Source organism: Clostridium polyendosporum (assembly GCF_018332455.1).
GTDB lineage: Bacteria > Bacillota > Clostridia > Clostridiales > Clostridiaceae > Clostridium_AY > Clostridium_AY polyendosporum.
In genome coordinates, this window is sequence record NZ_BOPZ01000023.1 from 1 (window position 1) to 56,991 (window position 56,991).

Genomic DNA, 56,991 nt, shown 5'->3' on the forward strand with positions numbered 1-56,991 from the left:
GTTATATTATAAACATTATTCTTTAACATAGCCAATAGTTAAAGTTGAGGGTGATGTTGAACGAATGTATTTCAAGTGTCCACATTGCTCCACTAAATATACTATTGTTTATTCAAATCATGAGTTTAGGACTAACATAGCTAGAATACAGGTTATTGTAGCTGAGTTAGAAAAGAATGTAGTCAGCAAGGAAAACAAACTAACAGATGAAGAGATTGAAATTTTAATAAACGATTTTGAAAAACTGAAGAAAAGGAATGAAGAAATATCTCAAAAGTATAAAAAGATATACGATAAATGTGATTAAGTCTTAGAAATAAGGCTTTTTATTTTGCTTTTAATCCGTCTTTTTAAGCTTTGAGGTAGACGTAAAAGAAAATAAGCACTCATTAATGTCGTGGACGAACCACGTAAAAAAGCGTATTAAGGAGGAATTATCAATGCCAAATTTAAAAGAAATCATAGGTGAAGAAGCATTTAAAGCTCTTCCAGAGGATGTTAGAAATAAGTATAAGGGAATTGACTTTGTAAATAGTGCTGACTATGTTCCAAAAGAAAGGTTCTCACAGGTAACTACTGAAAAGAATGACTATAAGCAACAACTAGCAGATAGAGATAAGCAGCTTACAACTTTGCAAGAAAAGGTTAAGGATAATGAAGCTTTAACACAGGAATTTGAAAAGCTTAAAACTGCTAATGCTGCCACTGCCGCCGAATATGAAAAAAAACTTGAAGCTATTAAGTTTAATGTAGCTATCAATAATGCGTTAAAAGATAGCAAGGCTAAAGATATCAACTTGATTAAAGCTCTTTTAGATAACAACAAACTTAAAGTAGATGGTGATAATGTCATAGGTCTTAAGGAACAATTAGAGGCTATTAAAAGGGATAGAGATTACTTATTTGAAAAAGAAGTGCCAGGAACAGGCTCATTCCAGACAGGGAAAACAACTACTGGTGGAGATGGAAAAGAGTTAAGTCTAGGAGAGAAACTTGCAAAGAGTAAAACAGATCAAATTAAATCAAGTGAAAATATTAATCAATTTTTTAAATAGGGGGAGTAAATTATGAGACAGAGTTCAAGAACCATAATGGGTGAACAAAAGAATATACTGGCATTAGCAGGTCAGTTATTCCAAAACACTAATATAAAAGTTGTTAAGACAGATGCAACATTAACTAATGGTATATTACCAGTAGGAACTATCGTAGACAAGGATGGAAAGAGTGTTAATACTGCAGAGTTAGGAGCTACAGCTTTTGGAGTTGTGTATGAGGATGTAGATTTTAATAATTCAAAAGGAACCGAGGTTGTACCAGTTACTATATTTGGTTTCATAAAAGAAAGTGCTTTACCAGTTGCACCCGTAGCAGCAGTAAGAACAGCTTTAAAAATGATTCAATTTCTTTAATTTAGAGGAGGAATAAACTATGAATTTGCAAGATTTTATAAGTGCTAAAGAAATAGCATTATATATTCAAAACTTACCACCAAGAACTACAATTGATCAAGCTTTATTTCCTAACACAAAACAATGGGGAACTGAAATAGAACTTGCTAAAGGCTCAAAACAAAAGCCTGTAGCTTTAAGAATGTCTACTTTTGATGTAGCTGTAAAACCAAGAGCTTTAAAGGCTGACTTAAAAATTGATAAGAAAGAATTACCTTTCTTCAAAGAATCAGTTTTAATTAAGGAAAAAGATAGACAGCTTTTAATGATGGCTTTACAAGCTAATAATCAAAACTTAGTAGAACAAATAGTTTCCCAAGTTTATGATAACTATCAATCTCTAGTGGATGGAGCTGGTGTTCAAGCAACGAGAATGAGGGCACAGTTAATTCAAAAGGGTGTAATTAATATTGTTACTGATGATGGAGATATAGTAGTTGATTATGAGGTTCCTGCAGCACACAAAGAAACTCTTACTGGTGAAGCTACTTGGAATAATGGAGGTGCTGATATAGTTGGAGATATTCAAAGATGGCAAACAGCATTAACCGATGAAGGTTATGCAGCTCCAAGCAGAATGCTGCTTACTAAAACTACTTTTGGTTATATATCTCAAAATACAGCTATATTAAATGAATTAAAGGCTCGTAATATGGGAGAGGTTATAGTAACTACTCAAGATATTATAGCTTACCTAAACAGAAAATTAGGAATATCTGTAGGTATCTTAAATGGTACTTTCATAGCTGAAGATGGTACAACTACTATGAATTACTATGAAGATGACTATATAACTTTAATTCCTGATGGTACTGTAGGAAAAACTGTTTATGGAACTACTCCAGAAGAGGCAGATAAAGTTTATGGTACTGGCAAGTTAGATACTCAAATAGTAAACACTGGTGTTGCTATTACTACTATGCTTAAAGAAGATCCTGTTACAGTAGAAACCAAAGTATCACAATTAGTTCTTCCTTCATTCGATAGAGCTGATGAGTGCTTCTTTGCAAAAGTAAAATAGATGAGGGGGCGTATCCCCTGTTCTTTTAGAAGGGAATGAGTTAAGTGGCTGAGGAAAAAAGAGCAGTCAAAGTAAAAGCTAAAATTAACTTAAAATATGATAGGGATATCATAAAGATTGGAGAAGAGTTTGCTGTAAGAAAATCAGATGTAACAGGTATGTCAGAAAAGGGCTACATTGAAACAGTAAGTGAAAAGTAGGTGAAATTTTGGATGATTTAACTTTGTTGAAATTATTAATTCAAGAAAAAAAATATCCTTATTTTACGGATGATGAATTAACAGGATTCCTAGTAATTAACGGTAATAATATTAGGCTAACTGCTGGAAAATTAGTTTTAATGAAAGCTGATGGAGAGAAGAGTATTAAGGTAGGACCTATAACAATAGAGAATCCAGGTCCTGAATATTGGAATAACTTATCTAGGCAATACATTTCTGAGTATCAGCAAGAGAGCGCTTCTAGTGGTTATTACAATACCTCAATGAAAAGAGTTGATGAATAATGTTGGATAAGGAAAGGTTAAGACAGGCAGTTATAAAAGGTGTTTCTCAGATGCCTAGTGAAGCTGTGGTTTATAGAGATGTTTTAAATCAGTATAATGAGCCAGAAGATGAGCCTATTTTAATAACCACGATTACAGGCTTGTTATACGAAAAAGAAAGAGTTATAAATCTTAATTTACAAGATAAAGGAGAAACCTTAGGTAAGTCTTCTACACGCTTCCTAGTTGATTATAACGAAGAATCTTTAAAAGTAAAAACTAGCGATATTTTAAGCATTGGTGATAAAAAATACAGAGTAGTTTACCTCGGTGAAAACTTCGAGGTTTACTTTGACATGGTGGTGCAACTAGATGGGTAGTTTAAGCTTCGATATTGGTGATGTTCTAAAGAATATGGCTGTTATAAATGATAAAGTTGAAAAAGCTACTTATCTTTATGCCGAAACAGCTGGGAAGAAGATAGAGGGAGATGCCAAGAAAAATGCCCATTGGATAGATAGAACAGGATTAACAAGGCAAGGTTTGAATACTAAAGTAGTAAAAACTACAAGTGGTATAGATATAAGGCTATCAAGTCCCACATATCAATTCAAGTATTTAGAATTAGCACATGAAAAGAAATATGCTATTGCATGGCCAACCATTAAAAAATTCAAAGGTGAGGTATTAACTGGTTGGGCAAATGTAATATCAAAAATAAGGTGATAAAATGCTTAGGATATATGACTATTTAAAATCAAAAGAGATAGATGTTTATTTCGTAGGTCAACATAAAGGGGAATGCAAATCACCATATGTAGTTTTAAAAGATGATGGTACAGGAGGGCAAAACGGATCTAATAAGATTGGTGCTCAAACTGTAGATATCATCTTTTTTGTTCCGCAAAATCAATTTACTAAAATTATAAGTTTTAAAAGTACAGTTAAAGTTTACTTAAAAGAATTGAATTTTCTTAGATATACTGGTGTTGAAATGGGTACAATCACAGATGATGAAAAGAAAGCTTTAACATGTAGTATTTTATATCAAATACAAAAAGAATTGGAGGTTTAAACTATGGCAAATGCTGAAACACATGCTTTGGTTAATATAAAAAGAGTAGAGATAATTACAGATGAAGCCACACCTCAAACGTTAACTTGGGATACTGCTAGCGAAGCGGGATATGAACCTATTGTATCTGAAGGTGAAGAAAAAGTGTTAAGAACAAAGAATACAATTCATGCTATTGATAAAACAGAGGATATTCAGTATGGATCAGATATAACACTTACAGACAATAAATTTGCTCCTGAGGTACTTGCAATAATAGATGGTGGAACTTTAAAGAAAGATGCAGAACAAAATATTATTGGATATACACCTCCTGTATCAGGACAGGCAGTTAATAGAAAAACATTCACACTTAATATATATACAGAGGAAAAAGAAGGGGATGAAATTGTAGGATACTTTAAATTCTCTTATCCCAATTGCAAGGGAAAACCTGCAAATTTTACGTTTAAAGATGGAGAATTTACAACACCCGAATTTACTATATCTTCAAGGCCTAAAAACGGTGAAGCTCCATATGATTTAGACATACTAGCGCAATTACCATAGAGAGGGTGTAAATTATGAATGAATTACAAGTAACAAGCTTAGATGAATTAAAAGAAGTAGCCAAAGGGACCATAGTGACTTTACCAGGATGGAATGAGAAACCTTTTGTATGTAGAGTGAAAAGAGTTTCTCTATTAGGTTTAGTTAGTAAGGGAGCAATTCCTAATGCACTTTTAGGAGCAGCTGATAAAGTGTTTAATAAACCAAATGCAGATGTGGATATAAAAGAGCTAGGGAAGCTATTTGATATATTTGCAGAGGAAACACTTATTGAACCAAAATTAAAAGATATAAAGGAATTGAGTTTGGAACTAACTGATGAACAAAAGTTAGTTCTTTTTAATTTCACTCAACAAGGTCTAAAGGCATTAGAGCAGTTTCGTACAGAGCAAACAGGTGTTAAGGATAATAAGATTAGTTGAACAATATAAAAGAGTACCAAGCGAGATTATGGGGATAGATGATCCATATCTCGCTTTTTGTTTTGATGAAGCTATAGCACATATTCAATCGTTTATGTATTACAACGACAAGGGCGTTCTTAAGTGGCGCAAAACTCCACATTGGATTAATGAGAAGAAACAGCAAAATAATTCACAACTCTTTAATTCAATGAAAGAAAATCTTAAGAGGTTTAAAAATACAAAGAGGTGAAATTAAATGGCAAGTATAGCTGGAATAAGTGCAGGGACTGCGGTAGCTGTTCTAACACTTGATTCATCTCCTTTTACAGCTGGTTTAAAATCAGCTAAAGAACATTTGCAAACTTTTTGTGATAGCAATGATACAGCTAAAAGTAGAATTAATGCCTTAGGTAGTGCAGTAAATGCAGTTGGTATTACAATGACTAAAGGTCTTACGGTACCAATATTAGGGGCAGGCGCAGCTGCTATAAAAACAACAGCTGACTTTGATAGTTCTATGAGTAGGGTTAGGGCTATTTCTGGAGCAGTTGGAGAGGACTTTAATAAATTAAGAAACCAAGCTATAGATTTAGGGGCTACTACTTCGTTTAGTGCTAAAGATAATTGGCACACTACAAGGAAACTTGTAGCATAAATAAGTGAGTAAAATCGGTAGAAGCTAAGTTTATGGTAATTTATTATGTCATAAATATGCCAATACCGAGGTAAATATTCAGATTTCGGAAGGCTGAGTATCACCGTAGAGCGTACCTAGTGAATAAATATAATCTAGGCAAGAGTGCTCACCACCTGACCGAGTAAAGTTGAAGGTGAAAATGTACGCCGACACTCCTTTGAAAAGAGGAGAGTATAGGATAAAAAGCCTATATGTAACAGATGAAAGAGGCAGCAGCCGGAATGGAGGCATTAGCTTCAGCTGGTTTCAATGTTAATGAAATAATGGCAGCTATGCCTGGTATGTTAGATTTAGCTGCTAGTGGTGGAATCGATTTAGCAACTGCAGCAGATATAGCATCATCTACACTTAGAGGGTTTGGGCTTGAAGCAAACCAGGCAGCTTATGTAGCGGATGTATTGGCAAGGGCAGCAGCAGATACAAATGCAGGAATAGAAGATACTGGAGAAGCGATGAAGTATGTTGCACCAGTAGCTAGATCAATGGGATTAAGTTTAGAAGAGGTTACTGCGGCTATCGGTGAAATGGCTAATAGTGGTATTCGTGGAAGTCAAGCAGGTACAACATTAAGATCTGCTTTAACAAGGTTAGCAAATCCATCTGGTGAAGCAGGAGAGTTAATGAAAAAATTAGGATTTAGTGCTTATGATTCTACTGGAAAGATGTTGCCTTTAAAAGATATTATAGGGAAACTTCAGGGATCTATGGAAGGATTAAGTGAACAACAACAACAGCAAGCTATAGCTACAATTTTTGGACAAGAAGCAATGAGTGGAATGTTAACCCTGATACAAGCGGGACCCAATGAATTAGATAAACTAACTAATAGCTTTAAAAACTCAGATGGTTCAGCTAAAGAAATGGCTACCACAATGAAAGACAATCTTAAAGGTGCGTGGGATGAATTAACATCAGCAGTTGAAGGTGCAATGATAGCTATAGGAGACAGATTAACTCCAATGCTAAGGACACTTACTGGAACTATAAATAATTTAGTTAACTGGTTCAATGGTCTTTCGGATGCTCAAAAGGATATGGTTATTAAAATAGCATTAATAGTTGCGGCGATAGGACCTGTACTTTTAATTGTAAGTAAAGTGATAGCTGTAGTTGGAGGATTAATAACAGTATTTTCTACGATTAGTGGTGCAATTGCAGTTGTTACGACTGGTGTAGCAGCAGCAACTCCAGCGATAGCAGCATTAGCAAGTGTATTTACAGTACTTACGGGACCAGTAGGAATAGCAATTGCAATTATATCTGCATTTGCAGTAGCTGCTTATTTGGTATATAAAAACTGGGAACCTATAAAGAATTTCTTTATAGATTTATGGACTGGAATTAAAAATACTTTTAGTAGTACATGGGAAAGTATAAAAGCTTATTTAAGCGAAGCTTGGGATAATATCAAAACATATTTAAATGAAGCATGGCAAGGGATAAAGGATAGTTTGAATAGTTTTTGGAAATGGATTAAAGGGTTCTTTGCAAAATGGGGAGTTGAAATATTGGCTATAATAGCTCTTTTTATAGGTATACCTTTACTTATAATAAAACATTGGGACGAAATTCAATCTAAACTATCAGAAGTATGGAATAACATAAAATCAACTGCATCAAATATATGGATAGGAATTAAAGATTTCTTTATAAATCTATTTACTACTATAAAAAATGCTGTTTTAGGTAAGGTTGAAGAAATTAAACAATCACTTATAGATAGATTTGGGACTACATTTAATATATTAGGTATGGCACTCGAAAATCTTAGAAGTGCTTTTTTAGATATATGGGAAGGTATTAAAAACATAGTATTAGGAGCAGTATTAGTTATAATAGATGCTATTAGAGGTGATTGGGATAAGTTAAGAAGTGATTTAGCACAAATATTAGACAATATCAAGGCCACTTTTACAAGTGCATGGATAAGTATTCAAACTGCTATATATCAAATAATGATAGCTATAAAATTAGAACTAACGTTAATATGGATTAACATAAAGTCTTTCTTTATAAATCTATGGAATGAGATTAAAGCTAACTTTGTTGAAATTAGTACATCAATAAAAAATATAGCTATTGAAATATGGACCAATATAATTAACTTTTTAATAAATGTGTGGAATAAAATAAAAAATAATGCGATTGCAGCATGGAATTCTCTTAAGGATAGTGTAACAAATATTATAACTAGTACATCAAACTGGATAAAGAATACTTGGAGTTATATAGTAGAATGGTTTTCTACATTGCCTTCGAGGTTGTATAAAAAGGCTACGGATATGTTTGAAAGTTTTAAAAGTGCTACTAAAATCAAAATTAATGAAACAAAAAATGCTGTAGTGTCAGGAATAGAGACATCTATATCTTATATAGCTAGTTTGCCAGGCAGAATGTATCAGAAAGGTGCTGATATATTTAATTCTTTAAAGAATGGTATATCTAGCACATATTCTAGTATAAAAAGCTCTATAAACAGTGGGATTGATAATGCGATTAACTATATTAAAAATTTACCATTACAGATGTATCAATTTGGAGTGAACATCATGCAAGGTCTTTTAAATGGAATAAAAAATATGATAGGTAAAGTAAAACAAATTGTTGAAAATCTCGCAGAAATGATAACAAAAAAGATAAGGAGTGCATTGGGAATACAGTCACCTTCTGTGGTTATGGAAAAGCTAGGAGGGTATACAGGAGAAGGCTTTGCAGTAGGCTTGCAGGACTCTCTAGGGCTGATAAAAAATGTAGTTAAGAGTATGAGCAGCGAAGTTACTGGAATGGATACAAATGTACCAAGTTCTAAATTGGCTTTAGCAGGAAGTGAATATGGAACAAAGAGAATATCCGAGACATCAACAAGCACTAATAATAATAAGACTACACAACCACTTTTTATAATTGAAAAATTCTATAATAACACTGATAAAGATATTGAAAACTTAGCTTATGAATTAGAATTTTATAGGCAAAGAGTATCAATGGGGAAAGGAGGATCTTAGAGTGATAAGCTTTCAATTTGGAGGCAAAGATAGCTATAACGATTTTGGAATTATAATAACTCAAAGACCCTCTATTCCTTCTCCCAAAAGAAGAATAACTTCAATTGATGTTCCAGGACGTAATAGTTCATTGAATTTTGATGAAAATACATATGAAGATATAACAATAGCAGTAGAATGTACAATCTTAGATGACATTGTAGATAAAGTTGATGATATAAAAGGATGGCTTATAGGTACTGGTGAAAGTAATCTAATATTCACTTATCAACCAAACAAAAAATATATAGGTCAAGTAGTAAATTCTTTTGATATTAAGCAAGCATATAGTTCTTTAAATGAATTCGTAATAATATTCAATTGTAGGCCTTTCAAATATGCAGTAAGCAATTCAGTGATAACAATCAGCACAATTCCAGGAACTATCACGAACCCAGGGACGATCTACTCAGAGCCAATAATAAAAGTTTATGGCAGCGGAGAGGGATCTCTTACAATCAATGGCGTACAGATCCAGTTTACAGGGTTGCTTAATCATATTATTTTAGATAGCACAATTATGGATGCATACAACGACAGCGGCGCAAACCTAAACAGCAAAATGTCTGGAAAGTTTCCAACATTGATCCCAGGAGTGAATAGTATTTCATACACTGGCTGCGTTACTAAAATTGACGTTACACCTTTTTGGAGGTGGTTATAGTTGATATGCGTCTATGATAAAAAGACCACAAAAGGCAATTTTGATAATAATGGCCTGGCGGTCCTTAATGAGTGTATTAAATGCGAGATCACTCATGAGCTCAACGGAGATTATTCTCTCGACCTGGAATATCCCTCAAACTCGAAAAAGGCCCAGTATCTTATAAAATACAATATAATTAAGGCAGCGGGGCAACTCTTTAGAATAATAAAAATCACAAAAGAGAATAAGGACCAAAAAATAATATCTGTTTGGGCCAGGCATATATTTTATGATCTTAATTTTTATTTCATTGAGAACGTTAAGGCGGAGCTTTGCAGCGTTAAAACTGCAATGACAAAGGCGCTCATTGGAGATCTTCCGCTCACTTATACGGTTGGTAGTGATATAGTTCTAGGCAGCACAATTTATTTTGTAGAAGACAACCCAGCCGCAGCAATGTTTAATATTATTAAACGCTGGGGGCGAGGAGAGCTCTTACGTGATAACTTTGATATAAAGATATTACAGAGCATGGGCTCAGATAATGGAGTTACGGTCCGCCGTGGGAAGAATATCGAGGCAATAAAAGTAATAAACGACGCAACGGATATAGTTACAAAAATATATCCTAAAGGAAATAACAACGTAAAATTGACAGAAAAATATATCAGTGTCACTAACTGGGACGGCGAGGATTATCCGCCGTTTCCACTTATTAAGGAGGTAAAGTTTGACGCGGATGACGAGCCGACGCTCAGAACTCTTGCAACAGCAGCAGCGGCAACGATAGGACTTGAAAGATCAACCATAGAGGTTGACATGATTGAGCTTTCTCGAACAGTTGAATATAAAAATTATACTCAGCTTGAAACAATAAGTGTCGGGGATAGTGTAACGATAATTCATGACGACGTTGACGTTAATGTGAAGGTCCCAGTTATAAAAATTATCACTGACGTTTTGACTGGGCTTAATTCAAAGGTTACTTTTGGGCAGCCAAGAAAACCAATGCAAGACCTAAGTGGATTAATTCAAACAATCTCGGATGACCTTGGAAACCAAGTGGCTCAGGCTTTGTCGTCTATGATGTATTATTCTAATGGTCAAACTCTTACAATTGGGACAACGTTGCAGCAGCCTATATATTTGGGAGTTGCTGCGATTGCGGATACTAACCTTTTTTTATCTCTTTCAATGTATGGGACAGCCTCTCAAGCGTGTACTTTGACTATAGAAATACAGCTTGATAATAAAGACATAGTATTCACGCCGAAACAAAAGCTCCAAGCTGGAGATAATGTCGTTGGGATCCCGTTGGGTATTCCACAAGTAGGAGCTGGAGGTCATTACATTGGCGTATTTCTAAAGGTGGACGCTGGAACGTTCACAATTCCAATTTATAACCTTCAAGCAATGGTTGACGGGCGTAATTTACAAGGCGGATTAAGTGCGGAGATTCCTCACGCAGAGGCTAGTTCCACACAATATTACATTAACGTAAAGGGTAGCAGACAAGCGACTGCGACAAGCTTGGAAGTTGCGCAAGCTCCTCCGGTTGGAAACACAACAGGTCAGAGCGTTGCTTATCAAAATGTAAAAGGATCACACGTGACCGCAACAAACGCAAGCGTGACACTAGCTTGATATTAATAATAATAGGAGGAGTAAAATGACTTTTAGAGAGAGTATTGCATATAATAAAGATTTAATGACTGGTCAGAGCTGGGAAGTCAAAAAACAAAAGCCTATGCTGGCTCCAGCGAAAGGGGTTTTTACAGTTGAACTCTTTGACGCAAAGACAGGCGAAAAGACCTACGAGGCAAAAAGCGAAAATAGAATAACCGCAGTGTTATCAAGCGTCGCATTTTATGACGGGATATATAGCAGAATCCTAGACTATAACTCAGTAAATTGTTTGTATAGTACATTTAATATGCTTACTGACGGAGTTGGAATGTGTAACGTAATGTTATTGACTACAGGGGACGTTGCAGAGGACCAATATGATTATTTTACTTGGGGTGGAGTTGTGGGATATGCTGATTTGTTTAACCCTTATTCTGGATCCAATCCACTTAGGGGGACAGTGAACACAAGCGAGAGCACATACACAAGCGCCACTGCGGGTAATGGATTAACAAAAACGTCAACGACGCGCCACTGGGTGGTTGATTTTGGGACAAGTGCTGGAAATGGAACGTTTCAAAGCATTTATTTGACTCCGAGACATAATACTGAGGCCACTGGAATTTATTATCATACGTACTATAGACAAGACAAAAAACTAAAAATAGCTGACGGGGTTTCCGGAAATACTTTGTCGAGCTGCCACGTCGCTTATGACTCAAATTACATTTACGTTCTAAAAAAGGGAACGACAACAGTGAGAGTTTGGGACAAGACAACCCTTTTGGAGACAACAGGCAAAACTCTTGCTGCAAATGCCAATTGTCTTGATTATGACAGCGACTTGTCTTGCTTTTTTGCTCTTGGAACCGACGGATCTATTAAAAAATATGATCAGAATTTCAACGTTTTGGCGACATATTCCAAAAGCAGCAGTTTGAACTCAGTCGGTGGGTACAACCTTGCAAATAGCCAACTTTTTAGAGCTCTTTGTGTGACTTCAAGTAAAATTTTAGTGGCATATCAAGGTAGTGACGGAACGACAACGAGAATGGCCCTTGCTGCTTATAACAAAGACGGTACTTTCAGCAGTGCAATGATGTTAATTACAACGTCTTGCTCGGACGGGTATGTTACGATAACAAAAATCCCTCAAAACAAAATATTGATTCAAAGCTATACAAGTGTATTTTATGTCCTTAATGAGTCAGACTTGAGCGTTTATACAAGTTGGCTCTCAACGTCGTCCACGCTTTGGAACATAAGTAATTACGCATCTTATGGTCATTTTAGATGGGATCCTAGTTTAAATTTAATGATAGCAACCAACGAAAACGGAAGTTATGGATGTTTACAGCTACATTACATGATTCCGGCGGGAGCTCATACACTACTTGCCAGCCCAGTCACTAAGACTCCTACGAATACAATGAAAATTCAATACGATTTAACGGTTGACTATGTTTATCCGTTCGATATGCCTCCGCATTAATAAGATGAATTAATGACAGAAATACAGAGTAAGGGACCAATAAAAAGGTCTTTTTATTTTTTAAGAAAGTAGGTGTTTTATGCCGATAGATTCAAATATATTAAACTTATACTTACAACTAGGAATAGCAGGAGCAACATTGGCAATCTTATTAGTTTTTGTTATTTTGCTTTTTAAATTTATTAGTGAAAACAAAAGAAATAAAACTAATAGTGATACAAGTAGAATAGATAAACTTTGCGATAAGATAGATGCTCTTATATCAAGTAATGCAGAACATACACAAAAGTTAAACGAAGTGTTACTTGCTAATGATAAAGACCAAAAGACTACTATAGGATTATTAGATAAGATTTTAGCAGTAGCTCTTGATACCCAAAGAAGAGTTCTGAGAATTGATGATAGGACATTTACTTGCTTAGGTAATTCAAGAATAAAAGATAAAGAGGAGGAATAGCTTATGGCAAAGTGGATGGGAGATCCAGGCCATGGAGGATATGACCCAGGGGCAGTAGGACCTACAGGATTAGAAGAATCACAGGTTGTATTAAAAGTTATGAAAAGATGGAAAGAAATAATGGAAGCAGCAGGTGAAGAAGTAAGATTGACTAGAAAAGATGATGCATTTATAGGTTTATCTGAAAGAGCTAGACTTGCAAATGAATGGGGGGCTACGTACTTTGTATCAAAACATGAAAATTCATGTTATACAGAAAGTGTTGTAGGCACAGAGGTATTTGCATTCAGTTCTGGAGGACATGGTGAGAAGTTAGCTAATTGTGTACTTGATGATTTAATATGGGCTGGACAAGTCTCTAACAGTAGAGGAGTAAAGTTTGTTAACTTTGCTGTTTTAAGAGAAACTAACATGCCTGCTATATTAATAGAAGGTGACTTCATTAGCAATCGTGGTGCTGAATCTAAAATGAGAACTGATGAATGGATAGAAGCTGAAGCAAGAGCAATAGCTAGAGGTTGCTTAAGATATATAGGCAAAGATTTACCACAGCCAAAAACTACACCAGCTCCTCAACCTGCAAAGCCTTCCAAGCCTATAGAAAACAACACTTATTTTAGAGTTGTTGTCGGTTCATGCAAGGAAAGAGGCAATGCAGAAGAAGTACAAAGAAAGCTCAAACAGGCTGGCTTCGATAGTTTCTTAGTTGCTTTTGAGAAATAGGAGGGATGAATATTATTATGGATATTAAATCAAGATTAAAGAATTATGGTTTATGGATATCAATAGCAGCTTTCATACCTATAATACTTAAGGTTTTTGGTAAAGATGTATTACCAAGCAACTACAATGAAATTGTAACAGCTATATTAAGCATTTTAGTAATGCTAGGGTTGATAAATAATCCAACAAGCGAAAATAGAGGATTTTCAGACGATAAGTAATTTAAAAAGGTAGTCGCATTTTTAGTGTTTTTTCGTGGTTTAGCAACAATTTTGTATGCCATTGAATTAATATTTTTTAATAAAAGGTTAAAGAAATACAAAGAATTAAAAACATATATAAATTTTAACTAACTTTTGTAAAGGAAGAAAAAAGTATATAATTAAATTAATATTAATACAATTTAAGAATATCAGAACCAAAGAATAAATCAGGTGGTTTGAATATGTTACATCAAATGAAGTTAAAACAAGAAGAATTTGATAATATAAAATATCATAACAAAATAGTGGAAGTTCGACTTAATGACGAAAAAAGAAAAAAAATTAATGCTGGGGATAAAATAATTTTTTATAAGATTCCAGAACTAAAAGATACTATTTTAGTATATGTTGAAAAAATATATGTATTTCCGACCTTTAAAGAATTGTACTATAAATTTCCTTCATCATATTTTGGATATGGCGATTTAAATATAGAAGAGATAATAAATAAAATTTATAGTATCTATTCCCCAGAGCAAGAAGAGGAACATGGAGTAGTTGCAATAATGTTTAAGGTAAAAAACGGAAAATATATTCCCTAAGTATTATAATAATAGTAAAGTAATGTTATTTAGTAGGGTGGGGGGATAAGTATGGATGTTATTAAAAGAAAAAGATTTAGTGAAATTAATTTAGAAGATGAGTTTTTTTATACATTAAAAAAAGATTATCCAGGGTTCGATGAGTGGTTTAATAGAAAATCAAAAAATGAGGAAAGTGCGTTCATATTAGAGGATGGTGGTATTCAAGGATTTTTATATTTAAAGGAAGAAAATGATAAGGATACTTCGATAACGCCAAATTTAAAAGAAAAAAGAAGGTTGAAAGTGGGTACGTTTAAAATTAACGCACATGGAACCAAACTTGGTGAAAGGTTTGTTAAAATAATAATCGATGAAATGTTTAAAAATAATTATCAAGAAACATATGTTACAATTTTTGAGAAGCATGATTCTTTAATTAGCTTGTTGTTGAGATATGGATTTGAATATTATGGCACTAAAAGCAGCAAAGCAGGAACTGAAAATGTATATATAAAATATTTAAATAATATATCAGGAGATATACTATTGGATTATCCTAAAATTGATATTAGAAAAAATAAAAAGTTTTTATTATCAATATATCCTGAATATCATACTAGGATGTTCCCAAATTCTCAGCTTAAGACCGAAAAGAATCATGTTATCGAAGATGTTTCTTTTACAAACAGCGTAGAGAAAATATATCTTTCAGGAGACAATCTTAACATATATGAAAAAGGAGATATAGTAGTTATTTATAGAACCGCTGATAAAGGTAAAATGGCTCAATATTCATCAGTTGCAACTTCTATATGCGTTATTGAGGAAATTAGATATATAGACGAGTTTAAAAATTATGATGAATTTTATAAGTATTGTGCTAAACACAGTGTTTTTAAGGAAAATGAGTTAGAATCCTTTTGGAGGACAAAAAGATACAAGTATTTAATTAAGATGTTGTATAATATAGCGTTAAATAAAAGAATTATAAGACAAGATTTAATAGGGAAAATTGGGTTGGATGGAACTCAACGTTGGGTAGCAGTTCCATTGAGTGATGAAAATCTTTTAAGAATATTAGAATTAGGTGATGTAGATGAAAGTTTTATTATCGATTAAACCACAATATGCACAAAAAATATTTACAGGTGAAAAAAGATATGAATATAGAAGAAATTTATTTAAAAGAGAAGATATAGATACTATTGTTGTGTATGTTACAAAGCCAGTAGGAAAAGTTATAGGTGAATTTGAGATTGATAGTATATTAAAAGGAGCTCCAAATTTAATATGGGAAGAAACTAAGCTATATGCTGGAATCGATGAAAATGCATATTTAGAGTATTTTTCGGAAAGAGAAACTGGATTTGCTATTGCTATAAAAAAGACTAAAGTATATAAAGAGCCATTAGAATTAGTGGAATTAAATCCTAAAATAAAGTGTCCTCCCCAGTCTTTTATGTATCTTTAAGAGGAGAGTTGTAATTAAGAGTTGTAATTATTAGATATTGTTTTTGATAAAAAAATTATCTTTGTAACAGGTATACATGGTATTGCAAAAATTACACTGTGCAAATCATACTAAAAAAAGCTCTAGAGTAATTCCGGAGCTTTTTAGTAGTTTAAAATTGAAATATAGAATAGAGAACCAAAGAAACCTAATAAAAATAAGAACGAAAGTAGTACTAGTAAATCTATTCTAATAAAACTTTTCTTTTTCATATTCTCACCTCAGTTAAATTATTATCATTTAGAGGAATTTAATAACAAGAATGGAATATATAGATAATAATAGTTTAGGAGGTTATTTATGAAAATAGATTTTAATTATGAAAAAATTCTGGTATTACTAAGAACTCTAAGAAGTAAGTACGCAAATCTGAAAGCTTTTTATGTAGAAAATCCTGATATAGAAGCTATGATTACTCCTGAGGAAGTTAGAGGAGTATACTTTTGTATTTAAAAATTGTATGGAGCTGAATTGGAATATATAAAGATATGAGAAAACCCACAGAGTTGGCTGAAATGGTGATTTTGCAGGTGTTTTTTTATTTATTGAGGGTTAATATTACAAATAATACATAATATTACCTATAGTATCTTTTTTGTGTTTGTAGAATAACAAATAAATTTGAAGAACTAAACTAATATTAAAATAATGTAAAACCATATACAATTATGTTGATAGACTAGAGTAGAGATTAATTGGATGTCTTGTTTAAAATAGAGAAGTGGCAATATAGAATATATAAATGTATTTATAATAATATGTAATGGGGGGGATAATTTGTCTTATAGTAGTGAAGATTTATATAAATGGTTTAACAAATTTACACATATTAAATTATATCAAATAGTTGAAGATGCAAAGGAAAAGGGAACACTTAATAATAAAGAATGTAGTGTATTAAATACTCTAGCTTCATTCAGTAGAAAGGGTGAGAGACCTTCTTCCAAACAAATAGAGTATGCTATGAAAATTATAGAAAAATACCATAATGAAAGAGATAGCCTGTTCAAAGAAACGGAGCCTATATTAATGAATGAAACATCAAATTCTGTTAGTCATCTAACAGTGAGACTTGCTTGGCATGATAATAAGTGGAATGGCAAGGTGTGTAGTAGTCCAGAATCAAATGATTATTGTATTGGAGAGCACTCTCTTTTATCTGAGAGATTAAGGACACGAAGAAAAATAGATATAGAATCCAATTTCTGTAACTGTAGCATTGATAAAACTTTAGAAGCAAAGTATCAGCCACCATGCTATTGGGGAATAAATGCTTTTGGTAATACAAATGTTGAAGTTGAACACGATAACCCCGCTGCACCAAATGTAAAACATATTAGAGAAAAATTACCACCATATTCAGTATTCACGTGGCCATTTAAATTATCATTTGTACGTGATGAAAGTGGTGCAAATAAATACGGCAAGTATTTTCCAGATAAGATATTTGAAAATAGAATTTCACATTTTCAGTCAAAGTTCAAAGAGAAGAAAACCATTGTATTTCTCTATACTAATTATGATAATCCTGTTTCTTGCGATGAGCAAAAATATTTAATTGTTGGGTGTGCTTTGCTAAAAGATAGAGGGCAAAAACAGTATTTTGATATTTGTCCGGAAGAATTAAAAAAGTTGAGAAAAAAACCAGGTGCTCAAAACTTTCCTACAATGAATTGGGCTTTGAGATATACTTTGGATTTCCCTGAAAATGGGATTTTATTGCCATACCATGAATACATTAAATTAGAAGAAAAAAATCTAAATGGCGAAAAAGAATATCTTAGCCAGATTAAAGTAACAATTGATGAACCAGAATTGACTAGTGGATTTAAATATGTTGCTATGGATATAGGAAACGATCAATCTATATTTATATTAACAAAAATTAGAAGAAGCCTTCTAATTATTAAAGAGCATAATATTATTGATGGGTTTGACACCGATACTGCAATTAAAACTATAGATAATATGTTGAGCATGTGTTGGAATCAACGAGGCCATTTTCCAGGTTTTGCGAGATTAGCGCGTGTACTGCTTGAACTTAGACAGGGTGAAAAGCCAATTTTAGATAATTTTATTAACTTACTTCAAGAAAAAGAGGGTAAAGATTACTTTGAGAGATTGATTGAAATGCTTGATTGTCCAGATAACATAGAAAATGAATATACTGAATATGAAGATATTCTTTGGGATATTCATGATTCTATTGAAGACCATAATGTTAAATGTTATGATTTCCTTAGACTTGCTATGTTAGACCTAACATATCAGCAGTTTAAGGCAATAGTTAATGATAAAAAGTTATCATTAAAAGATGTTTGTGAGAATCCTTATATTTTATATGAGGATTATGAAGCGTCACCTACTGAAGATTCCATAAGTGGCGATGTAATAGATGGCAAAATTGATTTGTATAAGATTGATATAGCATTTTTCCCTATCTCAGATTACATCAAGAAAGTTAGAAAGCTACAAAATATCAAAGTTGACGACCCACGAAGAATTAGAGCATTAATAATTTTTATACTAAAATCTCTTGAAAATAAGGGTGACTGTTATGAAGAGGCAGAAATAATACTTGAGAAAATAAAAAACTATCCTTTGTTTTACAAGATGGATTCTGAGTTAAATGTCAATCAAAACCTTAGAAATCTAGAGGATAAATATAGGGAGCATCTTGCAAAAAAAATAACCATAATTAAAGATAAGAATGGTGTACACTCATATTATTATTTAAATGAGATTTATGATGCAGAACAATATATAAAAAGTACAATTAAAAATATATTAGATTTACCAAATAACGATGATTTGAAGGTCAATATGGATGAAACTATTCGTCAAACTGCCGAAAAACTATCATCAGAACGTAAAGATAGATTTGATAAAGATACATTTATTAGAGAGCATATTAAACTATACTTAAATATATTTAGAAAAAGACTATTTGTTTTAACTGGTTCTCCTGGAGCTGGCAAATCCTATGAGTTATTACGTGTTATTACTAAATTGAAGGAGAATTATAAAACATATTTATTATTAACCCCTACTGGAAAAGCAGCATTAAGACTGAAGACTGATTCAACATTTAAAAACATAACAGCTATGACAATAGATAAATACTTGAGTAATGATGAAGATTTGTTGTATGAAAATATCATTATAGATGAGATGTCAATGGTTGACCTTGTTAAGTTTAAAGACGTTTTACAAAAACTTAATCTAAAGGAAAGAAGTTTTAAAAGGTTAATTTTGGTTGGAGACCAATATCAGTTACCACCTATAGGATATGGAAAGGTTTTTGTTGACATCATTGAATTTATTAAATTAGATAAAAAGTATATTAACAATCATGCATCACTTACAGTAGATTGTAGGCAAGAAACAGATTCTATGATTTTGGACTTGGCAAATGTTTTTTCTGGTAAGAGTAAGAACCATGAAGAACTTTTATATAAAATAAAAAATCTAGGTCAAATCTCTTCAGGCTTATATATAAACTACTGGAGTGATAGAAATGAGTTACAAGATAAAATAACTGACCACTTTAAGTTTTTATTTGAAGAAAAACATGGAGGTAAATCACGTAATTTAACATCTATAATAGACGGTTTACTTGGGTTTGATAGTGCAGCAAACCGCGATGAGTCAGCCATTAGTGATAAGTTTAACTTGGAGGCATTCCAAATAATATCTCCTTATAGAACTGGATTCTATGGAACTTTGGGGTTAAATAATTATTTGCAAAATTATTTTAGAGATACTGATAACTCATCAGATATGTTTAGACATGGAGATAAAGTTATACTAACAAAAAATATATATGAAAAAGGAAAACTTATCGTTTCTAATGGGTCAATTGGTTTAACATTAAAGCGTGGGAAGTATGTGAAGCATTACTTTCCTGAGTATGGAAGTCCTGATAGGTTTGATTTTGAAAAGCTAGAACTTGGCTATGCAATTACTGTGCATAAATCTCAAGGTAGTGGATTTAACCATGTATTTGTTATAATACCTAATAAAAAAGCATTATTATCCAGAGAGTTATTGTATACTGCCCTAACCCGTTCAAGGAATACTTTGTCTATTTTCATTTATAATGATGAAAAGAATGATATTGCGGATTTATTTGAAGAAATAAGGAATCGTTCATACGTTTACCATAGAAGGACATCAATTTTCCAAAATCCATCTTTTAATGATACCTATATACCAGCTGATGGTGTAAGTGTAAAATCAAGAGTAGAATACATTATTTATAAAAAATTAGAGGAGTACCAAAATACACGAGGAGGATTCCGGTTTAAATATGAAGAAGTGTATCAACTTAATAATGGAAAATTTGATATCAAGCCCGATTTCACTATAGAATTATTATCGGGAAGAAAAATTTATTGGGAACACTTGGGGAAATTGACTGATAAAACATATAGTGATAATTGGAAAAATAGACTTGAGATTTATAAACAAAAGGGTGAAGTAGAGAATCTTATTACTACTGATGAATTAAACGGTATATGTGATGAAAAAATTTCAAAAATAATTGAAGATATATTAAGTGAAAACTTCAAAGGTGATAATGGTTCTTTTTGGTATTCAAAATATCACTACTCCTTAAACAAAGTATAGTTTGCAACCATAGGTACAGACATTATAGGTATTTCTTTGTAATTTTAAAGGGCGTATACGTTTTAGCAGAAGTTCTATACAATTTAGCGACATTAAAATCAATAACTCTATTGAAAAAACCGCTAAATTGTATCAAAGTTATAGTTATTAGACATTGAAACCCTCTATGTTAATTATTATAAATATTGCTGTCAGGACTTGTTTAGTTTTATTGAATCAATAAAAGTAGCAGCTGACATGAGGTGAATTAATTAACATAATTTGTTGTAATTTTTACAAAAGATTATAAAGATTTTTCTATAATTATGCTATGTGCATTTTAAATAACAGAATAGAAGAAAACACACAATAGTGAATTTAATTGTTGATATTACATTTACTTCTATAGAAACAAAAATTGCTTGAAGATTAATCTAGTTACCAGAGAATAGTAAGATAAGCATTATTCCAACTGCGAGATGATTGGGAATATGCTTATTTTTTATGGAGAGGATACTATTATAATACTTAGCCAAAAACTTGCTAATGAATTTACTGAAGATAATTTTGAAAAGGAATTTGTAAAAATATAAGATTGGAAAAACTGATAAATATACCGAAAAAGTATTAATACTTATGGGAACAGATTATGTAATGAATGCCCAAGACTCCTTAGGTGGGCTTCAAGTAGACAGGGTAAGAATCCAAAATATTTATGATAGAAAGTTTATTTTTGATAGCTTTACGATAAAACATGTGTTTGACTTTTATAAGCTATATATTCAAGATTCTATTTAATAATATCAAACTTAAATACCATATTAGTGTTTAATGCCAAGTATAGATTCAGGTTATAGAATCTTAGTATATTATGTTATTTAATTTTATTATATATAAAGTCTTTATCAAGCATAAAGCAGGTTCTAGTAGTGTCGCTCTTAAAAAAGTTATTGTAAGCGTCATCTCCAGCATTCCCTTTTGGAGCAATAACTAATGTTGGTTTAGTGAACTTTTTAGGATAAGGTAGTTCTGAGATATCATTATTTTTTATTGCTTCACGGACCATACTGTATGATTTTTCAAATAAATCTATATCATCAGATGAAAATGTTAATTTTTTAATACCTTTAAGTACTCTATATCCATTCTTTTTACCTTTGCCTTCATAACAGATAAGAATGATAGTAACTTCTTGAAAATAATTTTTCCAGTCTGATTCATCCCACTCTCTATCAAATTCAGATAAAATAAGGTTTCTAAAAGATAACCTTTCTAGTGGATAATTATATTCGTCCACAGGTATATTTTTTATAATGTAAGTTGTTTTACAAAATAAATCATGCTTTGTTTGAAGTTCATTATCTTGTCCTATAGTCCTATCTGAAATCATTTTACCTAACTGTTTTGGAATTTTGGTAATGGATGAATTAGAAACTTGGTTATAAATCTCTAATTGTGTTAATCCAATATAAGGAGTTAATTTATTTAAAATATATTCATCAACGGTACTAAAGTCTACAGGAGTATAATTAGAAGAAGTTAAGAAATTTCTTAAGATACCTGTCATATAAGAATTCTTTAGGCAATACGCCCTTGAACTAGCAGGAATACCGGAATAGGGCTGTTTACTTTTTTGACCTTTTGAACCTTTGGTGCAAGCCCCTAAGTACGAAGTATCTCCCTCAGAGAGTAAATGAGCTTGTCCAGAAAGTACTTTGTTTTTTATTAATAAGAAGTCATTTTTAAAAACTTTCTCATCTTCAGTCATATTATAAATTTGATAATACTTTATAGTGAAATCAGCGTAACTCTTATTCTCTTCGTATTGGTACCATATAATTAGTAACTTCTTATTTTTAAATAATAATTTACTAAACTCAAAGGTTTCATTAATTATATCATAATAATTAATCATACTAAGTGAGAGTCTTTCTTTTGCAGAAAGAGTCTTATTTTTATTTACTTTAAAGCCTGTAACTTTTAGCTCAATACCTAACGATGAAAAATCAGCTTCAGCATTATTGTTAAGTTGATAACCATAAAATCCAGTTTCAACAATCTTACCCAAAACGCCTTTATCGTTTGAACTTTTGAATAATAAACCTAATTTATCAAGTTCTCCAAACGTTTTACCAACTATATCTTTAGTAAATTCTAATAAATGGTTCTCAGATTTAAACTTCATATAACAAAACTCCTAAAAATATAAATGTTTATTGCAGTGTATATATAAATATCACCGCATTTTGATAAATTTAAAATAAATTGAAATGTTTCGATGCTTGTCTATAATTTAGCCTATGAGTTATCCTATGATGAAATAGAAGAAGAAGGATTATTTATCATCTGAACTTGCTTTGTTTTACTATTAATAATAAAAGTATCTGGAGCTTCTAATCCTATAATTATCATTGGGACAGTAAGAATATTTCTAAGAGGGTCTAAGTATTGTAAGAACTTTTCATATGATCCTGCAGCATTATCAAAGTTTCCGGCCGATTTCATGCTATCAGTAGCTGTGATGATTATCCCAGCCTGTGTTTGTATAGCTTTTTGTACATGGTTTAGTTCACTTGATAAAACAGGTTTAATTAAATTCCAGGCTGTGGCTTCACCATGGTTAAAAGCTACCTCAACAGCTATACTATCTTTGGCAAAATCTAACGTCCACCAATGGTTGGTACCTTTAGGTCTATATGCTGATGCGTTAAAAATTGGGCTTTGGCGATTCCAGCTAAGATTTACTAGTCTTTCATCAATTAATTTATTTATATCATCAGATATGCTTTTCTTAGATTTTCTCGTATTATTATTATATGAATTAATGATATCTTGGTCGGTGATACTAGCTAAAACATTTTGAACTTCTAGCCATAAAGTAGCAAAGCTTGGATTGTTATTAAAAATAGTCTCAGCATGTCTAAATGAATGAATCTTAAATCTCATAAATACCCCCAAAAAGTTTAAATTTGATCTTTCATTTGATAAAAATATGTATTATAATATAAAAGAATTAACCTAAAAGTTTTAGAGTGGTTCTAAGGTTAAGTATAGCACAAATAATGTATATAATCAGTAATCTTAAGATTAGAAAGTAGGAATTAGAAATATGGCTATAAAGAAAATAGTTTGTGAGTTATTTGCCGGTGTAGGAGGATTTCATTTGGGGCTAAGTCGTGCAGGAGAATGGAAGGTGCAGTGGGCTAATCAGTGGGAGCCTAGCAGAAGTAAGCAAGATGCTTATCAGTGTTATGTATCACATTTTCCAAGTACGAATGCAGTTAATATAGATATTGCTGAGGTAAACAACAATCCTGAAAAATATCCTATACCTAATCATACGTTGTTGGTTGGTGGATTTCCTTGCCAAGACTATTCCGTTGCTAGCACAGGAGCTAAGGGTATTCAAGGTAAAAAAGGTGTATTATGGTGGGAGATAGAAAAGCTATTAAGAAGAAAAAGACCACCATTTGTTTTGCTAGAGAATGTTGATCGTTTGTTGAAATCGCCTTCAAAGCAAAGAGGAAGAGATTTTGGTGTAATGCTTGCTTGCTTTAGGGATTTAGGATATAACGTTGAATGGAGAGTTATTAATGCAGCAGACTACGGTTTTCCTCAAAGAAGAAGAAGGATTTTTATTTTTGCTTATCACAATTCTACTAATCATTATAGTAATATAAGCAAAGAAAGGGATATTGATAATTATATAGTTAATGAAGGGTTTTTTAATAAAGAGTTTCCAATTGAAGAAGTTGTATTATCGGACAACTGTATATTAGATGACGAATTAATTGATATATCTAATAATTTTTCATATCAATTTTTTGAGTGTGGTATATTACTTAATAAAACTATAAGAACATATAAGATTACTCCTAAATCAGTACCAGCAAAGACTCTTTCCGAAATACTAGAAAAAGATGTAGATGAAAGGTTTTATTTAAGTGATGATTTAGATAAATGGGAATATATGAAAGGTGCAAAAGCAGAACCTAGAAAAAGTAGTACAGGACATGAATATATGTATAGGGAGGGAGCATTGGCTTTCCCGGACCCGATAGATATGCCTTCTAGAACTATGCTTACAAGTGAATCAAGCAAAAATAGAAGTACACATGTTGTGAGAGATTCTCAGACTAATAGGCTAAGAGTTTTAACTCCTATAGAATGTGAAAGATTAAATGGTTTTGATGACAATTGGACTGATACTGGAATGTCAGAAAAGTTTAGATATTTTTGTATGGGAAATGCTTTAGTTGTTGGGCTAATTGAGAGAATGGGGAGAAGGTTAAATATTATTTTTGAAAATGAACAAGAAAGATTAAGTGAAATAGCAATGACTAGCGATAAAAAAATAAGATAAAGTTTTTAACTTTATCTTATTTTTTTATATACATTAATAAATAATTAGAGGGCATTAGAAGTGGCATTTAATCATGAATTAAAAGTAGGAGAAAGGTATTCAACATATCAAATGGTATGAGATTTTAAGAATAGGACTATATCACGAGATTGGATATTATAAACATAAGCTCAATAATGAGGAGTTATTTTGTAGGTATGCATCATTACGTTCTAAGAAAGATAAAAATGAGTTGAATGATAACGAGAATGCCGAATATAAAAGACTACATGACAGTATAGAACGTGCTGGATGGGATATTGGTAAAGAACTTATTAATGATAAGTATTTATTAAATTTGTATGAAGAAGTAAGACAAGCTCTAAGATTATAATTAAAATAGCTTAGGTCTGTATTAGAGCTTTTTTAATAACTTAAAATTGAATTGTAAAATAGAATGCCAAAGAAACTTAATAAAAGAGTGAGGTTGTTTAGTGGTTAAACACAAAGTCTTCATATTTATATCACAAAAATAGAAACTGTCGATATATAAGAAATAAGCCAATCAGTCAAGGTTCTATTGAAGATGCAGCAAATCATGGTCATGCAAATTCGTGCGATAGATGTGTGTACTAAAGATTTAAAGAAGCTCTGGAAATTACCAGGGCTTTTCTATTTAATAAACTACTTAAGTTAAGGATAATAGTTTTTAGTAAAAGGAATATAGAAATATTTATAGAATAGTAATTAAAGTTAACTTTAATTGTAAATAAATACAATAGGAGGAATGAATAATATGAATACTCAATTTTTTTACTATAGTACCATTAGGGAAGAAATTGAGCAGAAAGCAAAAGCTGTTTCTTGCTTATGGGACGTTTACAATCTATCAGATTTAGATGCCATAAGATTCATTCAACAAAAAGAAGGATATACTCCATGTTTTGGAAGAAATAATCCATTATATCCATCTGAAAATAAGAAAAAGTGTTCTAACAGTACATGTTATTGGCATCGTACCTGTGATTCATATAGGAATGAAAAAATTACACCAATAGATAAGGCATTAAATCTTAGAACCAAAGCTGATTTAGATACATTTATAAACAACTTGAGAAAATTTAGAGACAGAAAGGCTACATTTTTAATGAATAATGAAGTGGAATTAAAGTGTCGCTCTTTCAATAATATAAATAATCTTATTCGAAAGATGCTAGTTATCTCTCCTAAAACTGTAGTTACTGAATGCTCAGATAATATTAAAAACCTGAAATGTTATTCTTTAGGAATAAACAGGAAGTGGGGATGGGGATTTCGAAGTGTAAATGTCTATAACGATATTGAATTATTATTTACTTCTGATTTATTTAAACTAAATAAGTTTTTAAAGGATACTGAGGTTTTTATAAATAAGGGAAATTTAAATTATTATCCTTTAATGAAAAATATTAATCATGTTGAACGAGACATATGGCCATATTTTCAAGGCGCTTTTTATACTTTTCCAACTGATTTGGATTTCAACCTATCTAATACTTCTCATATTGCACTTACAGATGATGACATTTTATTGAGCAATCCTAACTATATTCCACTTTTAAATATTGAAATTCCTTATTTAGAGAACGTAGATTGTTATACACTTTCTAAATTAATGTCTGAATACCCTCAAGAATTATTTGCATTTCAAGATTTTTTTCATTCAAAGATGGAGGGAATACGTAATTTAGTTCAGAATTCTTCGAATTTTGCCAGTGATTGCAGAAGAGTGGAAGGAGAGATTAATGAGCATCTACGTAAACTAAATTCTGATTATAAAAAAACAAAGTTAAAAACTATTATTGACGTTGTAGAAGGTACAGTTACGTTCTTTGTGTTATCTATTTTTTGTTTTTATTCAAAGAATAATATACTATCCCTTATTGGCCCAGGGGGAGCTTTTGTAAAATTGGCAGACACTATTAAGAATTCTAGCAAGAATTATTTTATTGAAATGAATGAACTAAAGAATGATTCAGTGTTTCTTATATGGAAAATCGGAAGAACTAAGAGAAAGATATAAAATACATTTTTTAAGATTTTTTTAAAGAGTTTTTTATTTTAAACGGATGCCTAAGCAATTTCGAAAAAGGATACAATAAAAATTTACCTTTAAGCATAGGTTATATTAAGAAAAGATAAAAGCTTATATTATGTTTAGATATTAACTTAAATTAAGGTATGAAGACATTTCTACATGCAATAGTACATGCAGTGCAGCAGAAAGAGCACTTTTAGCGTTATCATTTACATTAGCTTTGCATCAAGTATTAGGTTTCGATACTCCACTAGTTGTAGATACACCTGTTTCAAGAGTTAAACATAAATGATGTCTAATAAAGAATTAGAGTTTGTTGCTTGGAAAGGATTTGGAAGTATGCCAGGAGCCTAAGCAAAGAGTTTTCTAAGGATCTTAAACATCTCTAATCAGGAACGTTAGATAAAATATAATGCTAATAAAAATAAGGAGGGAGCGATATTACTAAGTCAATGTATGAAGTGTTGAATAAGACATTCTATGAAAGTACAATTACTGACTTTAAAAATTTTTTGAATAATTTTTCAAATCCACCAGTTACTAAATGGGTTATTTGCAGTGACTATTGTATTAACGATAATAACAAATTGTATAATACTATTACTTTCACAGTTATTCCTTCTGTTAAAAGTTTTCAAGAGTTAAAAAGTTTAATTTCTTCTTTTGCACTTACAGACTTGAAAAAAACTAAAACTGTGAAAGATCAACTTTGTCAGTTTGTTAAGTCTGGATACTTATTTAGCTTTACATTTTTATTTGATAAAAAAAATAAACTATTTCCCGATACCAACCAACAAACATATTTAGTTAATATAGAACAAACAATACAAATGCTCAAAAAATGGATTATTAATACTCCTGAACGTAAAGAGTATTACTCTTCAATTATCAAGAGAGTTAATATATTGAAACAGGAGGTTAAACGAAGTTCTTTTAATTTAAATTTATTTAACAATATTAGTTTAACTCAGTTTTTAGCTGCATATTTAACATTTATTTTAACCAAAGAGACTTCAATTAAACCAGAAATTATAGGGTGGTTTTCAGATAGAGATAAGATGACGACTAGTTATAATGGAATTATTTATGATTATTATAATATTAATTACCATTTTATGTGTCAACAGGATAGTATTGATGATTCATCAGTTAAGGTAGCACTTGCTATGCCAACAGAAGGAGAAAAAGTATTATGGTACGATGAAGTTATAAGGGTAGCTGACTATTTAGCAGGTGCTTTAGCTGAAAGAAACTACGAAAGTAAAAAAAATAATAAATACGATAAGATTTGGGAAGACGCAATTTCAGATAATCTAAATTTATCACTTATAAAACTTAACTATGACCAAGAAGAGAATGCTTATAGTGCAAGGCGTGTGATTATTACAAAAAAGAAGTAATAAGTTATTAAAATTAGAAAAAGGCGGCATACAACATCGTCTACTATAGGGTTTCTATTTCAACTAAAGCTTAATGAAAATAAGAGTTAGGCAAAGAATTATGAACTTAGAAATCCATAAATGTTAAAGGCGTATTACAAAACTTAAATATCATCTATAATAAAAGAAGCTCTGGATTATTTCAGGGCTTTTTCAATGTCTTAAAATTAAGTTATAAAATAGAGTACCAAAGAAACCTAATAAAAATAACAGGGAAAATAATATTAATAAATCTATTCTAATAAAACTTTTCTTTTTCATATTTTCACCTCAGTTAGATTATTACCATTTGGAGGAAATTTATAATTGTTATAGAATACATAAATAATCACAATCTAGGAGGTTGTTTATGAAAGTAGATTTTAGTCATGAAGAAACTCTGGTATTACTAAGAACTTTAAGAAGCGAGTATGCAAATTTGAACGCTTTTTATGCACAAAACCCTGATATAGAAGCCATGATTACTCCTGATGAAGTTAGACAGGTATACAATAAGATTCTAAGTGAAGCTCATAAAGAAGGGGATTATACATACATAAACCTATAATAACTAATTAGGCTCTGAACTGCTTCAGTTTTTTTATTATAGGTTATGCTTCAAACATTTATATAATAATTTTAAATTATGTCGCTGTTGCTAATTATTATGTAACTAGTGTCTATTAGATATAGCAGCTAATGTGTATAATGTGAAGTTGATGTTACTAGAGAAAAATAGCTAAATAATGTTTAGGATAATGAATGGCGAATCGTACCATAAGTAAGTGCGAACTTTTTTAGAGTGAGGTAAGCTGAATAGTACTATAAGTAACAGAGGTTTTTACTAAAATTGAATCAATTTAAACTGAATCCGCACTTACTAAGTGTGGTTTAAAATTTACTATTATAATTGAAGCTTGTCCCGTAATTATATATACTGATATATATAATTATTTAAAAGGATGGGGTTGTTATGAAAAAAGCAGGATTATATGGTATAAAAAATTCAAATAGAGATTTTACAAAAGAAGATAGTTGGGGAAAAAATCAATTTAATAATGCGTTTCCTGTAGCATTAGCATGTTATATGCATAGTAAAAATATAAAACCTGTATATTTAAAAATAAACCAGGAACTAAATATTAATAAAGATTATATAGAAGTATTAAACTTATTTGGAGTAGACCCGCTTAAAAAGGATGTATACTATTCTTTTGAAGATAAATTTCAATTGTTTGATAAGTTCAATAAAGGAAGTTTACCAGGGATAGACTTAGTAATAAAGGAAAAAAATATTGACATTAAGGCAATAGAGATAAAACTAACTACATTGCCAGACAATAGCACATATAAACTTGAAGAGAGTAAATATGGTAGTGAAATAGTTGTAAGACCAGATACAATTGTATATCAGGCTTTTAGTATTGCTCAATCACTTCATAAAAACAAAGAAGAGGTATTAGCTATCTTAGATGATTCATATAAATGTGTTGAGAATTGGAATGAAAAGGATAAAGTTATTCCACATCTAAGTAATATTAGAGATAGTTTAGAGAAATTATTAAAAAAATATAATAAATTACAAAAGCCATTATTAATGCAACCTATATGGAAAACTCAAGGTAAGTCAGCTATTCTAGCAGAAAATTGTTTAGATGTTTTTATATGGAGTGATTTTTCGTTTACAAGATTATTTTTTAAAGAAAAAGGTGAATATACCAATATAGATAGACCAACTAGAAGTATGATATGGCTATTTTTAATGTTATATGATTTTGCTAAAGAAGGGAAAATAGACCACAAGAGAATAATAGATACTTACACATATGATACTAAAAATGATAAGGCTTTTTCTGCAAATGGCAATAATACAAATAAGCTTATGCAGTGTGATGAATTAACAAAGCCGAGAATTAAGAAACAAGAAATAAAAAATATTATTCTAGGAGATGGACAATTATTTTTAAGTCCAGAAAGAAGATTTGATGGAGTTATACAATCAAATACATCTTTATTTGACTAGGATGAATATGTGAAAGGAATAAAAGATGAAAATAATAGACTTATTTTGTGGGTGTGGTGGTTTTTCATTAGGAATGGAAAAGGCAGGTTATAAAGTTATAGCAGCATATGATAATTGGGAGCCTGCAATAAGCGTGTATAAGAAAAACTTTAAGCATCCTATATACAATATAGATTTGCAAAATATAAGTAAAGATGATATTAAAAGTATGAAAGACTTAAAACCAGAAATTGTAATTGGTGGACCACCATGCCAAGATTATTCGTCAGCTGGAAATAGAGATGAAAGTGGTGGAAGAGCGGACTTGACAATAAGTTTTGCTAATATAATTGCTGAAATAAAACCACAGTATTTTATAATGGAAAATGTGAATGATATAAAAAAATATAATACATTAAAAAAAGCAAAGGATATTTTTATTAATAGTAAATATGGATTAACAGAAGTAGTTTTAGATGCAAGTTATTATGAAGTACCACAAGCAAGAAAAAGGTATTTTTTAATTGGTGAATTAAATGGTGAAAATAATGCTTTGGAAAAGATATTAAAATCAAATAAGTCATTAAAAAGGATGACTGTAAGAGATTATTTAGGAAATGATTTAGGTATAGAAAGTTATTATAGACATCCAAGAAGTTATAATAGGAGAGGCGTTTTTTCAATTGATGAACCCTCACCAACAATAAGAGGTGTAAACAGACCTATACCTCCTACATATAAAAAACATCCAGGTGATAGATGTGAAAACATAGAAGATGTTAGAGCTTTGACAACTATAGAAAGAAGTTATATACAAACATTTCCTAAAGATTTTAAATTTGACGGAACGAAAACAAATTTAGAGCAAATGATAGGAAATGCAGTTCCAGTTAATCTAGCAAAACATGTTGGGGAGTGTCTTTTAAAGTATATCGAAGACAAGTTAAGTAGCTCCGAAAAAAATAATATATAAGGAGTAAAGTCTATAGTATTAATAGAATAACAGTTTTATGAAATGGAATAGTCTGGTATAATGGTGCGTATAGTCAAATAAGAGGGAGCATACTATGTGTACAGCTGGATTATTCGGAATTAAAAAATTAAATAGAAATTTTTCAAAAGAAAAAAGTTGGGGAAAATTACAAATAGCTTTATGAGATGTCCAGAGTTAACTAACCCAAGAATAAAAAAAAGTGAAATAAAAAAAATTATTTTAAATAATCGAGAGAAGTTTTTAAAACCAGAAAGAAGATTAGATGCTTATATTAAGTCAGAAGAGGAAACCTTATTTAAGAGTGAGCAAATAGAAAATAAGGAGATATAGTAAATTTAGAGTTAGTGTTAAAGCAATGTTAGTAGACATGCTACTTATTTTAAGAAATATTAAATATATATTATACAAAGTAATAAGAGCTCTTACTTGTATCTAAAAAAATACAGGTAAGAGCTTTTTAAATTTTAGGAGGTAGAGGGAAGGAAGAAAAAAAAGAGATAAAAGGGCAGATATGGAATGAAGAAAAGTGGCTCGCTATTCTTAACAATTACTCATATGCTTCTTCAAATACTTATATTAAAGCATTAGGAAATGTTAAAGAACCACATACATTCTCTAAGATATTCTTAATTGAAAATAATTTTAAGGTTATAGAAATATTTTCAAAATAACAATAATAAAAAAAGCATTCTTTTAAATGTTAGTACGAAATGTTTAATTCATAAGACCTAAAAATATATTTATAAAAGTTTAGGAAAGGAGCAAGATGCCCTTCCATTGTTGTTTATAAATTTAAGATTCTTTTTTGGTTGATAGTTGAATTATTTTTAGTTTATTATAATAAAATCTACTTATAGGATATCCTTGTTCCCACCTTGTCCAAGTTTCTCTCGTAGTACCAATAATTGATGCGGATTTTGATTTTGAGTAATTATTATCTAATCTAAGTTTTTTTAATACTAAAGGTGCAACATCTAAAAATTCCAGATACTCATCATAGAAGTACTTGGTATTTAACTTAAATAACATAGCCAATTTAATTGATAACTCCTTTGGAGGATATAAACCTCTAGTTTCATAATCTTTTATAAGATATCTACCTTGGGAAGAGGTTAAGCCTAGTTTCAGTGCTAGATCAAATTGTGACCATCCTTCTTTTAATCTATGATACTTTATCATGTCTCCTATAGTCTTCTTTTCTAAGTGGGCTAGTTCACGCAATTTTAGGCTAACTTCTAAGTGCTTCCAAAATGTTGCGTTTTTAGAACATAACCATGTCCTTGTGTTATAAAAGGACAACAATTTAGAAATATTTGGAGAGTAGGGGATTATTTTTTTTTATCCCCTACTAGAAGCTTAATATTGTAAGTATAGTTATCACCATTCCATGTTACATGATCAAGTATAGTTCTTAGTAACATTCTTCTATGTTTAATATCCTTGATTGCATCATATTCATGATTAAACTTTCTAAGAGCTTCAACAACTACTTGAGTGTTATCTACTTGTTCATTTATAGCACTATTTTGTTTTTCTTCTTCTTCAAGCTCTTCTTTAAGTTCTTTAATCTCATTATTTAACATTTCCATTTCTGAGAAGATATATTTAGTTACCTGCTCATTACTATTAAGAGAAAGTTGCTTAACTAGGTTACTAATAGCTTTTTCCTTTTCGTCTATATCTTTCTTAAGATTTTCTATCTTACTCATGGATGTGTTATTCTCAACTATATTGTTAATTGCAGCTGCAAGTTCATCAATTAGAAATTCTTTGCTATAAGCCATCATATCATCAACGATCATTTTATCTAGTTTATCAACTCTGATATTTTTATTATCGCATTTAGTACCATAGGAGGAGTCTTTGTTGGAACATGCATAGTAATCATATCTACCATCATTTTCTTTTGATTTACGACCTTGTTTAATTTTCATAGTAGATCCACATTTTTTACATTTTAAAATTCCAACAAGTACTGAATTATACTCCCCAGTACCTAGGCGTGGTAGTTTCTTATCCTTGTTTGTATCCATAATATCTTGAACCTTTAACCAATCTTCACATCCTATAATACCTTTATGTTTACCTACAGCTGCTATCCATTCTGTTATATCTCTGTCTTGGGTCATGTTTTTAGTTTTATTATAAGTGAGATATCCATTTCCATTAGGGGTTCCAAAAACATTTATACCAAGTTCCCTAAGATAATCCTCAACCTCTGGTGAGGATTTAACATATAACGGGTTAGAAAGTAATCTTTTAGCTTGAATAGTAGACCATTCTCCACCATTCTTACCTTTTATTCCTGCTAAGTTAAGGTATTTAACTACTTGGTTGATTGAATGAAGTTCTAAATACTTATTGTATATAAGTTTTACAACTTGTAGTTCTTCTTCTATGGGACTTAACTTCATTAACGATCTTTCATTTAATTCCTCGTCAATATAAGTTATTCTTTCAGCAGAGTAGCCAAATGGTTCTTGTCCACCAAGCCACCTTCCTGTCTTTGCTAACTGAAGCATATTATCTCGAACTCTTTCCGCTATGGTTTCCCTTTCAAATTGAGCAAGTATAGCCAATATACCCATAGATACTTTACCAATTGGAGTGGTAGTATCAAAGTGTTCGTTAGTGGAAATAAAGTTTATTCCTAAATTTTGAAGTTCTTCAGTTAATTTAAAAAAATCCGATGTATTACGTGATATTCTGTCTAGTTTATAGCATATAACAATATCAAACTTTTTAGATTTAGCATCTGCCATCATTCTTTTAAAAGATGGTCTATCTGTATTCTTTCCAGAAAAGCCTTCATCTTGATAAATTATATACTCAGTTGCACCTAGACGATCCCCGTATTCTTTACATATCTTAATTTGATTCTCGATAGAGTCACCTTTACCCGTGAAAAGTGATTTTCTTGAATAAATTGCAGCAATCATTCTTAAATACCTCCAGTACTAAATACCTACAATATCTAGATAACTTATTATATTTTATGATTAGAGTGTTCTATACAATGAGAAATTTCATTGTCTTTATTAAATTTTAATGTAGTTGGGGTAGAGTTTATGTAGGTAATTTCTTCCCTTGTATGCTGACATACATGATTTTGCTGGAAATATACTTTACCACTTTCACCTAATGTAATTACGCCTAGCTCAATTAATCTCTTTATAATAAATTCTTTTTCATTCATAATTTAGTGCATCCCCCGTTTCCCATACGAACACATGTTCGGTGAAGTGATTTTATTATAGCATATGCACCAGTATTTTACAAATAACTAATTACTTTGGGAAGTGTATGGACACATACAGTTGTATAGTGTTAATTGTATTATTGATTTTCTGTCAACATCATTTTAGATGTCAAATAACATAAAAATATATAATGCTATTTTACAAATAATATGTGAATAACTATTTAAAATTAGACTTTGTTTTAAATAAGTGTTGAAAATTAACATTGATTTATGAATTTTAAGTTAAGTTCATTATCGTTACTATTCGATTTGTCGAGATTTCTGACATATTGAATCAAATGTGGTTGAAGAGAAACACTGTATTTACCTAATGTAGAAAGTCAATACTGTGTTAAAACATAGCCTAATAAAAAGATTACATAAATAAAATCTATATACAAAATAAAAAAATAATCCAGGTACTAATTTGAAATAGGTAGAAAAATGTCTTATAATTGTATTATATGGAATTATTTTGGGTATTATCACTATATTTCCAATTACTATATATAATGGGGGGATTCTTATGAACAAATTAAAAAAAATTCTTGGTTCTGTTTTATGTGCACTGATGTTAGTTTCAATTGGGTTTTATAACAATACAGTAAAAGCAAACGCTCAAGACATTAGTCAGAATGTACATACAATAGAAAAAACAAAAGATGGTACAGAAGCCATAAAAATAATAGAACAAAGGTTTTTAACTCAAAATTCAGATGGTACAACGACAATAAATATGAAAGCTAATAAATATATTGATTCAAAACTTTTAAAACAAATAAAAGATGGCTCTGAAGCAGTAAATAAAAAAATAAAAGATGGAGATTTAATATATGATAAAAGTACTAAAGAATTACACGAAAAGCAACATGCAACTCCATGCACAACTGTAAGTGGTTATTATATTTGGCATTGGTATGGTTTTGATTTTGTAATGAATGCTTATAATGCTGGTATTTTTAGTGCTAAATTAAGTCAATATGCTTCTGTTTTAGCAGGAGGTGCCGCTGTAGCTGGTTTGTTTTCAGGTGGAGGCGGCGCATTCGTTTTAGGTTGTTCATCAGCTACAATATACTACTGGTCTTCAGTTGCTGCTGAAGGAGCAGCAAATGGAAGAGGTGCAATTACTTATTACTTTGGTTCCCCAAGCTGGGCTCAACTTTATAAAGTATGGGCTAGATAAAGTATCGACTAGGAATTTCTAATGTAAATGAAAAAATATATTAAAACTAAATTAAAGGAACCTTTCTCTATACGTTCCTTTAAAATTACTATTACTTAGCAAAGTAAAAAGAAAAATGCTTAATGAAATTATGTTAAATATTCTAATCTTATATTTATGTATTGTTTAATTAATAAAGATAGAATATTGGTAAAATTAACTGAATTTCAATATATAGGGGGTATAAATTTGAAAAGAAAATTTTCATTAATAAAAATTATACTTGCAATAGCAATAATCATTTTATGTATATGTGCTGCAATAGGCTATGTGGATAGCAAAGTATTAATGCCTTATCTTCTTACTTCTTTAGGTATTATTCAAATATATAATGGTGTGCACTTTTATAAGGAAGATAGAAAAACAGAAGGTATACTTGCTATTTTATCTAGTGTATTTATTTTAGGTGTTGTAATTAAAAGTTTATAAAACAGATTACAACTTATTTTAAGTTTGAGGAAAGTTTTTATGAAAAAGAAGATTGTTCTATTTGCAATAATATGTATATCTATAGTTTTTTTGATAAATTTAAATATTCACAAAGATAAATCTATAAATAATTTAAATGCATATAAACCATATCAAATAATGCATGCCTATGGCATCGACCAGTTAAATGTAAAAGGTAGAAATCAAAAAATTGCAGTAATAGTTCCATATGGAAGTTCAACAATTGAAAAGGATCTTGAAATCTTTAATAGCCAATTTAATTTAGAGCCAGCTAATTTAAAAATTTTTTATCCTCAAGGAGAAGCAAAAACACAAAATTACAGTTGGGCTCTTGAAACTTCTTTAGATGTAGAATGGATACATGCATTAGCTCCAAAAGCTTCTATTTTCTTAATTGTTGCGAAGTCAGACTCAACTAGTGATTTGCTTTCTGCAATTAAATATACTACTGATATGGATGTAAATATAGTTTCAATGAGTTGGGCAATAAATGAGTTTAACGAAGAAACTTCTTATGAAAGTTATTTTAAAAATAAGAATATTACTTTTATTGCTTCAGCTGGAGATAATAGTTCTGGAATTAACTGGCCAGCAGTTTCACCAAATGTTTTAGCTGTTGGGGGTACTACATTTTCATTAGATTCAAAAGGCAATCTAATATCACCAGAAACTGGATGGAGTGAATCCAGCGGTGGAATAAGTAAATATATGCCTGAACCTAAATATCAAATAGATTATGGAATTAATACTAATGGTTATAGAGCGATTCCTGATGTGTCATTTTATGCTGATGAATTAAAAGGGGTAGCAGTCTATTGTAGTCCTGTATATAATAACCAAACTGGATGGACTACATTAGCTGGAACAAGCCTAGGGGCTCCTTCGTGGGCTGCTTTCATAGCACTTGTCAATGAGGAAAATAATACTCCTATCACGAATATTCATGACAAATTATATAAATTAGCTAAAAATAAAGAGCAATACTCTATTAATTTTCGCGATATAACTAGTGGGAATACTAATTTGAATAATACAAATAAAGGTTATGACTATGTTACTGGTTTAGGAAGTCCATTAGAAAATAATCTATATAAAACATTAATTGAAAATAATTAAAATTTATGTAAGTTTCAAAAGGCTGTGTTAGTGAGCAGTGTTTATTTTTGCATTACTCCTATTTTTAAAACTCGTTTAGGAGATAAATGGTTAGCATTTTTAGAGTGCAATCAAAAAAAAGATATGCAATAAAAGATTTATACCATATTCAAAATGTAAATGCCTTTCATAGCCGTTTAAAAGACTGGCTTGAAAGGTTTAAAGGTGTTGCCTCTAAATACTTAGACAACTATTTGGCATGGTTTAATTTTGTAGAGAAATATCAATTTGAGCATATTAAAAGTAAACGTAAAGGTATGTTGATTCAGGCTTGCATCAATATACCCTTGACACTTATAACAGTATTAGGTTGTCTCAATTCAGCTTGTAATTATATGTAAAAACAAGTTATAATTACATATAACACAATTCGGAGGTAACAGTATGAAAGAAAATATTAAATTAATATCTTTTATAACTTTGGCAGTAGTAGTTACAATTTTAGGAATTGTTAATTATAGAAATTCAAGTATACCACTAAACGCTCCAAATCCCACATTAAAATACAATAATAACGATATTGCATTGGCTACGTGGGAACATACTTGGATTGATGATAAGATGCAAGGAAGTAGTAATTTATCAGAAAATCCATTTAAGCTTACGGAAAATATTAGTCCAGTCAAAGCAAATCCTACTGATAAGATTAGTTTTAATTTTGTCTCTAAAACTAAACCAAAAAGTACATTTATTAGTCAATGGATTTCACCTAATGAAGCCAAGCTTTATGCAGAATATAAAAATGTTTCAAATGGTGAATTAATAATGCCTTCCGAGAAAGGAACTTATATTTTTAGTATTAGTGGAATGTGGGATGAAACTCATACCACTCATCATGTTTTTAAAATTATTATTCATTAATCGCAAATTTCTAATTAATGAATAATATTAAAATTAGTGTGAAAAAGGTTCAAAAACTTGAATCTTTTTTCTTTTTTATAATGTTATTCAAATATCAACATTAACAACTAACACAGCCAATTAAATAAAGCAGTGCCGCTACCCAAAATGCAATTCCAGCAGCCAAGTTTAACTTCTATAACCTAATTTTCAATGCTATTTCACCTCTAATCAAATATTACTTTACAGTAAATTACAACTGAGACCTAGTTGAATTATATTGAGTATATAAATAAAACATTACAATATTCAACACTATTCTTAAATATGGCCTAATTCTTAAATTCATTAATAAATGTATTAGGAACTTCAAAAATCTTAGATATTTTTTTAGACGAGAATTGATAATAATATATTGCATTTGAAGTCGTAGTCGGACCTCCTTGTATCTTTTCAACAATACTAGATTTTGTTGTAGATCCTAAAAAATAAAAACTTTTTCCATCTGGTGAAAATTTTGGTTCCTTGATACGGGTAAAAGTATCCTTTTCAAATGCATCACCTGGCTTTATTATTACTTTTTCATTTGATGTACTTAAATCTAACAAATATATTTTATGTATAGTATCATTACCCTCAACACTAGTAGCATCAAATAAAATTTTACTTCCATCATTATTAACAGAAATATTCACAATATCTTTTTCAGTAGCATATAATTGTTTTTCTTTCACTCCATTTTCATTATATTGAAAAATCCAATGAGTTGGTAGATTAGGAAACTTTTTAGTATCCATGTCCTTTAGTGAGCGTTCAATTGTATATATTTTATTATTAGAGCTATTATAACAAAAGTTATAAATATAAGAATCTACCGCTCCCTTATTCCATATATTCCCTTGATTGTTCGCTAAATTATATGTCCCTATTGTATAATTTCTATGTCCCTTTTCTCTAGTTCTAAAAACTAATTTATTGGCAATTAAATCAAAAACATCTCCATTATAATTATCACCTAATAATTTTATTGGCAAAGATTCTTTTTTAGATAAATCAACTTTATATATATCATACTTCTTATCAATTAAATCTGAATAGTAAAGAATATTATTTTTTTTATCAAAAACAAAATCTGAATAATTTTGTTTTTTACGAGAATAAATAGGTTTAAATTTTTTTGAATTTAAATCATATATTCCGTAATTTGTAATGTAATCTCGGTCAGTATACATTATTGTTATATATTGATTTTTCTTATACGGAGAGCTTATATTCTTAGTGTTTAATATATTATTAGTAGATATTAATTTGTTAGTATTAACTTTTAATGCCGCGTTGCCATCAATATTTATTGTGCAGCAATTGCCAGTATACCGACCATTCCCACAGAAAAGCAACATGCTAACTATAAAAAATAATAATAAATTCATTAAGCTCTTCATTAGTTCTTCCTCTTTAATTTATAAAAAATTTAGAAGTTTAAAAATAGTAGATATAAAAATAATTCATCTTTAGCTCTATTATGTTATTTAAAAACTAATCTAATACTTATTTAAAGAAGAATTGATATAATGAAATTCAGAAAATCCTTCATGTTTACAGATATTTGAGTCGTATGTTGACATATCTATAATAATGTGTTCAGGAATTCTTCTCTCATCATTTCTTTTTATCATCCTATCCTCGTTGTATTTAACTCTTTTTTCTCTATTACACAATCATTTTTAGTTTTTATCCATAAGTATCTATAATTACTATATACTATTTATTTATAATTAAAGATAAAAAATAGAGTAAGGATTATAGTATATTACTTTCCTTACTCTAATATTTTATATATATTTAACTAGTTGAGGTTCCTTTCGTTCGTAAAATACGAATATTCAGTCTTATAATTACAATGTCACATTATAACTCAACAAGGTTTTCTCAAGTTCTTTATTGCGTATCGAAAACATTTTTCCATTATAAGTTATTTGAAAAATACTCTCACCACAATATTCAAAATAATCCTTAGTTCCGTCATTAAAAACTATTGTAATAGCTATTCCTCCATCTATCATTCCTCGCCAATTGCTTTTATAAAACTTAGAATTAATTAAATTTATTATAAAATTATCTTTTTCCTTTTCTGTAAGTTCAATGTTTTTGCCATTTAATCCACCTGTATAAAAAGTAATTTTTGAAATCTCAGTACTTTTAAATTCTTTCTTTTTCTGTGTCCACTGTTTATTACCAATAATGTTATGTCTTAAGTTTGAATTCCAGACTATGTCTATAAAAGCAAAAATTAAAAATGCTATTATTAAGAAGCCAAGTAAATATTTCTTTATGTTCATAAAATTTCACTCCATAACTTAAATTCGGTATATCTTACAATTGTGACCTAGTTCAATTATATTGAGTATATAAATAAAATATAAATAAGGTACTCAAATAATGATATTTGAGTACCTTATTTACCTTCTAACTCTTTCAATCTCTGAAGAAGTTGATAAGCTTCCAGTTCTTCTTCTTTTGTTAATCCATTCGGTTTTACATTTAAATCCACTACATATTCGATATTTTTACCTTCAATAGTTGTCTTAACCATTTTATAGTTCTTTTTAAGGGTGCTAATCATGTCATTGATATTATTCAATAAATCCGGGTGAAGATCTTTGGCGTTATTAATTAATTCCTTCAATTGAGGAGAAACTTCAGTATCTTCCTTAAAAAAATCACTTAGAGTAATTCCTAATTCAGAACAAATATTTTGAAGTGTTTCAAATGAAGGGGTTTTGGAACCCTTTTCTAAATGGCTTAAATATTCTCTTGTTATACCAACTCTCTTTGCAAGTTCAACACCTGTTAATTTATTTAACTTTCTAAACTCCGATATTCTTTTACCTATATTCATTTAATCACCCTTATAAATGTAATCTATCAGTTTACATAATTATATCTTATAAAATCTGAAAATTCAAGATATTATGAGAAATAATGAGAAACAAAGAGTAAATAAAGGAAAAAATAATTACAACAGTGAACTTTGAGTTCACAAATGTGTTGATAAAATTGAACTATAAGATTACAATTAAACTGCAAGGAGGTGAACAAAGTGCTTCGTATCAAAGAAACAAGGAAAACAGTTGGTATAACTCAACAAGAGCTAGCTCAAAAAGTCGGTGCTACAAGAGAGTATATATCCAACATAGAAAATAATCATAAAAAACCATCGTTAGACTTACTTGAAAGAATTGCATTAGTTCTTAATACGTCTATTAAAGATTTAATTGAAGACAGTGCATAAAAATATTTTGTGCAGTTTGTACAGAAATATTAGGAAGAAGGATGTAGGGAATAACCAGAAAGGGTGATTTGCCTTGATTGGAGCTAATTTAAAAAAATATAGAACAGAAAAAAAATTATCAAAAAAGCATTTAGGTAAGTTATCTGGAGTTCCAAGACCATATATTTCCCAGATGGAGAGTGGAATATATAAAAATCCTAGCTTAATAGTGATATGTAAGCTATGTAAAACTCTTGGAATCACACCAAACGACTTAATACCAAAAGAATGTTATAGCAGGGACGCTGAAAAAATTTTTATTTAATGAGTTATTGTAGTTTACACCATTACAACCATTCAATCATATGATAAATTGGAACTTTATTGAAAGGAGTATCAACTATGGCCAGTGTAATTATCAGAGGCACAATCGAGGGCGAGTTCACAGATAAGTTAAAAAGAGAATATGCCAAAGCATTGGCTAGGATACTTATAGCTGAGTATGGCAAAGAAACATGTAAAAAGATACTTGAAGAATTAAAGAAGGATAATTCATAAGATAAGAGGCGGAAACGCCTTAATAAAAAGTTTTATTACAGCAAAAAATAAACACTTCCTCAATATATGTATATTCGAAAGACTTGAGAATAGAACCACGGGAGAAATGAAGATGAATAATTTAATTAATATCAACAACTATAATGAAATTTTAACAAGTATATTGAAGATTTAGCAGTAAGGAAATTTTAGAGATATTGGAGGGAAAAGAGAATGGAAAATGTAGCTTATGCTACTGATCTACAAGTAGATTCACAACGGTGGCTCCAGGAAAGAAAAAAGGGAATAACAGATGGTGTTAAATATGCTAAGAGATTCTACGGTCTAGAATGTGATGTTCTAATCAAAACAGCAGATTTAGACCATAAAGACTGGTTAGAAGCTAGAAAGCTTGGTATCACGGGAACTGATTTAGGAGGTCTTACAGGAATAAGTAAGTATTCAACACCAATGAAGGTTTATCTTGATAAAGTTGGAGGCCTTGAACCAACAGAAGATAATGAAGCCATGTATTGGGGAAGAGTTATGGAAGATGTTATAGCTAAGGAATTTCAAGTTAGAAATAACGTGAAAGTCAATAGAGTTAATGTAATGTTGAAGCACCCTCAGTATGAATGGGCGTTAGGCAATATAGATAGGTTAATTACAAATAAAAAAGGTGAAAAAGGGATACTTGAAATTAAAACGGTTTCTGAATATATAAGAGATGCTTGGGAAGGTGAAGAGGTACCACCACAATATATGGTCCAACTTCAATGGTATATGTTTGTTGCAGGAGTTAAGTTTGGTTATTTTGCAGCTCTTATTGGTGGGAATAAGTATGTTCATAAATATGTAGAGCGAGATGAAGAACTAATTGAGATGCTAGTAAAGATAGCAAAGGACTTTTGGGAAAGTAATGTAGTGACTAAAAATCCACCATTGGTAGATGGAAGCGAAGCTTCAACAGAATTACTAAAAACATTATATCCAATAAGTGAAACAGGTTCAGAAATGATTCTTCCAGATGAAGCATTAGAACTTATAGAAAGAAGAGAAGAATTGAAAGGTCAAGCTAAAGAACTTGAGGTTCAAATAGGGGAATGTGAAAACAAACTTAAGGATCTTCTTAAAGAAAATGAAACTGGAATTTGTGGAGATCGAAAAGTTATTTGGAAATCTTCCAGTAGAACATCAATAGATAGCAAGAAGCTTAAGTTAGATCATCCAGACATCTATGAGCAGTATAGTAAAACTTTAAGCTTTAGAAAATTTGATATTAAATAAGGAGGAACATAAAAAGTGACAACAGCAAGTACATCAACAGTAAAAAATGCAATTAAAACTAAACAGGAGCAGGCGGTGACAAAAGCACCAGAAACAAGTTTTCAAGGATTAATAACGAATCAGCTTAAAAGTCAATTTAAAGCTATACAAAGCTTAGTACCTAAACATGTTACCCCAGAAAGGCTTTGTAGAATCAGCTTAAATGCAGTATCAAGAAATCCAAATTTAATGAATTGTGCTCCTGAAACTATAGTAGGCGCAATAGTAAACTGCGCATCACTAGGACTTGAACCGAATCTTTTAGGCCACGCTTATATTGTACCATTTTGGAACAACAAAACAGGTAAGATGGAGGCACAATTTCAAATAGGGTATAAAGGCGCGTTAGATCTTATTAGAAGAACAGGGCAAGTAAGTACTATATCAGCACATGAAGTTTATGAAGGGGATAAGTTTGAGTATGCTTATGGATTAGAAGAAAAGTTAATTCATATTCCAAGTGGAGAAGATGATGAAGCTAAAATCACACATTTTTATGCGGCATATAAGCTTAAGGATGGTGGCACAGGTTTTCTAGTAATGAATAAAGCTCAAATAGATAAACACAGAGATAAGTTTACTAAGAGCAAAAACAAACAGGGTACAGTATTCGGACCATGGGCAGACCACTATGTAAGTATGGCTCTTAAGACAGTAATTTTAAAATTAATAAAGTATATGCCTATTTCTATAGAACAAAATGAGACTCAAACAGCTATGGAAGCACTAGATAGAGATAATACAGTAATGACAGTTAAGCAGCCAGATGAAAACTTAGGATTCGGAGATGCATACATTGAATCAGATTATGTAGTAAATGATCATGAAGAACAGGTAGAGCAAGTAATAGAATAATAATGGAAGGAGTTAATGTTAAATGTCAAGCTTAGCTATGAAAGGACTAATTGCAGGCTTTAATGCACAAATTAAAGCACTTAATGAGAACAATTTGAAAGTGTACGATGCTGATAATCCCGATTACTTCATAACTGGAATAGAGTACAGGGAAGATGAAGATAAACTTATATTTAGCACCCAAGAAGATCCAGAGGAATATCTAAAAATGATTAAAAGTGAAGGTGACAATTAATGCTTGGAAAATAGAAAAGCACCCATGCCCGCGGGTACTCTTCAAAATGTTTTCTAGATTTATGGATATAGGCTTAGCCGAGCCTATGTCCTCATTATATTAGATTACTTCACTATAAACAAGACATTTTTAGTATATGCAATTATTGGATTTAATATTCAAAAGGGATGAGGAAATAAGGACAAAAGTAAATATAAAAGATATTTTAGCAGCGATGTTATTCTCAAGTTTAATAGTTTGGTGCCTAACGATGATAACTATAAGTGTGTATTAAAAGGTTTAAACAAAAGATATTAGGACAAGTTGCTTAAGGATAGGGAGTGAGAAGATGGCTGAAATTAAGTGGATAAAGATAACTACCAATATGTTTGATGATGAAAAAATAAAGTTGATAGATGCAATGCCTGAGAAAGATACAATCCACTATATTTGGATTAGATTATTAGTTCAAGCAGGAAAAACAAATGCAAATGGATATATCTTTCTAAATGAAAATGTTCCATATACCGAGGAGATGCTTGCAACAATATTCAATAGACCATTACAAAGCGTGAGACTTGCTCTTACAACACTTAAAAGTTTTGGGATGATACAAATTTCAGATAATCACCTTATTAAAATATCAAATTGGGAAAAGCATCAGAATATCGAGGGAATGGAAAAAGTCAGAGAACAAAATAGGCTTAGAAAACAAAAACAAAGAGAGAAAGAAAAAGCATTGTTGCAGCCAACTAAGGATGAAATAGGTGTGACAGATAACACTAGTTCCGTGATGTCACGTGACAATCACGCTATAGAAGGAGAAGTAGAAGGAGATATAGATATAGAAGTAGATAGTAATACTACTACTCCTACTAATGACAACCAAGAGGTTAGTAGTGACTATAAATTATTCTTTGATAATAATATGGGACATTTAATAACCCCTTTTGAACTTCAAACTTTGATAAGTTATGAGGAAGATGGCATGGAGCCAGCAGTAATAACTTTAGCGTTGCAGCAATCAGTAGAGGCAAATGTACGAGATATTAGATATGTTAAGAAAATTTTAGATAGATGGTTAGCTAATAAAATAACTACGGTTAAAGCAGTTTTACTAGATAGAAAGAATTTTGAGAGTAAGAAGAACAGTGATAGCAAAAGTACAGCTGGAAAGGATAATAAAAAACAATACCAATCAGGGAAAGGTTTGAGATTTACAGATTATGAGCAAAGAGAATATGACTATAATGCTTTAGAGAAAAAATTGCTTGGATGGGATGATCAATAGAAATTGAACTATAGAGGAGGGATCAATAATGGCAGTAGCATTCTTGTTTTTACACAAATAAAGTTACGTTAAGTTGGAACCTATTTATTGTGAATGAAGGGGTGGGGAGATGGAGGAATTAAGACAGGAACTCCATAAGTATATTGAAGAAGTTGGTATAAGTAATCTGACTAATGAAAAGACAGTTCAGTTAAGCCAGAAGTTAGATATTGAAGTAGTGGAAGCTATGAAAAAAATAAATAATAAAATTAATTTTGAAAGGGTGTTAAGTGTGGAAAAAAATTATAAGTTAGAGGTTGAAGTATTAAAAGGTGAAGTCGAAAGATTAAAGGAAGAAAATGTTAATTTAAGAATGGCTGTATGTGATGTATACATGAAGAATCTAGGATTAAAGAAAATAGTTGATAACTATCAATGCCTTGAAAAATTCCATGAGTTAGGAGTTATAGTTGTTCATGGGCGTTAAGAATGCAGTCGAATTGGTTGTAAAATTATATTTTGCAGGGTACACAGTTGCTGAAGCTCTTAAAAAAGTTAAGGGGGGACCAGTATGCATAATTTTGAACCAGGACAGAAAGTAGTAGTAAAATGCAATACTCTAAAAGGAAATGATGAAAATAGAATAAACAGAAGAAAAGTTGCTAGAAAAGCAAGGTTTTTAGATAGAGTGAATGGATTTTATCTTGTAGAAATAATGAAAAATAGAAAGCCCTTGTATAAGGAGTGTATCTGGTCAGAAGATATTATGGGGGTGCTTTCAAAATGAAATTGATGGTGTTAGATAGAAATATAAAAACTGGTGAAAGCAATGATTCAGATACAATCGAAGCTATTAAAGAAAAATTCAAAGAAGAAGTGAATGAATTGTTACAAGCATTTGAAAGTAGAGATTGGATAAGTATAGCTGAAGAATCATTTGATGTAATACAGACACTTCTAAGAGTATTTAAGCTTATGTTAAAAGAGGGATATGACATTGAGCAGCTAAATAAAAGACATAACAAAAAATTGGTTAATAGAGGCTGGATGGCTAAGACTATTCTAGAGGTTTTGGTTAAAAAATAAGGTAGACAAGCTTTTGTGAGAGTAGGAGTATAACTTCCTATTCTCATATGACAATCAATATCTATAGAACGAGGTGTAAAATGAAGAATGGTAAGGTATTAACACTTAAAGAAAAGAAGCTGCTTACAAAGGAAGGACTTAATCCGGATGAGTGGTTAAGAACTAAGAAAACATCTCAACACTTAGAATTTGTACACCGAACTGATGATAAAACTTTCACTTTAAGAGTTTAGGATGGGGAGGGGACCAAGATGACTAATAAAGAGAAAGCAGAAAAGACATATAAGGACCTTCAACATAGAAAAGAGATTAGAGAAAAGAAGAAAGAGTCAGAGTTTTATGAAAGTCTTTGGTATAGAGTTCAAGTTTGCAGTCGTGGAAGATGTAAGCACAAAGAGAAGAAATACCGTTAGGAAGAAGGTAATGTGATGATTAAAGTAACAATTCTAGGAGATCCAAAAGGTAAGGGTAGGCCAAGAATGAGTACAAAGTCTGGAGTAGCATACACACCTAAAGATACCATAATGTATGAGAATCTTGTAAGGCATGAATATGCTGCTCAAAGAGGAGAGAAGCTTTTAGGAGCTATTAATGCTAAAATAACAGCATTTTATTCAATACCTAAGAGTGTAAGTAAAAAGAAAAGACAAGAGATGATTGAAGGCAAAATAAGACCAATTAAAAAGCCGGATACTGATAATGTAGCAAAAATAGTCTTAGATAGCTTAAATAAAATAGCTTTTGATGATGATAGTCAGGTAGTTAGTTTAAGCGTAGATAAATATTACTCCGATAATCCAAGAGTTGAACTTACTTTGGAGAGTGTTCAAAATGCGTGAATTTGAAAAGCTATTAAAATTATCAAGTTTATCTGTAGCAGAAAAGAAGAGTGTAGGCAATTTCATTAAAGGATTAACACCAAATAGATTACACATTATAGACATTATGACAAAAACAATAGCAGAAGTTGAATATAAAAAGTTTACTGAAAGACTAACAGAATCAATATCTACAGCAATAATAGCATCTTTACTTCTTAACACAAATTTAAGTTTAGTTGAGATAAAGAAAAGTCTAGATGAAACTTGGGATCTGCTTAATGAGGATTCGGAAGTAATAAATAAATTTAAAAATCAATATGGAGGAGATATTGATATGGCAAAAAAGAAGATTGAACAATACCAAGAGCAAATAGCAGAGAAGTGCGAGAAATTATTAAAGAACGGATTAAGAAATCAAAGACAAGCAGTGCAGATGTTAAAAACTCATTTCCCAGAGCTATCCCCAGCTATGCTAGGCACTGCTTGGGGTGAATGCAAAGATAAGTATTTAAATCAAATAGAGGAGAATGAAGAGGCTGAAATTAAGTTTGAGAATCAGGAAGAAAAAGAAGCTGTAGAAGAAATTATGAAAATAATTGAGGGTGAGGAGAAAGTTGAAATGGTTAAAAAGATAGAAACAGAAACTAAGGTAGAAAGTAAATTAAAAATCAAGAAGATGGTTGTTGAAGGTGAAAATGGAGTAGAACTTAAAAGGGATGGAGGTATTATAGCCTTTGATAATGAAGGTCAATTAGATGAATGGATATTAGAGTTTAAGCAAGTATTTGCAATGAGAAAAGCAAATTAATACTGTAGGTTGGGCAGTAACTGTTTGTGCAAAACCACTAAGGAGGCGCAATGAAATTTGAAATAGAACCAACTGAATATGATGAGATATTTAAAGAAGATCTGAATCTGTGCTATGAAGTAGCTGAATCGTATGTAAATTTAAATTCAGAGAATTATGCAGGAGCTTTTGAATTAAGTAAAAATGCATGGATACTGGCTGATAGGGGGGCAAATCTTTCAGCAGAAGCTTCAAAGTTAGCATTAAGTTACAAGGTGGGTAAAACTGATTTAAAAGATTTCTGCTATAGAAAGTATAAGTTAATGGAATATATACATGAAATGTCCAGAATTGTCTGGAGATATGGCCAAGAAAAAAGTGATAAGAAGTATCAAGTGTGGTTTGCTCGCAGAGAACTAAATAATCCTGATACAGCTCTGTGAGTCTACTCTTAAATAATTTTATCGTAAATGGGGAGGGTGTTATGAGAAAAATCAATAACTTTAGGAGAGGCAATGAGCTTTATTTAGATAAAAAATATCTAGAAGCACTATCATATTACATTATGTCTATAGAAACAGAGGACATGAAAGAAGTAGCTTTATATAATGTAGGGACTTGTTATTTAAAGCTTAAGAAATATGAAAAAGCGATTGAGTATTATAAAAAAGTGTTAGAAATGAATAGTTATCATCAAAAAGCTCATTTTAATTTGGCTGTAAGTTATTCACATATTAATAGCAGTAAAGGTGCCTATAGGCATTTCAATATAGCCCTAGCACTAGATAATTCAGATAAGGAGTGTAAGAAGGCAATAAGGATTCTAGAAAAAGAAAAATTAGTGTGTAGGTAATAAAGCTGTAGGCGAAAAAGGGGTGATAGAATGATAGATAAAGAGATATTTAGAAAGACCGAAGGTAGGCTATATAGACATTACAAGCAATTAAAGCTTATACAGAAGCTTAAGAATAAAGTAGTTCTACTATGGAAACAGAAAGAGCAGATACAGAAAGAAAAAGTGGAATTAAAATATCTTGATATAGAAGCAGGGTTAAACATGGGAATAGATTATAGCAGAGAAAAAGTACAAAGTAGTTCAGATGGATCCAGTGAGGCAGAAAGAGAAACTATAAAGTACATTGAAGATTTAGACAAGCAGTATAAAAATACAGTAAAGAAAATGTTAAAGATTAATGCAAGAATAAGAGAAATAGAATTACAAGTCCAGGATATGCAGTTTAATCTTTCTATGTTAAGTGAAGAATCAAAGAGATTCGTAGAGTGGAAGTATGGGGAATGTAAATCCATAGAATGGATAGCTACAGAAATGTATGCAGGAGCTAGAAGTACAGCATATAGGAAAAGAGATGAGCTTATGGGGGACATAGCTAATTGGAGTAATATCATAAAGCAAATATAATCCAACGTAATTATTGAATCTGAAAATATAAATAATTTTCTTTAAAAATGAATAATGTGGTAATAAAAAAATAAGATTATTTGCTATGCTAAATAAAAGGGTAATAGAATAACATGAAATAATGGAATATATGTTATAATTATTATATTAAAAGGTGTTATAAGAAAAAAGTGGTAGTTGACTACGAGTTATAAGTGATAACTGAAAATCACAATTTTTATTAATTTATTATAGTCAGAGGGAGAAAAACTATGATAAGGAAGGAAATAGATGAACTAAGAAAGAAACAATTAGAAGAGACAAATTATTTGTATTCAACAAATTTGCAGAGAAAGATTTTTAATCCACCTAATGAAGAAATACATGACTTTCTTTGTTTTTGGTCTGATTTATTGGGATTTGGAAATGATTTATTTAAAAACAATTGGGATTTAGGTTTGGACGGATTTAAAAAAATTAGGAACAGACTTCTTGATGCTCATAATATGTTAATTTCAAATATCGATATTAATCATAATACGAAAGGATTAATATTGAATGATGGGATATGTCAAATAATGAGATGCGATTATAACATCAAAGAGATTGATTATATAAGTTGGTTAACAAAGCTTGGATTATATTTTCTTAGCTGTGTTAAAACGCATATTGCAATTAATATAATTGAAAAAGAAAATAAATATCCTGGTACTCGTAGTGTTTTAGCTTATGGCAAAGGTATAAAATATTTAACAGATCAAATAACATTTGATGATTTTGTATTTAATTATACAAAACCTGATCCAGAAGGTATAAGTACTGTAGCTAGAGAAATTGGAAATCCTATTAAGTTATATAATCCTAGTGAGTTGCAAATGAACACAGCTTTTTCTAAGTCATATATTTTAGAATCATTAGGAAGTGACTATGGAATTTGTGGAAATGAATTGTATATTGATAAATCAGTTTTTGATTTTATATCTGAGTATATAAAAATGTCTCATACTAATGCGCATTTTATAGAAAAAGATGATTGTTATCAATACTTAGTACCATATGAATTAGATGACATAAATAAGGTTTATTTTGGGTTTAAGCTATCAAAGAAAACTGTAGAAATAGATTATAAAGATTGGAAAACTACTGTATATAAAGTTATTGCTTTCTATCCACATGATGAGCCTATAGATGAGTTTGAGTTTGATTTATATGATTATAAAGAAAACGTTTGGGTTACCTATTAATTTATAGCAGTTTTGATGATACTCTATTAAAAAAACGAATAATTAATAAGAATATCATATTATTGAGAAAAGAATTTTATGGTACTTCTACGTCATGCTTTAATAATATTATGAATAAACGTATAAAAACAGTTACATTATAATAATTATACCTTCCACACTTAAGGTTGCATTCCACAAAAGTTAATCTATTCTACACCATCTTTCCAATAGGGGGAAAATGGTTTCTGACGTAATTTATATAGTGTATTAGAAGATGAGACAAATTTGGGACAAACTTGGGATAAATTTAACGTTTATTTATTTTATAATTATAGTATGGATATTTGGCAGAGCACATTAGGGACTTACAAAGAGTGTTACTGCAAGAAGGCATCTAGGGAACTGGATGCTTTTTATTTTGATGCATGGAAGAAGAAATATATGTCATTTTAAATAGACATAAAATATGCACAATGATAGAATCTAATAGGTGATATATATGGAACGAGAATTATTTGAAAAGGTAATAAAGTTTTTCGTTAGTCAAGACTGGAAAAACGTAATTCCCGATAGCCTTAGTTCTTTAATAGGTTCATTACTTGGTGTTTACGTAGGGGGAAGAATTACATATAAAGTAACTAAGAGATTAGATATGGGCAAATTAAGAAAAGATTTAGAATTGAAAGCTGCAGAAGAAATGCTAATATGTATAGAGGAACTTTTAAACAAACTCATCACAGCAAACATACTTATTATGTCATTTAATAGGAATGTATCAATTTATTTAAATTCACGAACAAATATTGATAATAATATTATTCAAGAAGTTTCCGATGCGTGGAATGATTATGCAAAAGCATATAATAAAATGTTATTTAAATTTGATGCCAGAAGAATTGTATTACGAGAGTTTTGGTATATAAGAGAATTGGTTTATGATGAGTGTAATTTACTTAGAGAAATGGAAAATGAATGTATACAGCTGATATCAGATATTTATTACAACAGAATACTAATGGGATCAGAAATAGTGCCTCAAGAAGTAGAGGATTTAGAGGAAAAACTATCAATATTTAATGATAAGAGTTTTGATATTTTAAGTTACTTGTATGATTTACAAATTAAGTTACAGAATCAATTTTTAAATGATATATTTGATAATTATAAAATCTCATATCGGGAACCATTAGATTCCAAGTACAAAGTACTTAAATAAAAAAAGATAAGAGCTTATAATGAGCTCTTTTTTTATGGAGGTGGGGACGTGAAATATAAATTCAATACTAGATGGAATGGAAAACAATTAAAGTGCGCATGTTTATTTGGTAATGCTTGTTGCGATAGATTCAAGAAGTGTGAAGTATTAGAACTTACGATGGATCCTTTTGATGGGATAAAAGAGTGCATGGGACAACGTAAATATGTAAGAGAGAATGGTGCATTAAAACAGAAATAGGAATAACAAGGTTAACCAAGACACTTAATTAAGAGTGTCTTTTTTTATTTTCAAAATACACCCAAAGGGGATGTTTGCATGGACATGTATGAGAGAGTATTTTATCAAATTTTTATTAAAGCTTTTGGGAGTTTAAAGAATATAACAAGTAAACTTGATTATCTTAAGGGATTAGGGATAGGTGGAATATGGTTGACCCCTATATATAAATCTCCAAGTTATCATGGATATGATGTGGTTGACTATTACAGTATTAAACCAGAATATGGTACTATGGAAGATTTTGAAGAACTACTAAAGGAAGCACATGCAAGAGATATTAAAGTAATAATAGATATGGTACTTAATCATACTAGCGATCAGCATGAATGGTTTAAGAAGAGCAGTGCAGGAGATGAGAAGTATAGAAATTATTATATTTGGAGTACATGCAATCCAGGTACTGATAAAACCCCTATGAATGATACCCCCTGGACTTGGAATAACGGTTGCTATTATTACAATTCCTTCACAGATACTATGCCAAACCTAAATCACAACCACGGAGAAGTTAAACAAGAGATTATAAATATAGCTAAGTACTGGATAGACAAGGGTGTAGATGGCTTTCGTTTGGACGCTGTGCGTTGGACATACAACAGAGTAGAAAAGGGTGTAGAGTTTTGGAAGTGGTTTAGGGAAGAGGTACAAAAAATAAAACCAGGTTTCTATTTAGTAGGTGAGGCTTGGGATTCAATTAATATTTCTAATCAGTATGAAAATGCTTTAGGATCCTGTTTTAATTTTGATTTGGCTATGGATATAATTGACAAGATCAACTGGGGATGCTTAAGATATTTAGGATTAAGCTTTGAAAGGAATTATGGTACGTATTACAGAGGTAATGATAATATTCATAATTCAATTTTTTTGAGCAATCATGACCAAAATAGGATCTACAGCGAATTAAGGCAAAATAGAAAGAACATGGAGATTGCTGCAGCGTTATTGTTAACATTAAGTGGAACACCGTATATTTATTATGGTGAAGAAATAGGAATGCTTGGGACTAAAAGTCCTAGTGATGCAGAGGTTAGAAAACCCATGCTGTGGGAAGCTGTAGAGAGTGAAGAATATATACCTAGTAGCTTGTTGAATTTGTACAAGCGATTAATAAAACTAAGGAACAATGAGGTTGCTTTAAGAAAAGGTGATTTTGCAAACATTAATACAAGCAATGATGGTACATTGATGTTTAAAAGAGCTTATGAAAATGAAGAAATAGTCGTTGCAATTAATCAAGGTAAAGAAGTTAAGCAGAAGCTTGAAGGTGGAAGGTATCAAGTTCTATTCAGCAATAGTGGGATTAATGGAGTTGTTGAAATAGGAGAATATATAGAGCTTGGCGAGAATGAAATATTGATATTAAAGACAATGATTACTATATAGCTACAAAAAGATAATTTTAAAATAGATAAATAGGCCAAAATTTTAAGATTTATTTGTTTTACAAATACCGATATGCTAGGGAAAATACTCTTTAGAGATATTCCCCAACAACTTTTGTTGAAATTACTGTTAAGAACTACAATCTAACGATTAATAGTTATATTGACAGTAATGTTAATGGAAAGTGAAATTAACTTGAAAAGCTCTTGAACTATTTTCCATAACATATCGGCCATATGTTTCTCCTCTATAAGTTTTGCTAGTAGTAATATACGAGAAATTAAGTAAAAAGTTACAGCATAGAGACCTAAATATCATCACATTTGGTAAATGAAGGGAAAAACCTTTCCATGTAGAAGTTAATATGTGGAGAGGTGATAACGTGAAGTGCTTTTATGATTTAGAAAGAGATATTAAAAATTATAAAATTACAGATTATTATTTAGAATGTAACTTCAAAGAATGCTACTTCCATTATTGTAATAATGAAGCTTTTAACAGTATTTTAGATAATTCAAGTTTTTGGTTCACACATTCAGACTATACAAATGATGGCATGGAGATAAAAGAAGGAAAGAAAATAATAATAGATTGCTTAAATGAAATAAATGACTTATATACGGAAGAGTATAAAGAGATCTTATTAGGCAAAATATTTACTCTAATTCAAGACTCTTATATTTTATCTTTTTGTAGAAATGATAATAGTTCTAGTATGTGGAGGGACTATGCTGGCTTAGATGGGTATTGTATTAAAATTAATATTTTCAATATGTTAGACTTTAAGTTACAAGGAAATATAGAGGGAGAAGAACTTGGAAAATATTTTTGGATTTATAATGGACTTGTTTTATATGACGATAAAATAAAAAATGATAAAGTAAAAAAATTACTCAACCATTTTGGAGAGGTTTATAAATTATTTCTTAAAGGTAGAATATCTGAAGAAAAATTTAATGAATTAGAATTCTATGTTACTAGTCGTTTAGCTGAATTCTGCTTATTTAGCAAAGATAGTGGGTGGGAGAGCGAAAAAGAATATAGAATAGTTTTAGTGGCTAAAAATAATGAAGCGAACATATTCATAAAATTAAGGACTAATAAATACTTTAATAAAATTCCATATTTTAATATTAGTTTTAGAGGTTTCGAGAAGTTAATACGGGGTGTGGTATTAGGTCCCAAAAATAATAGGTGTGTTGAAGATATCAAATTAAAATTAGAAAACGGTAATTATGAACATTGGGATGTTAAAAAAGTAGACTTGTCAATCAGATTTTAAAGAAATTATTAGAGCTCTTAACAGGACTCTTTTTCTTTTCAAAACAAACAAAGGTGAGGTGGTGACAATGTAGACATGGAAGACATAAGAGGTCCAGATATTAAAGATAGGGCTAAGAAAGATTACCTAAAAGGTTTGAAATATAAGGAACTAGCTGATAAATATTCAGTTAGTGTAAATACAATAAAGTCATGGATAAAAAGATATGGTTGGTCAGAAGAAAAGAAGCAAAAGGGTGCACCTAAAAAGAAAAAAGGTGCACCCTTAAATAATAAAAATGCAGAAGGATATGGAGCTCCGCCTAAAAATAAAAACGCTGAAACTCACGGTTTTTTCAGTAAGTATCTTCCTGAGGATACTTTAGGAATAATTCAAGATATAGAACAGAAGAATTCATTAGATATTCTTTGGGAGAATATAACCATACAGTATGCAGCAATAATAAGATCACAAAGAATTATGCACGTTAAAGACCAGGATGATTTAACTAAGGAACTGAAGAAGATAAAAGACATGGAAAATGGTTATGAAAAAGAATATGAATTACAGCTTGCTTGGGATAAACAGGCTACATTTTTACAAGCACAATCAAGAGCTATGTCGGAACTTCGTAGTATGATTAAGCAGTATGATGAGTTATTAAATTCTAATAGAGATTTAGTCACTGATGAGCAGAAATTGAGAATAGAGAAACTTAAAGCTGATATAGATAAAGTTAAAAGAGATGATAATGAAGATAAACCAATTGAAATAGTAATCAAACGGAAGGGTGAGGGGTAATGCCTATTGAAAAAGAAGTTAATCCTCACTTTGAAGAATTTATTTTTAATTGGGACCACAAGTTCTATTTTTTAGTTGGTGGTTATGGATCGTCAAAGAGTTATCATGTTGCTTTAAAATTAATCCTCAAATTGCTTAAAGAAAAAAGAACTGCTCTTATAGTTAGAGAGGTTTATGACACCATAAGAGATAGCTGCTATTCATTACTTGAGGAAATAGTCACAGAAATGGAACTTGATGATAGGATAAAGTTCAAAACATCTCCTATGCAAGTTAAGTTTCATAATGGTTCTAAGATAATTTTTAAAGGTATGGATAAGCCGGCTAAGTTAAAATCTATAAATAATGTTTCTATAGTGTGGATAGAAGAATGTTCAGAGGTTAAATATGAAGGGTTTAAAGAACTTTTAGGACGTTTGAGACACCCAATATTACCACTGCATATGATTTTATCTACTAATCCAGTTTCGAAGTCTAACTGGAGCTATAAACATTTTTTCATTGATAGTAAGAAGAAGATATTCACTCTTGACGATAAAGAATTATACAAAAATAGAATAGCAATCATCAATAATACGTATTATCATCATTCCTTAGCTGATGATAATTTATTTTTGCCTAAAAGTTATATAGAACAATTAGAGGATTTAAAAACATATGATCCAGACTTATATAGAATAGCTAGAAAAGGTCAATTTGGTGTTAATGGTAAGAAGGTATTACCTCAATTTGAGGAATGGCCACACTATAAAGTTTTAGAAGTTATACAAAGTATCAATAGTCCTATAAAAAGAGTTGGAATGGACTTTGGATTTGAAACGTCATACAATGCACTTTTAAGGTTAGCTATAGATGATGAAGAAAAAATACTTTATATCTACTGGGAGTATTATAAAAACCAAATGACAGATGATAAAACAGCAGTAGAAATAGCTGAA

The 56,991-nt window shown here is 30.6% G+C and carries 70 protein-coding genes and 1 pseudogene (1 of these 71 only partly in view); 62 read left to right on the top strand and 9 right to left on the bottom strand.

Annotation, left to right across the window (positions count from 1 at the left end; genetic code table 11):
• Nucleotides 1-64: 64 nt before the first annotated feature.
• The 25 genes from CPJCM30710_RS12480 to CPJCM30710_RS12600 all read left to right on the top strand — a co-directional run bounded on the left by CPJCM30710_RS12480 (nt 65) and on the right by CPJCM30710_RS12600 (nt 20,595).
• Nucleotides 65-307, top strand: coding sequence for a hypothetical protein (locus tag CPJCM30710_RS12480; RefSeq protein ID WP_212904504.1), 243 nt, complete (start codon nt 65-67; stop codon nt 305-307).
• Between the two features lie 133 nt (nt 308-440).
• Nucleotides 441-1,055, top strand: a complete 615-nt coding sequence (locus CPJCM30710_RS12485) for a phage scaffolding protein (protein WP_212904505.1) — start codon at nt 441-443, stop codon at nt 1,053-1,055.
• 12 nt (nt 1,056-1,067) lie between these two features.
• Nucleotides 1,068-1,412: a hypothetical protein gene (locus CPJCM30710_RS12490; RefSeq protein WP_212904506.1), complete on the top strand. Its 345-nt coding sequence runs from the start codon at nt 1,068-1,070 to the stop codon at nt 1,410-1,412.
• Between the two features lie 19 nt (nt 1,413-1,431).
• Nucleotides 1,432-2,472, top strand: a complete 1,041-nt coding sequence (locus tag CPJCM30710_RS12495; protein WP_212904507.1) for a major capsid protein — start codon at nt 1,432-1,434, stop codon at nt 2,470-2,472.
• A gap of 44 nt (nt 2,473-2,516) precedes the next feature.
• Nucleotides 2,517-2,672, top strand: coding sequence for a DUF7210 family protein (locus tag CPJCM30710_RS12500; protein WP_212904508.1), 156 nt, complete (start codon nt 2,517-2,519; stop codon nt 2,670-2,672).
• An 8-nt stretch (nt 2,673-2,680) separates the two neighbouring features.
• Nucleotides 2,681-2,977 (top strand): hypothetical protein, encoded by a 297-nt coding sequence (locus tag CPJCM30710_RS12505; protein WP_212904509.1) that lies wholly within the window; start codon nt 2,681-2,683, stop codon nt 2,975-2,977.
• Complete coding sequence (locus tag CPJCM30710_RS12510) at nt 2,977-3,336, top strand: hypothetical protein (RefSeq protein ID WP_212904510.1); 360 nt, start codon at nt 2,977-2,979, stop codon at nt 3,334-3,336. Before CPJCM30710_RS12505 ends, CPJCM30710_RS12510 begins: the two co-directional genes overlap by 1 nt.
• On the top strand, nt 3,329-3,682 hold the full coding sequence (locus tag CPJCM30710_RS12515) for a hypothetical protein (RefSeq protein WP_212904511.1): 354 nt from the start codon (nt 3,329-3,331) through the stop codon (nt 3,680-3,682). Before CPJCM30710_RS12510 ends, CPJCM30710_RS12515 begins: the two co-directional genes overlap by 8 nt.
• Nucleotides 3,683-3,686: 4 nt before the next feature.
• A complete protein-coding gene (locus CPJCM30710_RS12520) occupies nt 3,687-4,031 on the top strand; it encodes a hypothetical protein (protein WP_212904512.1) in 345 nt (114 codons plus the stop codon).
• Nucleotides 4,032-4,034: 3 nt separating this feature from the next.
• Nucleotides 4,035-4,580 carry a hypothetical protein gene (locus CPJCM30710_RS12525; RefSeq protein ID WP_212904513.1) on the top strand — a complete coding sequence of 182 codons (546 nt, stop codon included), beginning with the start codon at nt 4,035-4,037 and terminating at the stop codon, nt 4,578-4,580.
• A gap of 14 nt (nt 4,581-4,594) precedes the next feature.
• Nucleotides 4,595-5,002: an esterase gene (locus CPJCM30710_RS12530; RefSeq protein WP_212904514.1), complete on the top strand. Its 408-nt coding sequence runs from the start codon at nt 4,595-4,597 to the stop codon at nt 5,000-5,002.
• A gap of 28 nt (nt 5,003-5,030) precedes the next feature.
• A complete protein-coding gene (locus tag CPJCM30710_RS12535) occupies nt 5,031-5,234 on the top strand; it encodes a hypothetical protein (protein WP_212904515.1) in 204 nt (67 codons plus the stop codon).
• 6 nt (nt 5,235-5,240) lie between these two features.
• A complete protein-coding gene (locus CPJCM30710_RS12540) occupies nt 5,241-5,639 on the top strand; it encodes a phage tail tape measure protein (RefSeq protein ID WP_212904516.1) in 399 nt (132 codons plus the stop codon).
• A gap of 242 nt (nt 5,640-5,881) precedes the next feature.
• Nucleotides 5,882-8,686 (top strand): phage tail tape measure protein, encoded by a 2,805-nt coding sequence (locus CPJCM30710_RS12545; protein ID WP_281413984.1) that lies wholly within the window; start codon nt 5,882-5,884, stop codon nt 8,684-8,686.
• A 1-nt stretch (nt 8,687) separates the two neighbouring features.
• The gene (locus tag CPJCM30710_RS12550; RefSeq protein WP_212904518.1) at nt 8,688-9,389 is read left to right on the top strand and encodes a distal tail protein Dit; all 702 of its coding nucleotides are present in this window, start codon (nt 8,688-8,690) and stop codon (nt 9,387-9,389) included.
• Nucleotides 9,390-11,015: a phage tail spike protein gene (locus CPJCM30710_RS12555; protein WP_212904519.1), complete on the top strand. Its 1,626-nt coding sequence runs from the start codon at nt 9,390-9,392 to the stop codon at nt 11,013-11,015.
• Between the two features lie 25 nt (nt 11,016-11,040).
• Complete coding sequence (locus CPJCM30710_RS12560) at nt 11,041-12,489, top strand: WD40 repeat domain-containing protein (protein WP_212904520.1); 1,449 nt, start codon at nt 11,041-11,043, stop codon at nt 12,487-12,489.
• A gap of 79 nt (nt 12,490-12,568) precedes the next feature.
• On the top strand, nt 12,569-12,946 hold the full coding sequence (locus CPJCM30710_RS12565) for a hypothetical protein (protein ID WP_212904521.1): 378 nt from the start codon (nt 12,569-12,571) through the stop codon (nt 12,944-12,946).
• 3 nt (nt 12,947-12,949) lie between these two features.
• On the top strand, nt 12,950-13,669 hold the full coding sequence (locus CPJCM30710_RS12570) for an N-acetylmuramoyl-L-alanine amidase (protein WP_212904522.1): 720 nt from the start codon (nt 12,950-12,952) through the stop codon (nt 13,667-13,669).
• Nucleotides 13,670-13,686: 17 nt separating this feature from the next.
• Nucleotides 13,687-13,890, top strand: coding sequence for a phage holin (locus tag CPJCM30710_RS12575; RefSeq protein ID WP_212904523.1), 204 nt, complete (start codon nt 13,687-13,689; stop codon nt 13,888-13,890).
• 224 nt (nt 13,891-14,114) lie between these two features.
• On the top strand, nt 14,115-14,474 hold the full coding sequence (locus CPJCM30710_RS12580; RefSeq protein ID WP_212904524.1) for an ASCH domain-containing protein: 360 nt from the start codon (nt 14,115-14,117) through the stop codon (nt 14,472-14,474).
• Between the two features lie 51 nt (nt 14,475-14,525).
• A complete protein-coding gene (locus CPJCM30710_RS12585; RefSeq protein ID WP_212904525.1) occupies nt 14,526-15,575 on the top strand; it encodes a hypothetical protein in 1,050 nt (349 codons plus the stop codon).
• Entirely contained in the window at nt 15,553-15,927 is a 375-nt protein-coding gene (locus tag CPJCM30710_RS12590; RefSeq protein WP_212904526.1) for an ASCH domain-containing protein, read from the top strand. Before CPJCM30710_RS12585 ends, CPJCM30710_RS12590 begins: the two co-directional genes overlap by 23 nt.
• 339 nt (nt 15,928-16,266) lie before the next feature.
• Nucleotides 16,267-16,419, top strand: coding sequence for a hypothetical protein (locus CPJCM30710_RS12595; RefSeq protein ID WP_212904527.1), 153 nt, complete (start codon nt 16,267-16,269; stop codon nt 16,417-16,419).
• Between the two features lie 324 nt (nt 16,420-16,743).
• Entirely contained in the window at nt 16,744-20,595 is a 3,852-nt protein-coding gene (locus tag CPJCM30710_RS12600; protein WP_212904528.1) for an AAA family ATPase, read from the top strand.
• A gap of 853 nt (nt 20,596-21,448) precedes the next feature.
• Here the strand turns inward: CPJCM30710_RS12600 and CPJCM30710_RS12605 are convergent.
• Nucleotides 21,449-22,759 (bottom strand): Sau3AI family type II restriction endonuclease, encoded by a 1,311-nt coding sequence (locus tag CPJCM30710_RS12605; RefSeq protein WP_212904529.1) that lies wholly within the window; start codon nt 22,757-22,759, stop codon nt 21,449-21,451.
• Nucleotides 22,760-22,884: 125 nt separating this feature from the next.
• A complete protein-coding gene (locus CPJCM30710_RS12610; protein ID WP_212904530.1) occupies nt 22,885-23,520 on the bottom strand; it encodes a BglII/BstYI family type II restriction endonuclease in 636 nt (211 codons plus the stop codon).
• A gap of 163 nt (nt 23,521-23,683) precedes the next feature.
• Between CPJCM30710_RS12610 and dcm the strand changes: the two genes are divergently transcribed.
• The 8 genes from dcm to CPJCM30710_RS12650 all read left to right on the top strand — a co-directional run bounded on the left by dcm (nt 23,684) and on the right by CPJCM30710_RS12650 (nt 31,737).
• Nucleotides 23,684-24,937, top strand: a complete 1,254-nt coding sequence (dcm, locus tag CPJCM30710_RS12615; protein WP_407644993.1) for a DNA (cytosine-5-)-methyltransferase — start codon at nt 23,684-23,686, stop codon at nt 24,935-24,937.
• A 232-nt stretch (nt 24,938-25,169) separates the two neighbouring features.
• Nucleotides 25,170-25,310, top strand: a complete 141-nt coding sequence (locus CPJCM30710_RS12620; protein ID WP_212904531.1) for a hypothetical protein — start codon at nt 25,170-25,172, stop codon at nt 25,308-25,310.
• Nucleotides 25,311-25,712: 402 nt separating this feature from the next.
• Nucleotides 25,713-26,978 carry a hypothetical protein gene (locus tag CPJCM30710_RS12625; protein WP_212904532.1) on the top strand — a complete coding sequence of 422 codons (1,266 nt, stop codon included), beginning with the start codon at nt 25,713-25,715 and terminating at the stop codon, nt 26,976-26,978.
• A gap of 602 nt (nt 26,979-27,580) precedes the next feature.
• Nucleotides 27,581-28,393 (top strand): hypothetical protein, encoded by an 813-nt coding sequence (locus CPJCM30710_RS12630; RefSeq protein ID WP_212904533.1) that lies wholly within the window; start codon nt 27,581-27,583, stop codon nt 28,391-28,393.
• 388 nt (nt 28,394-28,781) lie between these two features.
• Nucleotides 28,782-28,979, top strand: a complete 198-nt coding sequence (locus CPJCM30710_RS12635; RefSeq protein ID WP_212904534.1) for a hypothetical protein — start codon at nt 28,782-28,784, stop codon at nt 28,977-28,979.
• Between the two features lie 405 nt (nt 28,980-29,384).
• A complete protein-coding gene (locus CPJCM30710_RS12640; RefSeq protein ID WP_212904535.1) occupies nt 29,385-30,434 on the top strand; it encodes a HindVP family restriction endonuclease in 1,050 nt (349 codons plus the stop codon).
• A gap of 25 nt (nt 30,435-30,459) precedes the next feature.
• The gene (locus tag CPJCM30710_RS12645; protein ID WP_212904536.1) at nt 30,460-31,386 is read left to right on the top strand and encodes a DNA cytosine methyltransferase; all 927 of its coding nucleotides are present in this window, start codon (nt 30,460-30,462) and stop codon (nt 31,384-31,386) included.
• 156 nt (nt 31,387-31,542) lie between these two features.
• Nucleotides 31,543-31,737 carry a HindVP family restriction endonuclease gene (locus CPJCM30710_RS12650; protein WP_212904537.1) on the top strand — a complete coding sequence of 65 codons (195 nt, stop codon included), beginning with the start codon at nt 31,543-31,545 and terminating at the stop codon, nt 31,735-31,737.
• Nucleotides 31,738-32,199: 462 nt separating this feature from the next.
• Here CPJCM30710_RS12650 and CPJCM30710_RS12655 read toward each other — a convergent pair whose 3' ends face one another.
• From CPJCM30710_RS12655 to CPJCM30710_RS12665, 3 genes are all read right to left on the bottom strand, one after another.
• The gene (locus tag CPJCM30710_RS12655) at nt 32,200-32,586 is read right to left on the bottom strand and encodes a helix-turn-helix domain-containing protein (RefSeq protein ID WP_212904538.1); all 387 of its coding nucleotides are present in this window, start codon (nt 32,584-32,586) and stop codon (nt 32,200-32,202) included.
• Nucleotides 32,587-32,735: 149 nt separating this feature from the next.
• The gene (locus CPJCM30710_RS12660; RefSeq protein ID WP_212904539.1) at nt 32,736-34,346 is read right to left on the bottom strand and encodes a recombinase family protein; all 1,611 of its coding nucleotides are present in this window, start codon (nt 34,344-34,346) and stop codon (nt 32,736-32,738) included.
• A 47-nt stretch (nt 34,347-34,393) separates the two neighbouring features.
• The gene (locus tag CPJCM30710_RS12665; RefSeq protein ID WP_212904540.1) at nt 34,394-34,603 is read right to left on the bottom strand and encodes a hypothetical protein; all 210 of its coding nucleotides are present in this window, start codon (nt 34,601-34,603) and stop codon (nt 34,394-34,396) included.
• Between the two features lie 571 nt (nt 34,604-35,174).
• On the opposite strand from CPJCM30710_RS12665, the gene CPJCM30710_RS12670 reads away from it, so the two are divergent.
• The 5 genes and pseudogenes from CPJCM30710_RS12670 to CPJCM30710_RS12685 all read left to right on the top strand — a co-directional run bounded on the left by CPJCM30710_RS12670 (nt 35,175) and on the right by CPJCM30710_RS12685 (nt 38,336).
• Nucleotides 35,175-35,831 (top strand): hypothetical protein, encoded by a 657-nt coding sequence (locus tag CPJCM30710_RS12670; RefSeq protein WP_212904541.1) that lies wholly within the window; start codon nt 35,175-35,177, stop codon nt 35,829-35,831.
• Between the two features lie 228 nt (nt 35,832-36,059).
• Nucleotides 36,060-36,299, top strand: a complete 240-nt coding sequence (locus CPJCM30710_RS12675; protein ID WP_212904542.1) for a hypothetical protein — start codon at nt 36,060-36,062, stop codon at nt 36,297-36,299.
• Nucleotides 36,300-36,338: 39 nt separating this feature from the next.
• A complete protein-coding gene (locus CPJCM30710_RS12680) occupies nt 36,339-37,436 on the top strand; it encodes a S53 family peptidase (RefSeq protein WP_212904543.1) in 1,098 nt (365 codons plus the stop codon).
• 128 nt (nt 37,437-37,564) lie between these two features.
• Nucleotides 37,565-37,806 (top strand): annotated as a pseudogene (locus tag CPJCM30710_RS17870) (IS1595 family transposase); the annotation flags it as partial.
• Between the two features lie 53 nt (nt 37,807-37,859).
• Nucleotides 37,860-38,336 carry a hypothetical protein gene (locus CPJCM30710_RS12685; protein WP_212904544.1) on the top strand — a complete coding sequence of 159 codons (477 nt, stop codon included), beginning with the start codon at nt 37,860-37,862 and terminating at the stop codon, nt 38,334-38,336.
• A 311-nt stretch (nt 38,337-38,647) separates the two neighbouring features.
• Here the strand turns inward: CPJCM30710_RS12685 and CPJCM30710_RS12690 are convergent, their stop codons facing one another.
• The 4 genes from CPJCM30710_RS12690 to CPJCM30710_RS12700 all read right to left on the bottom strand — a co-directional run bounded on the left by CPJCM30710_RS12690 (nt 38,648) and on the right by CPJCM30710_RS12700 (nt 41,214).
• Complete coding sequence (locus tag CPJCM30710_RS12690; RefSeq protein ID WP_212904545.1) at nt 38,648-39,757, bottom strand: TolB family protein; 1,110 nt, start codon at nt 39,755-39,757, stop codon at nt 38,648-38,650.
• A gap of 99 nt (nt 39,758-39,856) precedes the next feature.
• Nucleotides 39,857-39,991: a hypothetical protein gene (locus CPJCM30710_RS18105; protein ID WP_281413986.1), complete on the bottom strand. Its 135-nt coding sequence runs from the start codon at nt 39,989-39,991 to the stop codon at nt 39,857-39,859.
• Nucleotides 39,992-40,210: 219 nt separating this feature from the next.
• On the bottom strand, nt 40,211-40,654 hold the full coding sequence (locus CPJCM30710_RS12695) for a hypothetical protein (RefSeq protein ID WP_212904546.1): 444 nt from the start codon (nt 40,652-40,654) through the stop codon (nt 40,211-40,213).
• A 116-nt stretch (nt 40,655-40,770) separates the two neighbouring features.
• On the bottom strand, nt 40,771-41,214 hold the full coding sequence (locus CPJCM30710_RS12700) for a helix-turn-helix domain-containing protein (RefSeq protein ID WP_212904547.1): 444 nt from the start codon (nt 41,212-41,214) through the stop codon (nt 40,771-40,773).
• A gap of 201 nt (nt 41,215-41,415) precedes the next feature.
• Here CPJCM30710_RS12700 and CPJCM30710_RS12705 point away from each other — a divergent pair, with 201 nt between their 5' ends.
• The 24 genes from CPJCM30710_RS12705 to CPJCM30710_RS12820 form a co-directional block, all read left to right on the top strand.
• Entirely contained in the window at nt 41,416-41,607 is a 192-nt protein-coding gene (locus CPJCM30710_RS12705; RefSeq protein ID WP_212904548.1) for a helix-turn-helix transcriptional regulator, read from the top strand.
• A 73-nt stretch (nt 41,608-41,680) separates the two neighbouring features.
• Nucleotides 41,681-41,911, top strand: a complete 231-nt coding sequence (locus tag CPJCM30710_RS12710) for a helix-turn-helix domain-containing protein (protein ID WP_212904549.1) — start codon at nt 41,681-41,683, stop codon at nt 41,909-41,911.
• A gap of 77 nt (nt 41,912-41,988) precedes the next feature.
• Complete coding sequence (locus tag CPJCM30710_RS12715) at nt 41,989-42,144, top strand: hypothetical protein (protein WP_212904550.1); 156 nt, start codon at nt 41,989-41,991, stop codon at nt 42,142-42,144.
• A gap of 213 nt (nt 42,145-42,357) precedes the next feature.
• Nucleotides 42,358-43,410 (top strand): YqaJ viral recombinase family nuclease, encoded by a 1,053-nt coding sequence (locus tag CPJCM30710_RS12720; RefSeq protein WP_212904551.1) that lies wholly within the window; start codon nt 42,358-42,360, stop codon nt 43,408-43,410.
• A 15-nt stretch (nt 43,411-43,425) separates the two neighbouring features.
• Entirely contained in the window at nt 43,426-44,304 is an 879-nt protein-coding gene (locus tag CPJCM30710_RS12725) for a recombinase RecT (RefSeq protein ID WP_212904552.1), read from the top strand.
• 22 nt (nt 44,305-44,326) lie between these two features.
• The gene (locus CPJCM30710_RS12730; RefSeq protein WP_246503537.1) at nt 44,327-44,539 is read left to right on the top strand and encodes a hypothetical protein; all 213 of its coding nucleotides are present in this window, start codon (nt 44,327-44,329) and stop codon (nt 44,537-44,539) included.
• Between the two features lie 328 nt (nt 44,540-44,867).
• Nucleotides 44,868-45,809: a phage replisome organizer N-terminal domain-containing protein gene (locus CPJCM30710_RS12735; protein WP_212904553.1), complete on the top strand. Its 942-nt coding sequence runs from the start codon at nt 44,868-44,870 to the stop codon at nt 45,807-45,809.
• 109 nt (nt 45,810-45,918) lie between these two features.
• The gene (locus CPJCM30710_RS12740; RefSeq protein WP_212904554.1) at nt 45,919-46,275 is read left to right on the top strand and encodes an aspartyl-phosphate phosphatase Spo0E family protein; all 357 of its coding nucleotides are present in this window, start codon (nt 45,919-45,921) and stop codon (nt 46,273-46,275) included.
• A gap of 84 nt (nt 46,276-46,359) precedes the next feature.
• Nucleotides 46,360-46,575 carry a hypothetical protein gene (locus CPJCM30710_RS12745; RefSeq protein WP_212904555.1) on the top strand — a complete coding sequence of 72 codons (216 nt, stop codon included), beginning with the start codon at nt 46,360-46,362 and terminating at the stop codon, nt 46,573-46,575.
• Complete coding sequence (locus CPJCM30710_RS12750) at nt 46,572-46,874, top strand: hypothetical protein (RefSeq protein WP_212904556.1); 303 nt, start codon at nt 46,572-46,574, stop codon at nt 46,872-46,874. Before CPJCM30710_RS12745 ends, CPJCM30710_RS12750 begins: the two co-directional genes overlap by 4 nt.
• A gap of 80 nt (nt 46,875-46,954) precedes the next feature.
• Complete coding sequence (locus CPJCM30710_RS12755; RefSeq protein WP_212904557.1) at nt 46,955-47,107, top strand: DUF6906 family protein; 153 nt, start codon at nt 46,955-46,957, stop codon at nt 47,105-47,107.
• Nucleotides 47,108-47,125: 18 nt separating this feature from the next.
• Nucleotides 47,126-47,287: a hypothetical protein gene (locus tag CPJCM30710_RS12760; RefSeq protein ID WP_212904558.1), complete on the top strand. Its 162-nt coding sequence runs from the start codon at nt 47,126-47,128 to the stop codon at nt 47,285-47,287.
• A gap of 15 nt (nt 47,288-47,302) precedes the next feature.
• Nucleotides 47,303-47,713, top strand: coding sequence for a RusA family crossover junction endodeoxyribonuclease (locus CPJCM30710_RS12765; RefSeq protein WP_212904559.1), 411 nt, complete (start codon nt 47,303-47,305; stop codon nt 47,711-47,713).
• Complete coding sequence (locus tag CPJCM30710_RS12770) at nt 47,706-48,503, top strand: hypothetical protein (protein WP_212904560.1); 798 nt, start codon at nt 47,706-47,708, stop codon at nt 48,501-48,503. Before CPJCM30710_RS12765 ends, CPJCM30710_RS12770 begins: the two co-directional genes overlap by 8 nt.
• A 50-nt stretch (nt 48,504-48,553) precedes the next feature.
• Nucleotides 48,554-48,925 carry a hypothetical protein gene (locus CPJCM30710_RS12775; protein WP_212904561.1) on the top strand — a complete coding sequence of 124 codons (372 nt, stop codon included), beginning with the start codon at nt 48,554-48,556 and terminating at the stop codon, nt 48,923-48,925.
• Between the two features lie 41 nt (nt 48,926-48,966).
• Nucleotides 48,967-49,335 (top strand): tetratricopeptide repeat protein, encoded by a 369-nt coding sequence (locus tag CPJCM30710_RS12780; RefSeq protein WP_212904562.1) that lies wholly within the window; start codon nt 48,967-48,969, stop codon nt 49,333-49,335.
• Between the two features lie 30 nt (nt 49,336-49,365).
• Nucleotides 49,366-49,902: a hypothetical protein gene (locus CPJCM30710_RS12785; protein WP_212904563.1), complete on the top strand. Its 537-nt coding sequence runs from the start codon at nt 49,366-49,368 to the stop codon at nt 49,900-49,902.
• A gap of 251 nt (nt 49,903-50,153) precedes the next feature.
• A complete protein-coding gene (locus CPJCM30710_RS12790; RefSeq protein WP_212904564.1) occupies nt 50,154-51,125 on the top strand; it encodes a hypothetical protein in 972 nt (323 codons plus the stop codon).
• A gap of 481 nt (nt 51,126-51,606) precedes the next feature.
• A complete protein-coding gene (locus CPJCM30710_RS12795) occupies nt 51,607-52,323 on the top strand; it encodes a hypothetical protein (protein WP_212904565.1) in 717 nt (238 codons plus the stop codon).
• A gap of 48 nt (nt 52,324-52,371) precedes the next feature.
• On the top strand, nt 52,372-52,563 hold the full coding sequence (locus CPJCM30710_RS12800; protein WP_212904566.1) for a hypothetical protein: 192 nt from the start codon (nt 52,372-52,374) through the stop codon (nt 52,561-52,563).
• Between the two features lie 78 nt (nt 52,564-52,641).
• Nucleotides 52,642-53,991 carry an alpha-amylase family glycosyl hydrolase gene (locus CPJCM30710_RS12805; protein ID WP_212904567.1) on the top strand — a complete coding sequence of 450 codons (1,350 nt, stop codon included), beginning with the start codon at nt 52,642-52,644 and terminating at the stop codon, nt 53,989-53,991.
• Between the two features lie 382 nt (nt 53,992-54,373).
• Entirely contained in the window at nt 54,374-55,273 is a 900-nt protein-coding gene (locus tag CPJCM30710_RS12810) for a DUF2971 domain-containing protein (protein WP_212904568.1), read from the top strand.
• A gap of 75 nt (nt 55,274-55,348) precedes the next feature.
• Nucleotides 55,349-56,053, top strand: coding sequence for a phage terminase small subunit (gene terS, locus CPJCM30710_RS12815; RefSeq protein WP_212904569.1), 705 nt, complete (start codon nt 55,349-55,351; stop codon nt 56,051-56,053).
• On the top strand, nt 56,053-56,991 hold the 5' portion of the coding sequence (locus CPJCM30710_RS12820; protein ID WP_212904570.1) for a PBSX family phage terminase large subunit. 282 nt of this gene lie beyond the right edge of the window; 939 of the gene's 1,221 nt are visible here — the first part of the coding sequence; the start codon lies at nt 56,053-56,055; its stop codon lies off the right edge, out of view. Before terS ends, CPJCM30710_RS12820 begins: the two co-directional genes overlap by 1 nt.

What these genes read in the sequence shown, in the direction of transcription:
- CPJCM30710_RS12490 (WP_212904506.1), top strand. Translation starts at nt 1,068, where the DNA reads ATGAGACAGAGTTCAAGAACCATAATGGGTGAACAAAAGAATATACTG.
- CPJCM30710_RS12480 (WP_212904504.1), top strand. Translation starts at nt 65, where the DNA reads ATGTATTTCAAGTGTCCACATTGCTCCACTAAATATACTATTGTTTAT.
- CPJCM30710_RS12590 (WP_212904526.1), top strand. Translation starts at nt 15,553, where the DNA reads ATGAAAGTTTTATTATCGATTAAACCACAATATGCACAAAAAATATTT.
- CPJCM30710_RS12485 (WP_212904505.1), top strand. Translation starts at nt 441, where the DNA reads ATGCCAAATTTAAAAGAAATCATAGGTGAAGAAGCATTTAAAGCTCTT.
- CPJCM30710_RS12605 (WP_212904529.1), bottom strand. Translation starts at nt 22,759, where the DNA reads ATGAAGTTTAAATCTGAGAACCATTTATTAGAATTTACTAAAGATATA.
- CPJCM30710_RS12715 (WP_212904550.1), top strand. Translation starts at nt 41,989, where the DNA reads ATGGCCAGTGTAATTATCAGAGGCACAATCGAGGGCGAGTTCACAGAT.
- CPJCM30710_RS12695 (WP_212904546.1), bottom strand. Translation starts at nt 40,654, where the DNA reads ATGAACATAAAGAAATATTTACTTGGCTTCTTAATAATAGCATTTTTA.
- CPJCM30710_RS12765 (WP_212904559.1), top strand. Translation starts at nt 47,303, where the DNA reads ATGATTAAAGTAACAATTCTAGGAGATCCAAAAGGTAAGGGTAGGCCA.
- CPJCM30710_RS12495 (WP_212904507.1), top strand. Translation starts at nt 1,432, where the DNA reads ATGAATTTGCAAGATTTTATAAGTGCTAAAGAAATAGCATTATATATT.
- CPJCM30710_RS12690 (WP_212904545.1), bottom strand. Translation starts at nt 39,757, where the DNA reads ATGAAGAGCTTAATGAATTTATTATTATTTTTTATAGTTAGCATGTTG.
- CPJCM30710_RS12530 (WP_212904514.1), top strand. Translation starts at nt 4,595, where the DNA reads ATGAATGAATTACAAGTAACAAGCTTAGATGAATTAAAAGAAGTAGCC.
- CPJCM30710_RS12795 (WP_212904565.1), top strand. Translation starts at nt 51,607, where the DNA reads ATGGAACGAGAATTATTTGAAAAGGTAATAAAGTTTTTCGTTAGTCAA.
- CPJCM30710_RS12805 (WP_212904567.1), top strand. Translation starts at nt 52,642, where the DNA reads ATGGACATGTATGAGAGAGTATTTTATCAAATTTTTATTAAAGCTTTT.
- CPJCM30710_RS12580 (WP_212904524.1), top strand. Translation starts at nt 14,115, where the DNA reads ATGTTACATCAAATGAAGTTAAAACAAGAAGAATTTGATAATATAAAA.
- CPJCM30710_RS12660 (WP_212904539.1), bottom strand. Translation starts at nt 34,346, where the DNA reads ATGATTGCTGCAATTTATTCAAGAAAATCACTTTTCACGGGTAAAGGT.
- CPJCM30710_RS12635 (WP_212904534.1), top strand. Translation starts at nt 28,782, where the DNA reads ATGAAAGTAGATTTTAGTCATGAAGAAACTCTGGTATTACTAAGAACT.
- CPJCM30710_RS12610 (WP_212904530.1), bottom strand. Translation starts at nt 23,520, where the DNA reads ATGAGATTTAAGATTCATTCATTTAGACATGCTGAGACTATTTTTAAT.
- terS (WP_212904569.1), top strand. Translation starts at nt 55,349, where the DNA reads ATGGAAGACATAAGAGGTCCAGATATTAAAGATAGGGCTAAGAAAGAT.
- CPJCM30710_RS12700 (WP_212904547.1), bottom strand. Translation starts at nt 41,214, where the DNA reads ATGAATATAGGTAAAAGAATATCGGAGTTTAGAAAGTTAAATAAATTA.
- CPJCM30710_RS12515 (WP_212904511.1), top strand. Translation starts at nt 3,329, where the DNA reads ATGGGTAGTTTAAGCTTCGATATTGGTGATGTTCTAAAGAATATGGCT.
- CPJCM30710_RS12640 (WP_212904535.1), top strand. Translation starts at nt 29,385, where the DNA reads ATGAAAAAAGCAGGATTATATGGTATAAAAAATTCAAATAGAGATTTT.
- CPJCM30710_RS12760 (WP_212904558.1), top strand. Translation starts at nt 47,126, where the DNA reads ATGACTAATAAAGAGAAAGCAGAAAAGACATATAAGGACCTTCAACAT.
- CPJCM30710_RS12570 (WP_212904522.1), top strand. Translation starts at nt 12,950, where the DNA reads ATGGCAAAGTGGATGGGAGATCCAGGCCATGGAGGATATGACCCAGGG.
- CPJCM30710_RS12565 (WP_212904521.1), top strand. Translation starts at nt 12,569, where the DNA reads ATGCCGATAGATTCAAATATATTAAACTTATACTTACAACTAGGAATA.
- CPJCM30710_RS12720 (WP_212904551.1), top strand. Translation starts at nt 42,358, where the DNA reads ATGGAAAATGTAGCTTATGCTACTGATCTACAAGTAGATTCACAACGG.
- CPJCM30710_RS12510 (WP_212904510.1), top strand. Translation starts at nt 2,977, where the DNA reads ATGTTGGATAAGGAAAGGTTAAGACAGGCAGTTATAAAAGGTGTTTCT.
- CPJCM30710_RS12780 (WP_212904562.1), top strand. Translation starts at nt 48,967, where the DNA reads ATGAGAAAAATCAATAACTTTAGGAGAGGCAATGAGCTTTATTTAGAT.
- CPJCM30710_RS12665 (WP_212904540.1), bottom strand. Translation starts at nt 34,603, where the DNA reads ATGAATGAAAAAGAATTTATTATAAAGAGATTAATTGAGCTAGGCGTA.
- CPJCM30710_RS12670 (WP_212904541.1), top strand. Translation starts at nt 35,175, where the DNA reads ATGAACAAATTAAAAAAAATTCTTGGTTCTGTTTTATGTGCACTGATG.
- CPJCM30710_RS18105 (WP_281413986.1), bottom strand. Translation starts at nt 39,991, where the DNA reads ATGATAAAAAGAAATGATGAGAGAAGAATTCCTGAACACATTATTATA.
- CPJCM30710_RS12745 (WP_212904555.1), top strand. Translation starts at nt 46,360, where the DNA reads ATGCATAATTTTGAACCAGGACAGAAAGTAGTAGTAAAATGCAATACT.
- CPJCM30710_RS12785 (WP_212904563.1), top strand. Translation starts at nt 49,366, where the DNA reads ATGATAGATAAAGAGATATTTAGAAAGACCGAAGGTAGGCTATATAGA.
- CPJCM30710_RS12645 (WP_212904536.1), top strand. Translation starts at nt 30,460, where the DNA reads ATGAAAATAATAGACTTATTTTGTGGGTGTGGTGGTTTTTCATTAGGA.
- CPJCM30710_RS12535 (WP_212904515.1), top strand. Translation starts at nt 5,031, where the DNA reads ATGGGGATAGATGATCCATATCTCGCTTTTTGTTTTGATGAAGCTATA.
- CPJCM30710_RS12740 (WP_212904554.1), top strand. Translation starts at nt 45,919, where the DNA reads ATGGAGGAATTAAGACAGGAACTCCATAAGTATATTGAAGAAGTTGGT.
- CPJCM30710_RS12520 (WP_212904512.1), top strand. Translation starts at nt 3,687, where the DNA reads ATGCTTAGGATATATGACTATTTAAAATCAAAAGAGATAGATGTTTAT.
- CPJCM30710_RS12680 (WP_212904543.1), top strand. Translation starts at nt 36,339, where the DNA reads ATGAAAAAGAAGATTGTTCTATTTGCAATAATATGTATATCTATAGTT.
- CPJCM30710_RS12585 (WP_212904525.1), top strand. Translation starts at nt 14,526, where the DNA reads ATGGATGTTATTAAAAGAAAAAGATTTAGTGAAATTAATTTAGAAGAT.
- CPJCM30710_RS12750 (WP_212904556.1), top strand. Translation starts at nt 46,572, where the DNA reads ATGAAATTGATGGTGTTAGATAGAAATATAAAAACTGGTGAAAGCAAT.
- CPJCM30710_RS12790 (WP_212904564.1), top strand. Translation starts at nt 50,154, where the DNA reads ATGATAAGGAAGGAAATAGATGAACTAAGAAAGAAACAATTAGAAGAG.
- CPJCM30710_RS12545 (WP_281413984.1), top strand. Translation starts at nt 5,882, where the DNA reads ATGAAAGAGGCAGCAGCCGGAATGGAGGCATTAGCTTCAGCTGGTTTC.
- CPJCM30710_RS12775 (WP_212904561.1), top strand. Translation starts at nt 48,554, where the DNA reads ATGAAATTTGAAATAGAACCAACTGAATATGATGAGATATTTAAAGAA.
- CPJCM30710_RS12625 (WP_212904532.1), top strand. Translation starts at nt 25,713, where the DNA reads ATGAATACTCAATTTTTTTACTATAGTACCATTAGGGAAGAAATTGAG.
- CPJCM30710_RS12595 (WP_212904527.1), top strand. Translation starts at nt 16,267, where the DNA reads ATGAAAATAGATTTTAATTATGAAAAAATTCTGGTATTACTAAGAACT.
- CPJCM30710_RS12755 (WP_212904557.1), top strand. Translation starts at nt 46,955, where the DNA reads ATGAAGAATGGTAAGGTATTAACACTTAAAGAAAAGAAGCTGCTTACA.
- dcm (WP_407644993.1), top strand. Translation starts at nt 23,684, where the DNA reads ATGGCTATAAAGAAAATAGTTTGTGAGTTATTTGCCGGTGTAGGAGGA.
- CPJCM30710_RS12685 (WP_212904544.1), top strand. Translation starts at nt 37,860, where the DNA reads ATGAAAGAAAATATTAAATTAATATCTTTTATAACTTTGGCAGTAGTA.
- CPJCM30710_RS12735 (WP_212904553.1), top strand. Translation starts at nt 44,868, where the DNA reads ATGGCTGAAATTAAGTGGATAAAGATAACTACCAATATGTTTGATGAT.
- CPJCM30710_RS12655 (WP_212904538.1), bottom strand. Translation starts at nt 32,586, where the DNA reads ATGATAAAGTATCATAGATTAAAAGAAGGATGGTCACAATTTGATCTA.
- CPJCM30710_RS12730 (WP_246503537.1), top strand. Translation starts at nt 44,327, where the DNA reads ATGTCAAGCTTAGCTATGAAAGGACTAATTGCAGGCTTTAATGCACAA.
- CPJCM30710_RS12770 (WP_212904560.1), top strand. Translation starts at nt 47,706, where the DNA reads ATGCGTGAATTTGAAAAGCTATTAAAATTATCAAGTTTATCTGTAGCA.
- CPJCM30710_RS12540 (WP_212904516.1), top strand. Translation starts at nt 5,241, where the DNA reads ATGGCAAGTATAGCTGGAATAAGTGCAGGGACTGCGGTAGCTGTTCTA.
- CPJCM30710_RS12525 (WP_212904513.1), top strand. Translation starts at nt 4,035, where the DNA reads ATGGCAAATGCTGAAACACATGCTTTGGTTAATATAAAAAGAGTAGAG.
- CPJCM30710_RS12575 (WP_212904523.1), top strand. Translation starts at nt 13,687, where the DNA reads ATGGATATTAAATCAAGATTAAAGAATTATGGTTTATGGATATCAATA.
- CPJCM30710_RS12560 (WP_212904520.1), top strand. Translation starts at nt 11,041, where the DNA reads ATGACTTTTAGAGAGAGTATTGCATATAATAAAGATTTAATGACTGGT.